The 56,244-nt window shown below is 41.4% G+C and carries 65 protein-coding genes and 1 riboswitch (2 of these 66 only partly in view); of the genes, 41 read left to right on the plus strand and 24 right to left on the minus strand.

Annotated features, from left to right (window positions below):
* From KSZ58_RS02240 to KSZ58_RS02295, 12 genes are all read right to left on the minus strand, one after another.
* A protein-coding gene (locus tag KSZ58_RS02240; RefSeq protein WP_142419942.1) for a Mor transcription activator family protein crosses the window boundary here: on the minus strand, positions 1–154 show its 5' portion. It extends 170 nt beyond the left edge of the window; the window shows 154 of its 324 coding nt (coding positions 1–154); its start codon is at positions 152–154; its stop codon lies beyond the left edge, outside the window.
* Entirely contained in the window at positions 154–609 is a 456-nt protein-coding gene (locus KSZ58_RS02245; RefSeq protein WP_217752599.1) for a phage protein GemA/Gp16 family protein, read from the minus strand. Before KSZ58_RS02245 ends, KSZ58_RS02240 begins: the two co-directional genes overlap by 1 nt.
* Before the next feature lie 14 nt (positions 610–623).
* Positions 624–1,265, minus strand: a complete 642-nt coding sequence (locus KSZ58_RS02250; RefSeq protein WP_142419944.1) for a hypothetical protein — start codon at positions 1,263–1,265, stop codon at positions 624–626.
* The gene (locus KSZ58_RS02255) at positions 1,252–1,503 is read right to left on the minus strand and encodes an AbrB/MazE/SpoVT family DNA-binding domain-containing protein (protein ID WP_142419945.1); all 252 of its coding nucleotides are present in this window, start codon (positions 1,501–1,503) and stop codon (positions 1,252–1,254) included. The genes KSZ58_RS02250 and KSZ58_RS02255 overlap by 14 nt, the downstream gene beginning before the upstream one ends.
* 76 nt (positions 1,504–1,579) lie before the next feature.
* On the minus strand, positions 1,580–1,771 hold the full coding sequence (locus tag KSZ58_RS02260) for a hypothetical protein (RefSeq protein WP_142419946.1): 192 nt from the start codon (positions 1,769–1,771) through the stop codon (positions 1,580–1,582).
* A 55-nt stretch (positions 1,772–1,826) separates the two neighbouring features.
* Positions 1,827–2,054: a hypothetical protein gene (locus KSZ58_RS02265; protein ID WP_142419947.1), complete on the minus strand. Its 228-nt coding sequence runs from the start codon at positions 2,052–2,054 to the stop codon at positions 1,827–1,829.
* Complete coding sequence (locus KSZ58_RS02270) at positions 2,047–2,556, minus strand: 3D domain-containing protein (protein WP_142419948.1); 510 nt, start codon at positions 2,554–2,556, stop codon at positions 2,047–2,049. Before KSZ58_RS02270 ends, KSZ58_RS02265 begins: the two co-directional genes overlap by 8 nt.
* A gap of 269 nt (positions 2,557–2,825) precedes the next feature.
* Positions 2,826–3,176 (minus strand): addiction module toxin RelE, encoded by a 351-nt coding sequence (locus KSZ58_RS02275; RefSeq protein WP_142419752.1) that lies wholly within the window; start codon positions 3,174–3,176, stop codon positions 2,826–2,828.
* A gap of 90 nt (positions 3,177–3,266) precedes the next feature.
* Positions 3,267–4,220 carry an AAA family ATPase gene (locus tag KSZ58_RS02280; protein ID WP_217752600.1) on the minus strand — a complete coding sequence of 318 codons (954 nt, stop codon included), beginning with the start codon at positions 4,218–4,220 and terminating at the stop codon, positions 3,267–3,269.
* Positions 4,213–6,147 carry a Mu transposase C-terminal domain-containing protein gene (locus tag KSZ58_RS02285; RefSeq protein WP_142419750.1) on the minus strand — a complete coding sequence of 645 codons (1,935 nt, stop codon included), beginning with the start codon at positions 6,145–6,147 and terminating at the stop codon, positions 4,213–4,215. Before KSZ58_RS02285 ends, KSZ58_RS02280 begins: the two co-directional genes overlap by 8 nt.
* Positions 6,148–6,232: 85 nt before the next feature.
* Positions 6,233–7,153, minus strand: coding sequence for a helix-turn-helix domain-containing protein (locus tag KSZ58_RS02290; RefSeq protein WP_142419748.1), 921 nt, complete (start codon positions 7,151–7,153; stop codon positions 6,233–6,235).
* The gene (locus tag KSZ58_RS02295; RefSeq protein WP_142419747.1) at positions 7,143–7,370 is read right to left on the minus strand and encodes a helix-turn-helix domain-containing protein; all 228 of its coding nucleotides are present in this window, start codon (positions 7,368–7,370) and stop codon (positions 7,143–7,145) included. Before KSZ58_RS02295 ends, KSZ58_RS02290 begins: the two co-directional genes overlap by 11 nt.
* 152 nt (positions 7,371–7,522) lie before the next feature.
* Here KSZ58_RS02295 and KSZ58_RS02300 point away from each other — a divergent pair, with 152 nt between their 5' ends.
* Complete coding sequence (locus KSZ58_RS02300; protein ID WP_181952845.1) at positions 7,523–8,050, plus strand: helix-turn-helix domain-containing protein; 528 nt, start codon at positions 7,523–7,525, stop codon at positions 8,048–8,050.
* 465 nt (positions 8,051–8,515) lie between these two features.
* On the opposite strand, the gene KSZ58_RS02305 is transcribed toward KSZ58_RS02300, so the two are convergent.
* Complete coding sequence (locus tag KSZ58_RS02305) at positions 8,516–8,803, minus strand: helix-turn-helix transcriptional regulator (RefSeq protein WP_217752601.1); 288 nt, start codon at positions 8,801–8,803, stop codon at positions 8,516–8,518.
* A 188-nt stretch (positions 8,804–8,991) separates the two neighbouring features.
* Between KSZ58_RS02305 and KSZ58_RS02310 the strand changes: the two genes are divergently transcribed.
* The 11 genes from KSZ58_RS02310 (at position 8,992) to KSZ58_RS02360 (ending at position 18,263) form a co-directional block, all read left to right on the plus strand.
* Positions 8,992–9,894 (plus strand): hypothetical protein, encoded by a 903-nt coding sequence (locus KSZ58_RS02310; protein ID WP_217706351.1) that lies wholly within the window; start codon positions 8,992–8,994, stop codon positions 9,892–9,894.
* A 280-nt stretch (positions 9,895–10,174) separates the two neighbouring features.
* Entirely contained in the window at positions 10,175–11,047 is an 873-nt protein-coding gene (locus KSZ58_RS02315) for a ParM/StbA family protein (protein WP_217706352.1), read from the plus strand.
* On the plus strand, positions 11,044–11,331 hold the full coding sequence (locus KSZ58_RS02320) for a hypothetical protein (RefSeq protein ID WP_142419663.1): 288 nt from the start codon (positions 11,044–11,046) through the stop codon (positions 11,329–11,331). Before KSZ58_RS02315 ends, KSZ58_RS02320 begins: the two co-directional genes overlap by 4 nt.
* 89 nt (positions 11,332–11,420) lie before the next feature.
* On the plus strand, positions 11,421–11,744 hold the full coding sequence (locus KSZ58_RS02325) for a hypothetical protein (protein WP_142419664.1): 324 nt from the start codon (positions 11,421–11,423) through the stop codon (positions 11,742–11,744).
* A 110-nt stretch (positions 11,745–11,854) separates the two neighbouring features.
* Positions 11,855–12,196: a hypothetical protein gene (locus KSZ58_RS02330; protein ID WP_142419665.1), complete on the plus strand. Its 342-nt coding sequence runs from the start codon at positions 11,855–11,857 to the stop codon at positions 12,194–12,196.
* Positions 12,157–13,524, plus strand: a complete 1,368-nt coding sequence (locus KSZ58_RS02335; RefSeq protein ID WP_142419666.1) for a relaxase/mobilization nuclease domain-containing protein — start codon at positions 12,157–12,159, stop codon at positions 13,522–13,524. The genes KSZ58_RS02330 and KSZ58_RS02335 overlap by 40 nt, the downstream gene beginning before the upstream one ends.
* A complete protein-coding gene (locus KSZ58_RS02340; protein ID WP_142419667.1) occupies positions 13,521–14,378 on the plus strand; it encodes a ParB/RepB/Spo0J family partition protein in 858 nt (285 codons plus the stop codon). Before KSZ58_RS02335 ends, KSZ58_RS02340 begins: the two co-directional genes overlap by 4 nt.
* 11 nt (positions 14,379–14,389) lie before the next feature.
* Positions 14,390–14,584, plus strand: a complete 195-nt coding sequence (locus tag KSZ58_RS02345; protein WP_142419668.1) for a hypothetical protein — start codon at positions 14,390–14,392, stop codon at positions 14,582–14,584.
* Between the two features lie 22 nt (positions 14,585–14,606).
* Positions 14,607–16,451 (plus strand): recombinase family protein, encoded by a 1,845-nt coding sequence (locus tag KSZ58_RS02350; protein ID WP_217752602.1) that lies wholly within the window; start codon positions 14,607–14,609, stop codon positions 16,449–16,451.
* Entirely contained in the window at positions 16,405–16,698 is a 294-nt protein-coding gene (locus KSZ58_RS02355; RefSeq protein WP_224727287.1) for a GHKL domain-containing protein, read from the plus strand. Before KSZ58_RS02350 ends, KSZ58_RS02355 begins: the two co-directional genes overlap by 47 nt.
* A gap of 281 nt (positions 16,699–16,979) precedes the next feature.
* Positions 16,980–18,263 carry an ATP-binding protein gene (locus tag KSZ58_RS02360; RefSeq protein ID WP_224727288.1) on the plus strand — a complete coding sequence of 428 codons (1,284 nt, stop codon included), beginning with the start codon at positions 16,980–16,982 and terminating at the stop codon, positions 18,261–18,263.
* Positions 18,264–18,718: 455 nt separating this feature from the next.
* On the opposite strand, the gene KSZ58_RS02365 is transcribed toward KSZ58_RS02360, so the two are convergent.
* Both KSZ58_RS02365 and KSZ58_RS02370 read right to left on the minus strand, forming a co-directional pair.
* Complete coding sequence (locus tag KSZ58_RS02365) at positions 18,719–19,276, minus strand: chromate transporter (protein WP_008816276.1); 558 nt, start codon at positions 19,274–19,276, stop codon at positions 18,719–18,721.
* Positions 19,273–19,821 (minus strand): chromate transporter, encoded by a 549-nt coding sequence (locus KSZ58_RS02370; protein ID WP_008816277.1) that lies wholly within the window; start codon positions 19,819–19,821, stop codon positions 19,273–19,275. The genes KSZ58_RS02365 and KSZ58_RS02370 overlap by 4 nt, the downstream gene beginning before the upstream one ends.
* Before the next feature lie 143 nt (positions 19,822–19,964).
* Here KSZ58_RS02370 and KSZ58_RS02375 point away from each other — a divergent pair, with 143 nt between their 5' ends.
* From KSZ58_RS02375 to KSZ58_RS02430, 12 genes are all read left to right on the plus strand, one after another.
* On the plus strand, positions 19,965–21,566 hold the full coding sequence (locus KSZ58_RS02375; protein ID WP_142419669.1) for a gamma-glutamyltransferase family protein: 1,602 nt from the start codon (positions 19,965–19,967) through the stop codon (positions 21,564–21,566).
* 31 nt (positions 21,567–21,597) lie between these two features.
* A complete protein-coding gene (locus KSZ58_RS02380; RefSeq protein WP_008816279.1) occupies positions 21,598–22,296 on the plus strand; it encodes a LytTR family DNA-binding domain-containing protein in 699 nt (232 codons plus the stop codon).
* A 901-nt stretch (positions 22,297–23,197) separates the two neighbouring features.
* Positions 23,198–24,460, plus strand: a complete 1,263-nt coding sequence (locus tag KSZ58_RS02385) for a sensor histidine kinase (RefSeq protein WP_224727279.1) — start codon at positions 23,198–23,200, stop codon at positions 24,458–24,460.
* A 19-nt stretch (positions 24,461–24,479) separates the two neighbouring features.
* Entirely contained in the window at positions 24,480–24,623 is a 144-nt protein-coding gene (locus KSZ58_RS02390; RefSeq protein ID WP_021421077.1) for a hypothetical protein, read from the plus strand.
* A 4-nt stretch (positions 24,624–24,627) separates the two neighbouring features.
* Positions 24,628–25,164 carry an accessory gene regulator B family protein gene (locus tag KSZ58_RS02395; RefSeq protein WP_008816282.1) on the plus strand — a complete coding sequence of 179 codons (537 nt, stop codon included), beginning with the start codon at positions 24,628–24,630 and terminating at the stop codon, positions 25,162–25,164.
* A 305-nt stretch (positions 25,165–25,469) separates the two neighbouring features.
* Positions 25,470–28,343, plus strand: coding sequence for a sigma 54-interacting transcriptional regulator (locus KSZ58_RS02400; RefSeq protein WP_142419671.1), 2,874 nt, complete (start codon positions 25,470–25,472; stop codon positions 28,341–28,343).
* Between the two features lie 50 nt (positions 28,344–28,393).
* A complete protein-coding gene (locus tag KSZ58_RS02405; RefSeq protein ID WP_227761272.1) occupies positions 28,394–28,888 on the plus strand; it encodes a PTS sugar transporter subunit IIA in 495 nt (164 codons plus the stop codon).
* Complete coding sequence (locus KSZ58_RS02410) at positions 28,878–29,177, plus strand: PTS sucrose transporter subunit IIABC (RefSeq protein WP_002606436.1); 300 nt, start codon at positions 28,878–28,880, stop codon at positions 29,175–29,177. Before KSZ58_RS02405 ends, KSZ58_RS02410 begins: the two co-directional genes overlap by 11 nt.
* A 23-nt stretch (positions 29,178–29,200) precedes the next feature.
* Positions 29,201–30,475: a PTS transporter subunit IIC gene (locus KSZ58_RS02415; RefSeq protein WP_008816284.1), complete on the plus strand. Its 1,275-nt coding sequence runs from the start codon at positions 29,201–29,203 to the stop codon at positions 30,473–30,475.
* 74 nt (positions 30,476–30,549) lie between these two features.
* A complete protein-coding gene (locus KSZ58_RS02420; protein ID WP_142419672.1) occupies positions 30,550–31,563 on the plus strand; it encodes a zinc-binding dehydrogenase in 1,014 nt (337 codons plus the stop codon).
* Between the two features lie 228 nt (positions 31,564–31,791).
* Complete coding sequence (locus KSZ58_RS02425; RefSeq protein WP_142419673.1) at positions 31,792–32,568, plus strand: glucose-6-phosphate isomerase family protein; 777 nt, start codon at positions 31,792–31,794, stop codon at positions 32,566–32,568.
* On the plus strand, positions 32,565–33,671 hold the full coding sequence (locus KSZ58_RS02430; protein WP_224727280.1) for a hypothetical protein: 1,107 nt from the start codon (positions 32,565–32,567) through the stop codon (positions 33,669–33,671). The genes KSZ58_RS02425 and KSZ58_RS02430 overlap by 4 nt, the downstream gene beginning before the upstream one ends.
* Before the next feature lie 282 nt (positions 33,672–33,953).
* Here KSZ58_RS02430 and KSZ58_RS02435 read toward each other — a convergent pair whose 3' ends face one another.
* Together KSZ58_RS02435 and KSZ58_RS02440 are read right to left on the minus strand one after the other, a co-directional pair.
* Positions 33,954–34,319, minus strand: a complete 366-nt coding sequence (locus KSZ58_RS02435; protein WP_008816288.1) for a DUF6483 family protein — start codon at positions 34,317–34,319, stop codon at positions 33,954–33,956.
* The gene (locus KSZ58_RS02440; RefSeq protein WP_217752603.1) at positions 34,319–35,308 is read right to left on the minus strand and encodes a Gfo/Idh/MocA family protein; all 990 of its coding nucleotides are present in this window, start codon (positions 35,306–35,308) and stop codon (positions 34,319–34,321) included. Before KSZ58_RS02440 ends, KSZ58_RS02435 begins: the two co-directional genes overlap by 1 nt.
* Positions 35,309–35,468: 160 nt before the next feature.
* On the opposite strand from KSZ58_RS02440, the gene KSZ58_RS02445 reads away from it, so the two are divergent.
* The 4 genes from KSZ58_RS02445 (at position 35,469) to KSZ58_RS02460 (ending at position 39,177) form a co-directional block, all read left to right on the plus strand.
* Entirely contained in the window at positions 35,469–36,227 is a 759-nt protein-coding gene (locus KSZ58_RS02445) for a Tim44-like domain-containing protein (RefSeq protein ID WP_192923768.1), read from the plus strand.
* Positions 36,228–36,229: 2 nt separating this feature from the next.
* Positions 36,230–36,619: a (deoxy)nucleoside triphosphate pyrophosphohydrolase gene (locus tag KSZ58_RS02450; protein WP_008816291.1), complete on the plus strand. Its 390-nt coding sequence runs from the start codon at positions 36,230–36,232 to the stop codon at positions 36,617–36,619.
* Positions 36,616–37,788: a PstS family phosphate ABC transporter substrate-binding protein gene (locus KSZ58_RS02455; RefSeq protein ID WP_008816292.1), complete on the plus strand. Its 1,173-nt coding sequence runs from the start codon at positions 36,616–36,618 to the stop codon at positions 37,786–37,788. Before KSZ58_RS02450 ends, KSZ58_RS02455 begins: the two co-directional genes overlap by 4 nt.
* A 159-nt stretch (positions 37,789–37,947) precedes the next feature.
* A complete protein-coding gene (locus KSZ58_RS02460; protein ID WP_002606426.1) occupies positions 37,948–39,177 on the plus strand; it encodes an HD domain-containing protein in 1,230 nt (409 codons plus the stop codon).
* Between the two features lie 192 nt (positions 39,178–39,369).
* On the opposite strand, the gene KSZ58_RS02465 is transcribed toward KSZ58_RS02460, so the two are convergent.
* Together KSZ58_RS02465 and KSZ58_RS02470 are read right to left on the minus strand one after the other, a co-directional pair.
* Positions 39,370–39,993: a flavodoxin gene (locus KSZ58_RS02465; protein WP_142419675.1), complete on the minus strand. Its 624-nt coding sequence runs from the start codon at positions 39,991–39,993 to the stop codon at positions 39,370–39,372.
* Positions 39,993–40,505: an NAD(P)H-dependent oxidoreductase gene (locus KSZ58_RS02470; RefSeq protein ID WP_009269972.1), complete on the minus strand. Its 513-nt coding sequence runs from the start codon at positions 40,503–40,505 to the stop codon at positions 39,993–39,995. Before KSZ58_RS02470 ends, KSZ58_RS02465 begins: the two co-directional genes overlap by 1 nt.
* Positions 40,506–40,561: 56 nt before the next feature.
* Between KSZ58_RS02470 and KSZ58_RS02475 the strand changes: the two genes are divergently transcribed.
* The 3 genes from KSZ58_RS02475 to KSZ58_RS02485 all read left to right on the plus strand — a co-directional run bounded on the left by KSZ58_RS02475 (position 40,562) and on the right by KSZ58_RS02485 (position 42,280).
* Entirely contained in the window at positions 40,562–41,239 is a 678-nt protein-coding gene (locus KSZ58_RS02475; protein WP_009269971.1) for a TetR/AcrR family transcriptional regulator, read from the plus strand.
* 317 nt (positions 41,240–41,556) lie between these two features.
* Positions 41,557–41,895 carry a PTS lactose/cellobiose transporter subunit IIA gene (locus tag KSZ58_RS02480; protein WP_002606422.1) on the plus strand — a complete coding sequence of 113 codons (339 nt, stop codon included), beginning with the start codon at positions 41,557–41,559 and terminating at the stop codon, positions 41,893–41,895.
* A 193-nt stretch (positions 41,896–42,088) separates the two neighbouring features.
* Positions 42,089–42,280, plus strand: a complete 192-nt coding sequence (locus KSZ58_RS02485; RefSeq protein WP_002606420.1) for a hypothetical protein — start codon at positions 42,089–42,091, stop codon at positions 42,278–42,280.
* A 187-nt stretch (positions 42,281–42,467) separates the two neighbouring features.
* On the opposite strand, the gene KSZ58_RS02490 is transcribed toward KSZ58_RS02485, so the two are convergent.
* From KSZ58_RS02490 to KSZ58_RS02500, 3 genes are all read right to left on the minus strand, one after another.
* Positions 42,468–43,574, minus strand: a complete 1,107-nt coding sequence (locus tag KSZ58_RS02490) for an alpha/beta hydrolase (RefSeq protein WP_009269969.1) — start codon at positions 43,572–43,574, stop codon at positions 42,468–42,470.
* A gap of 223 nt (positions 43,575–43,797) precedes the next feature.
* On the minus strand, positions 43,798–44,214 hold the full coding sequence (locus KSZ58_RS02495) for a hypothetical protein (RefSeq protein ID WP_008816297.1): 417 nt from the start codon (positions 44,212–44,214) through the stop codon (positions 43,798–43,800).
* Positions 44,211–44,420 (minus strand): helix-turn-helix transcriptional regulator, encoded by a 210-nt coding sequence (locus tag KSZ58_RS02500; RefSeq protein WP_002606417.1) that lies wholly within the window; start codon positions 44,418–44,420, stop codon positions 44,211–44,213. Before KSZ58_RS02500 ends, KSZ58_RS02495 begins: the two co-directional genes overlap by 4 nt.
* A gap of 173 nt (positions 44,421–44,593) precedes the next feature.
* On the opposite strand from KSZ58_RS02500, the gene KSZ58_RS02505 reads away from it, so the two are divergent.
* From KSZ58_RS02505 to KSZ58_RS02535, 7 genes are all read left to right on the plus strand, one after another.
* Positions 44,594–45,040: a LytTR family DNA-binding domain-containing protein gene (locus tag KSZ58_RS02505; protein ID WP_002606416.1), complete on the plus strand. Its 447-nt coding sequence runs from the start codon at positions 44,594–44,596 to the stop codon at positions 45,038–45,040.
* Positions 45,041–45,052: 12 nt separating this feature from the next.
* The gene (locus tag KSZ58_RS02510) at positions 45,053–45,748 is read left to right on the plus strand and encodes a hypothetical protein (RefSeq protein WP_217752604.1); all 696 of its coding nucleotides are present in this window, start codon (positions 45,053–45,055) and stop codon (positions 45,746–45,748) included.
* Positions 45,745–46,488 carry a hypothetical protein gene (locus tag KSZ58_RS02515; protein WP_022300612.1) on the plus strand — a complete coding sequence of 248 codons (744 nt, stop codon included), beginning with the start codon at positions 45,745–45,747 and terminating at the stop codon, positions 46,486–46,488. The genes KSZ58_RS02510 and KSZ58_RS02515 overlap by 4 nt, the downstream gene beginning before the upstream one ends.
* 11 nt (positions 46,489–46,499) lie before the next feature.
* On the plus strand, positions 46,500–47,213 hold the full coding sequence (locus KSZ58_RS02520) for a hypothetical protein (RefSeq protein ID WP_192923756.1): 714 nt from the start codon (positions 46,500–46,502) through the stop codon (positions 47,211–47,213).
* Positions 47,200–47,910, plus strand: a complete 711-nt coding sequence (locus KSZ58_RS02525) for a penicillin-binding protein (RefSeq protein ID WP_217752605.1) — start codon at positions 47,200–47,202, stop codon at positions 47,908–47,910. The genes KSZ58_RS02520 and KSZ58_RS02525 overlap by 14 nt, the downstream gene beginning before the upstream one ends.
* 56 nt (positions 47,911–47,966) lie before the next feature.
* Positions 47,967–48,066, plus strand: a riboswitch (purine riboswitch).
* A gap of 62 nt (positions 48,067–48,128) precedes the next feature.
* A complete protein-coding gene (gene purD / locus KSZ58_RS02530) occupies positions 48,129–49,361 on the plus strand; it encodes a phosphoribosylamine--glycine ligase (protein WP_009269964.1) in 1,233 nt (410 codons plus the stop codon).
* 51 nt (positions 49,362–49,412) lie between these two features.
* Positions 49,413–51,083: a formate--tetrahydrofolate ligase gene (locus KSZ58_RS02535; RefSeq protein WP_161129363.1), complete on the plus strand. Its 1,671-nt coding sequence runs from the start codon at positions 49,413–49,415 to the stop codon at positions 51,081–51,083.
* Between the two features lie 146 nt (positions 51,084–51,229).
* On the opposite strand, the gene KSZ58_RS02540 is transcribed toward KSZ58_RS02535, so the two are convergent.
* Entirely contained in the window at positions 51,230–52,549 is a 1,320-nt protein-coding gene (locus tag KSZ58_RS02540; protein WP_008816304.1) for an ATP-binding protein, read from the minus strand.
* 110 nt (positions 52,550–52,659) lie between these two features.
* Here KSZ58_RS02540 and KSZ58_RS22470 point away from each other — a divergent pair, with 110 nt between their 5' ends.
* On the plus strand, positions 52,660–52,815 hold the full coding sequence (locus tag KSZ58_RS22470) for a hypothetical protein (RefSeq protein ID WP_021421064.1): 156 nt from the start codon (positions 52,660–52,662) through the stop codon (positions 52,813–52,815).
* A gap of 35 nt (positions 52,816–52,850) precedes the next feature.
* Here KSZ58_RS22470 and KSZ58_RS02550 read toward each other — a convergent pair whose 3' ends face one another.
* A complete protein-coding gene (locus KSZ58_RS02550) occupies positions 52,851–55,286 on the minus strand; it encodes a PRD domain-containing protein (protein ID WP_009269963.1) in 2,436 nt (811 codons plus the stop codon).
* Between the two features lie 275 nt (positions 55,287–55,561).
* Between KSZ58_RS02550 and KSZ58_RS02555 the strand changes: the two genes are divergently transcribed.
* The gene (locus KSZ58_RS02555) at positions 55,562–55,963 is read left to right on the plus strand and encodes a PTS sugar transporter subunit IIA (RefSeq protein ID WP_002606401.1); all 402 of its coding nucleotides are present in this window, start codon (positions 55,562–55,564) and stop codon (positions 55,961–55,963) included.
* Between the two features lie 2 nt (positions 55,964–55,965).
* On the plus strand, positions 55,966–56,244 hold the 5' portion of the coding sequence (locus tag KSZ58_RS02560; RefSeq protein WP_008816306.1) for a PTS sugar transporter subunit IIB. Its footprint extends 204 nt past the window's final position; the window shows 279 of its 483 coding nt (coding positions 1–279); the start codon lies at positions 55,966–55,968; its stop codon lies off the right edge, out of view.

Consider the following 56,244-nt stretch of genomic DNA (forward strand, 5'->3'; position numbering starts at 1 on the left):
CTTTTTTAAGTTGATCCATCTTTGGGATATATATTTGACTACCTCCGTAAGTGTATATCAGTTCTTTGAAAGACTGTAATCCAATTACTTCAGCCAACTCCCTTTGATCATCATAAAGATCTTCCATAGTAATAGCTTCAAGTGCATCATCCATTAGCTCATCCTCTTCCTTTCAACGTTGTCGATGTAATGCTTTAATATTTCGATCAACTTTTCTCCATCCACATAGTCAAGATAAGTGAAGAGCCTTCTCGGTGTGGATCGGACACCGAATTGCCTTGTGATGATACCCGCAAGTCGCTCACCGATAGGGGCAGGGTTGACAGCCAGATCACAGTCCTTCAGCTCATACATGAGCGCCCAGATTTTTTTCTGCTGTCCCTTACTTACATTATCGGATTTATCCAGGGATGTCTGCTGTCGTACCAGATAATCTATAAGCTTGTTTGCATCATCATATGTCAGCTTTGTCACTGATTGTTTTCCAGTCATGTCTTCCATGATAAGGTGCAGGATGTCTGTTTCCTCAGTTTTTGCCGTATATCCCAGCGCATTTGCGATTGCATAGATTTTTCTTTTTTGCCATGATTCAATAGCTTTAGCTTTCATCCCCGGTTCCTCCTTTACTCTTTTTCTACCGTTACCTTGATTCCTTCGTCCACAATCACGGATGCCTTTACTTTCTCCACAGCATCTTCAAACGTTCCGGCAAACTTGGCAGCTTCCAGTATCTGCTTGATCGTCTTATACGCATAGACCTCTTCCACAAGGTATGCATAATCATTTGCGCTTTCCGGATCCAACCCGGTCACCTTCATGATTGTCTTTTTGTCTGATCTGTACTTGCCCTTCAGTTTTTTGAGGAGGAGCTGCTGCTCCTTTGCATCGCTTGTGATCTTACCGATTACAGCTGTTAGATCATCCTCTATATACTTGCCTTGCACCATAGCGGTCAAAAATGACTTACATTCAGCATTCAGTGTTGCCTTGGATTCTTCTTTGACAAAATCACTATATGCAGTACCAAGCAGATTTCTCAACACACTCATTGCAATCGGCTTCACTGTTTCAGAGTTTTGTACAACGACCTTCGCATTTCCCTCTCCCCAGTATTCGATTGTTTTTTCCTTGCTGTCCTTTAGATCAGCTTCAGCCTGTTTCTCAAAGCCTGCTTTCAGCTGATCTATTTCTGCCTTGACTTTCTCCTGCTGGATGGTCAATGCTGCCAAACGGTCAACGTTCTGCTTCAGCTCAGCTATTTCCATTATCACTAGCCTCCTTTGCTTTCTTCAGACAATCCTGACAGATCTCCAGACCTGCATAAGTTACAACATGATCAGCAGTACCGCAGCATACACAAGTCGGTATGTGCTTGCGGATGATCAGCTCCTCATTCTTTGTTTCCAGCTCCACAGCTGCACCCTTTGGTATATTCAGCTGTTCACGGATCAGTGTCGGTATTGTGACACTCCCGGCTTTTGTGACTTTCTTCTGTAATAACATTCCTGTTCTCCTTTCTTACCTCACTCTGCATTTCCAGGGCTTGTGACCTGCATCGGCTGCATTAGGGCAAGCAAGGTCATTCCTCGCTCATATCCTTATACTCTTGCTCGCTGATTGGTTCAAACACTGTTGCAGTTCCCATATCACAAAAGATTTCTTTCATCTCTTTAGCAGTTACAGGCTCGCTTGTTTCTACACGACAACCATCCGTAAATATATCGCTGTTCTTTACTACAAACCATCTTGACTTTGCGTTTTGATCTACCATAATTATCTCCTTTATTCACCTTTTGTAGTTTTAATTTCTTTCCAAATTCTGGTAATTATTCATATCCCTCCATTGGCACACTCGCTGACAGCACGTATATCGTTTGCTGTGCCCTGTCTAACTGTTTGCACATATGCTTGATACATTTAAGTAGATCTGTTGCACTGATCGGCTCTCTGGCACCAAGGTAATCAATCTGTTCAGTAAAGAGAGGCTCTGTATTGTATGCTTGCTTCAAAGTTCTATCAGCTGCAATCACTTTCATGATTTCCTGCTTAGTCATGTGGCACCTCCAGTATATACACTTCACTGGTGTGTGTTCCCAACTTTGCAGACACCGCCTCGCTCTCACATAAGATATCAATGAGATTACCTTTATACGCTCCGGTATCCTGTGCCTCATACACTTCACCATCAATCTTTACAGTGGATCCATATGGTATCACTTCCGGATCCACACCGATGGTTTTACCGACTTCCGGCGTTTTACCTGTCGCGGTAGTAGTGGTAATATCTAATCCATAATAGGTGATTTTAAAGTCTCCAATGGACACCCACCGTTCCTGAGGTTTCTCCTGTTCTGTTTGCAGCTCCTGCTGGATTTCCAGTTTTCGCTCTTCAATTTCAAAATTGAGCTTAGCGATTTCTGTTTTCAGATTCTTGATTGTCTGTTGCTGTTCTTCAGCTGTAGCATATAACTCTGTTTTATTTGATTCTATGACACCTATGATCAGTAAGCACACAGTATCAATAATGGCTAGAGTTGTTATCCATTTCTTTTTCATAGCTTCCTCCATTTAAATTTAATTTAAATGTCGTACAAATCGCGATTAGTTTAACATTTCCACCGCTCTGCATTTTCATGGGCTTGCGACCATCCTCGGCTGCATTAGTGGGGTGGCGTTCCACCACCTCATAAATGTAATAGTTTAATGATGCTATCCTTTAATTTGTTTTTCTTCAGTTTGAATATAGATGCTTCGTAATTAAAGCCGAAACACCAGTTTTGACAATACTTCTCATATTTACAATTCCTACACTTCATGACATCCTCCTACAGTTTCCATACTTCATCACATATCTTGTATAATTCGCTGACCGTGAAACAACTTCTTTGTTCTACTTGCAATGCCTTCTTGATTTCAATAACACATTTTTTTAGCTTCAGTATACCTATATCCTCACTTGTGATTCCTCCATACTCGCCTGATCTTGTCATCATAGCTAAGACATTTAAAATCAAGCTAATATCTGTAATACCCCCGATTTCTAATTCCTCCCATTCTTTATTTACTTCTTTTGCAAACTTCTTACGATTAAGTCTGGGCTTGTTCGGTGGCAGCACGCCCTCTGCCTGCAACCTCTTTTTAGCCTTTGCTAGATCTTTCCGCTCTTTCTTGGTCATATTCATCCTCCCATCTTCTAATCATGATGTATAGATTGATCAGCAAGTACACTACATTGATTACCAGCAAGACTACATCAAGCTTACTGATCATAAGACACCGATTCCCATTTCAGTAGCCATCCCATACAATCCACGGAAGCTGACATCATCGTTATTGACTGCATTGTTATAGACATTCACAGCACCACGCAGCCCCCACTTTGACTTAGTGATCGTGTATAAAAATTCGATTTCCTTTTTCATGTGATGTTCTTGCAAGTATTCAAATGTCATTTCAATATCAGACATTTTAATATTGCTTGTCTGATATGCTTTGTGCATCTTGATACGGCTGAACAGCTGTGCAAAGGATGCACTCTTGCGTCCAAGCATCTTATTGTAAATCTCTGTGTTACCAATCAACACAATACTGCATCCAGGTACTCCCAGCAGGTCATCAGGATCACTGATAGTACGGATTTCTTCAAGCGCCATCATTTTAAGATGCTGTGCCTCGTCAAGTATCAGCGTCTTATCACTGTCTATAAGAGCCTTTTTGATATGATTGCTAGTTATGTATCGGTTACTGGATTCCGATACCCCCAGCGCATTGGCAATGATCTTCAGCGTGTTACCAAGTCCCCCCGTACTTGGTGCGCACTGGATATATACCGTGCTTTCCGGATTGTCTAAAGCGTATTTTTCCGCAGCCTTTGTCTTACCGATTCCGGCATCACCATGCAGGATGATCATGCCTTTCTCCACCTGGCAGTATCTGATGCGCTTGTAGATATCTTCTGATACTGATGTCGGTACATATCCGTTCCTAATCGGCTTGTACACTTGTTTGCGTTCATTGCTCTGCATAGCCTCTTCTTGTCGATTCAGCCATGCAAGGATTTTCTTCTCAACATTTTGAATATTCCCGCCAGCATAATTACTGTTTCTGTATTGAGATAATGCAGTGGCACTTATTCCAATCTGAGGGGCAGCCTTTGCTTGACTGGTGTTGCTCTCCTTCAAAAATCTCTCTAATCTTGCCTGTAATTCTCTGCTATACATTGTCATGTCCTCCCTTATGTTCTTCCGCATTCTTTAACATGCGATCTATGTTACTGACTTCAACCTTATGGAATAGTGGTACTTCCTTCGCACGCTGTAATTCGATATCGTATTGTGGCACTTCCAACTCTGTCTCCAGATTCTGCTTTGCCTGTGTCAAGGTAATCTCCAGCGCTGTCTTATTACTGATTTCACTGTTGATCATTGCTTTCATGCGTTCCTTCTCCAGCTTCTTACCTTTTCTGGTTTCAGCCATTGCTCGCTTAACGTCCTCAACGTTGGCACCATATTCAAGTATCGTTGCGTTATCTGTCGGAACACTCATGATGTATCTGTCTTTCAGGTCATACACTCTGACCTCTTTCAGATCTTCAGGATCATATCTGAGATATACTTCTTTACCGAAACAGTTCTGAAGGAACTCATGATTCCAGAAGTCGATCGTTGCGCCGTACAAACTCAGATGCACACCTCTTCTGCCGACTTTCTGTGATCTGGTGGATCTCATCAGCATAAGGTTCAGATCTTCCGTAGATGCAACACGCTTCGTTGTTTCTGCCATGTGTTCATGATATGCCTGTATCTTTGTTTTGCCCCGGTCTTCAGCAATCGGTCCATTATAGATCTGATAGTTGAAATAGCCTTCAATCAATTCCTTAACCTGTGTCTTGAATGTATCATCCAGTACAGCCTTGCCTTTCTTCAATATGAATTTCAGCTGTTCCGGCTTCTCCGCAACACTGCCTCCTGTGTAACTCTCAAACAATTTCGATAGACCGTTCTTTATATCCAAAAATCTTCGCTCGATGATTTTTGCTTTTGCGTTTCTCACAAGCGCATTGGTCATTTTAATGCCTAGCCTGTCAAAGATCGGTGGAGGATCGAAGCGCTGATCCTTCCTTTTTTTACGATGCCCCAGCCCACCAAAATCAAAGGTCAGGAACTCTCGCCCGTTATCCAGATAAACCTCTTTCGGAATACCATACTTCATGATGCCGTTTCGTAATGCAAGGATAGATGCCTGAGAGCTTGGTGCATCAGTGATATATATACCGGTGAATATTCCTGTTCTGGCATCCAGAAATGCAGTCAAGTAAAGTCTGAATGTTTCACCATCTTCGTTTTGTAGCATTACATCGAACGTGTGGTTATCGGCAATCCATACATCGTTAGGCAGCAGGTTATCGTAAACCCTCTTTATGTATGGTGCGCAGCGATCATCATATGCTTTTTCGCCATAGCGTCCTAACACCATAGTACCCTGAGGAATGTCCTGATTAACGTGTCTTGTGAATGTGCAGTAAGTCGGAATGTCATCAGCTAATTCCGGATGCTCCTGCTCGATCCACTTCACCGTATATTCATAACACTTCCTTACGGATGGTAGGCGCTGATCTAAATAGAAACTCAGAAATGCTTCCCATACCTCTTCATCAATTTTGGTATTGCCTTTCTTAGATTTCCCTCGCTTATCCAGTAATCCGTCATAGTCGTTACTTTTATAAGCATTATATTTTCTCCGTAGTATCTGGGCAGAGAATTTCATTTCCGGATATTCAAGAGTAAGCTTGGCAGCATAATTTTTATCAAATTCGCCTTTAGGCAGATATAACTGCTGTGTTCTGGCAACACTCCAGTCTCTCAGTATTTTGATCCAGCAGGCTATCTCATCCCGTTCATCAGCACTATACTCATCCAGATTCCTTTTAAGCTGACCGATCGTGATTTCTTTTTTCACGCAATGCTTCATATAGTATTGCTCCTGTATCTCGGTCGGCAAGTCTTCCAGCAAAACCAGATATTTCGGTCGATTCTTTTCATTCATTGTCCGCTTGGCTTTTAGCTGACCATTCCTGATCAGCCGCTTGACACTTGCCTCAGAGCAGCCTTTTAACTCGGCTATCTCTCTAGCATTAAGCATTGTCATAGTGTACCTCCCAATCCAGCCTATCTCATCAGTTGCAGTAGGCTATCCCTGCAAGACCGCCAGTATGGCGGTTTCGATATATCAATTACAATTCTTTCATTTCAATTATCTTTACAGCCAATTTCAGCAGCTCGCCTTTTACATCCTCATTCCCTTTACCACTCAGATCATATATATCAGCTAATCTTTCAGCACACATGATTTCTTTATGTACAAGGTTATAGAGCAAAGCCAATTCACTACGGTCAAAACGTATATAGGCATTTTGCTGTAATTCGATATCAGATAGTCTTTCTTCACTCTTATCACTTTCTTTAGATAAACACTTCATATCAGTGGATTCATTTACAAGGCTATCTAAACTACAATTTAAGATTTTCGCTATTTTTATACATTGTTTAAATCCTGGGAGAGTTTTCCCTGTTTCCCATTGGCTAACAGCTGTCTGATCAACAGCCAATAATTGCGCAAATTCATTCTGATTTAAACCACTATTTTTCCTAAGAGATTTTATCCTTTTCGATAGTGTTTTATAAACTGACTGTTCAAACGTACTATCTAACTTTCCATTAAAGGTTGTTCTTGTTTCAGTTTCTCCGCGAAGATATTTTCCAGAAACTTGGAAGAAATCTTCTAAAATAGCCATTGCTCTTGATCCAGGCTCTCTTCCGCCAGCCTCATAACTTCTAATAGCGGCATAAGATAGTCCCGTACATTCTGCAAGATCCCTTTGTGTCATTCCTGTTTTTAATCGTAATCTCCGCAAATTTCTAGCTAATGTATCGTTTTGTAAATTAGGTTCTGCATTGGGGATTTCTTCCTCACCTCTCAGTACAGCGCCAGATACTCCGAAGAATTTTTCTAATATTGCCATAGCTTTTGAGTTAGGTTCTCTCCTTCCAAGTTCGTAATTTACTATGGACTGATATGGTATACCAACACTTTTAGATAAAGCTTGTTGTGTTAAATTCATCCGTTCCCTTAAAACTTGTATGTTATTTTTCATGAGTTACCTCCGATGTGCTTTCAAAAATATCATAAATGTCACATTGTAATGCTTCAGCTATTGCTTTTGCCCTTATAGGATAAATTGAAGAAAAACAATTCTTTTCTATTCTGCATAAAGCATTATCAGGTAAATTAGCTTTGATAGATAATTGTCTTTGACTTAATCCTATAGACAATCTACGTGTTTTTATTTCTTCTATTTTCGGAATCAGCATATTTTCACCTCCAATATTATACGTTCGTATAACTTCAATGCAATTATATATTATACTTTCGCATAAGTCAATAAACATTTTATTGTTTTTATGTTGTACGTAGGTATAAGGTCTGTTATACTTTCTATATAATAAAAAAGGTGGATATGATTATGAATGAAACTCACGATATTTCTGAAATGATTAAAATTTTACGGACTAAGCATGGAATAACACAAAAAGAATTAGCTACATATACGGGGTTAAGCCTGTCTTCTATAATTGCCTATGAAAATAAAAAAAGGCAACCAAATTCCAAAGCTATGGTTGCGCTCGAAAAATATTTCAATGTTTCTGGTGAATACCTTCGGGGAGAATCAGATAACAAAATAAACCAAACCGAAACCGATCCTTTAATTCTTAATTTAGTCCTTGGAAAAGTGAATAGAGTAATGAAGCATTATCAAGCTGATCTCTTAAAATCAGATAACGATAGGCAGCAAATTGCAAATTTTCTACTTGATTCCTGGGTGAATATTATAATTAAATCTGTCTTACAAAACGATGATCTGGAGGATCCACACTTTTATATGAAAGTGGCTGAATCACTTAATTCTTTAAATTCAGATGGATTCCTAGAAGTATGTAAACGGGTCAATGAATTATCACGCTTGGATGAATATAAAAGCACTCAAAAATAGGTGGAAAAAGGTCTGTTTTTAATCGTTCACCTTAAAACCCTTAAACAGCAAAAAAGTGCCCATTTTCAGGGCACTTTTTACGTGAACGATTAAATGAACGATTAAAATTGAAAAACTCAGTCTATTTCTTGATAGACAGTTATGGAATATTTAAATTCTAAACCCCTATGCTAAAACCGTTTAAATCATGATAAATAAAGGCTTTTCTGCGTTTTCTTAAATATTTTCTAAATGCTATTTAAACGGTTTAGAGTGTTATATAATGGCTAAAATTTAAAAACTGGAATTTCTCCGTTTTCGGTGGAAAAGTGCGAAAATCATGTTGCAATATGATTTCGCAAAATTTCGCTTATTTTTCGGTATATTACATCAATTTCTCCCTTAATTAAAGGTTTTTACGGGTTATTACGGGTTATTTCGCTCAAAAGTCCTTTAATCGTTCACTTTATCATTTATTATGAAATATCACAATTCTTTAATATCTGCTGGAACATCTTTTCTTTCTTTTGCAGCTAAATCATACAGCTTGTTCCTTATGTCTGGAAATTCTTCTAAATGCAATGTTGCAATTATTCTATCTAATAACTCTCTTTCGGGAGGTTTATTATTACTCTTTTCAATATCACTGATATATGTAGGTGTTTTACTCACCGCTTTTGCAAGTTGACGAATTGATATTTTTTTTGCTTGTCGGACGGAACGCAAATATTGACCAAATTCAGCATTTTCCGTTTTCAAATTCAAATCATCCACCTTTATCACCTCCATTGTAAGTTAGTTAGCTTACATACTGTTATTATATATTATATTGCTAATTAAATCAAGGTTCTTATCAAAATCAAATTTATTTGCTATAATATTTTTATAATCCAGGAACAAAATGAGATTTCTATGTCGTTTAATAAATAGAGAGTATACTCTCTGGAAAGGAGGCACAAAATATGCCGATATTATTAAAAAGAAAAAACGGTGAGATCACGCCGTTTCGCAACGCAGAATATATTTCTGCGTTTTATTTCATCCCCAAAAGCATTTTGGATAAGTGCGGAAAAGAAATAAACAGTATTCCAAGAAATCCAAGAAAATTACTTCAAGATCGTCGTGCCATAGAAATAATAGAAAGTGATTTGTTTAAGCTTGTAATAATCGACGCTTACGCTTTTATGGTGTGGCCTTTTATGGGGCTTGGCACAAAAAGGGAGATTTATTCAGGATATGAACCGTCTTGGAGATATGCGCACGCAGTTTCTATTTGGATTAAAGGAATGGAAGATGAAGGGATTATCCCTAAGTCACAGGAGATATTAAAAAGCAGCAATGTAGACGAAGATCTCGGATATATATCCGAAGAAGAAATCTCAGAAACATTCACTTGGCTCGTTCCTAAAATAATGGCAAAACACAATATGAATGAGATCATTGCTGTGGCGGAAGAATATCGTTGCTTTGAAGATTTTGATTATCGAAAGAGCCGACAAAAAATCGATTTTTACCGCAAGTGGTATCACACCCGTGCAAAAATATCCATTGAATCTCTTGATGAAATAAAAGAAAAGTATGCAGAGAATACAGACGGAATGGAGTGGGATATTCCTGATGACAGTGTTAATGTTGAGAGTACCGTATTAGAACCGATTGCAGTCAACGAGTTTTTAGACACTCTTTCTGAAACAGACAGGAAAATACTCACAATGCGAATGGATGATGTTACACTTGAAAAAATCGCAGAGGAATCAGGCTTCAAAACGCACAGTGCTATTCACAAAAGAATCCGAAAGATTGGCTTAGCTTACGAAAAATTCAGCGGTGAAGATTTGGGATTCAGCAATAAGAAAATTATCTGACAACACCTATTGATGTATAAATCGGTAGGTGTTCTTTTTATGCGCAAAAGCAGAAAGGAGGTCTTTGGGGTGCAGTACAATCTGATAAAATCGCAGCAAATCAAAATTAAGAACACCCTATGTATGCAATGCGGACACCAAAGCTGTTTGATGATAAGTAGTGGTGTCTGCCCTGTTTTTTCGGGAAGCAAACAAGAAATCATTAAAATCAAGGAGGACAATCACAATGAAAAAATATAAAGAAACATATATCATCGGTATTGACCACGGCTAAGGAAATATGAAAACGGAAAACTGCTGTTTTCAGGCAGGTGTGACCGTATATGATAAAGAACCAATTTTCAAAGACAATCTGCTTGTTTGGAATAACAAGTATTATCTTATCGGCGCAGAACATAAGGAGTTTTCGGCAGATAAAATGCTGGATGAAGACTATTATGTTCTGACGCTTGCGGCAGTCGCAAGGGAACTGAATATTGCAAAAATCTATTCTGCTGATGTATTGATTGCCGCCGGGCTTCCGCTGACTTGGGTAAGCGAACAGCGAGAAGAATTCAAACGATATTTGCTGAAGAACGAAACAGTTGACTTTAATTTCAAAGGCAAGGATTATCATATCCGCATTGTCGGTGCAGATGTTTACCCACAGGGATTTGCCGCTATTGTCAATCACTTATCCGATTTTTCAGGTGTAAATATGCTCTGCGATATTGGCAACGGCACGATGAATATTATGTTCGTCAATGATAAAAAACCGAACCCCCACCGCTGTTTTACCGAGAAATTTGGAACACACCAGTGTATGCTCCATATCCGTGAGAATCTAATGAGAATTCATCACGCAGAGCCGCCCGAAGAAATGATTACCCGTGTGCTTCGTTTCGGCGCAGCAGATATTGACGGCGACTATTTGAAAACAATAACCAATACTGCAAAAGAGTATGTGGAAAGTTTTTTCCGCAGACTGCGTGAACACGGCTACGATTCAAAACTGATGAAGCTGTATATTGTCGGAGGAGGCGGTTGTATGATCCGTAACTTTGCTGAATATGACGAAAGCCGTATTACTGTAAACGATGATATTTGTGCTACTGCCAAAGGGTATGAACGAATGCTGGAAATGAAATTGATTAAAAACGGCGGTGCGTTATGAGTATCAAACGAATGAGCCTTAGGTTTAACCTGGATAACGAAGCTGACCGCAAGGCTTGGGAGCATTTAAAAAATACAGCAGATTCAAAAAACAAGGCAGTTATTACTGCTATCAATCAATTTTATGAGCCACACACAGAAATAACAGAGGTTATCCGAAAAACTATTCGTGAGTGCTTGCAAAATCTTTCTGTAATACAGATGGAATCAGCACAGCCCACCGAAGCACTGTCCGAAGAAGAAAACGAACTTATGTATTGCCTCGATATGTTTCTCGGTGAATGACGACATCAGAGTGGTGCCGCTTTTTTACGCTCTGAAATTCACTGTGGCATCATTTTGGCATCAAATCAAAATTAAGGAGGATTTATATTATGAGAGCTTATTTATCATTAAGACAACTTGAAGAAAAAGGTATTTGTGTTGATGAATACCTGACCAATGAGAGAGATGGCGTATTTAAAGCACGCCTTGATTGCAAGCGTTGGGGCAAGAAACGAAATATTCTTGCATACTTCACTTTTGAAGACGGCAGTAAAGTTATGGCTTCCGCTTGGCAGAACACCGGGTATCTCGGTATCCCTGAGATTGAAGAAGGAGCAATGCTAACGCTGACTTTTGAGAGAGCAAAAAACGGAATTTCTTATTTGAGAAAGGTTGAGAGAAACAAGGGAGAGCAATCGTGTCTTATGCTGTAACAAGCAGGGAACTTGTACGGCAAGTTCCAACTCAAAATCGGCTGTTTAGCCGATTTTCTCTTTAGGGACTGACGTCCCTAACACCCTATTTTGAAAGGACTGATAAATCTATGAACAGAAACCCGAAAGAAAAATTTGCCCGAATTGACATTCGGGTAAATCAAAAAGATAAAGACAAAATCAAACGATTTGCCGAAAAATGCAATTTATCTATTAGTGAATATCTGGTGCAAAGGGCATTGGGATATGAACCGATAACGGTTCTTCCTGATGTCTTTTTTGATTTCTATAACAAATTGTGTCAGCTTGACAACACAGTGGGATTTACGCCCGAAACAGAAAACAAACTGCTTTCACTGATTGATGAAATTCATTCGGAACTTTTATTACCACGGAAGGAGGATATGCGTAAATGGCGACCACCGGATTCTGGCCTGTCAAAAACAGGCTGAAAGAAGTAATCGACTATGCCCGTAACCCTGACAAAACCACTGACAAGAAATTCTTGGATGAAGATTTATATGCGGCACTCCGTTATGTTGAGAATGATAAAAAGACGGATCAAACGATGTATGTTTCGGGTATCAACTGTCCGAAACAAAGAGCATACGAATATATGATGGCTACTAAGCGTCGTTACGGCAAACTCGGCGGGAATGTTGCCTATCACGGATACCAAAGCTTTTGTAGTGGGGAAATCTCCCCCGAAGAAGCGCATCAAATCGGACTGGAAACTGCAAGGCGTATGTGGGGCAAGGATTATGAGATAGTCGTTACCACCCACCTGAACACAGATAATCTTCACAATCATATTGTGGTAAATTCGGTATCTTTTCGTACCGGGCGGAAGTTTGAAAACCATATTTCCGACCATTACAAGCTGAGAGAGATTTCCGACGCAGTTTGCTTGGAGCGAGGAAAAAGCGTATTGCCGCCGAGTAAATTCACAGGCAATCGAAAGAAAGATTATTGGATTCACAAAAGCAACGGTTTAACTCACCGAGATATTCTGAAACAAGATATTGATGAAGCAATTTCAAATACAACCAACTGGAAGGGCTTTGATTTATACCTGAAAAATCTCGGCTACTCTTACGCCCGAAACAACGATTACCGTCATCCCTCCATTATTGCTCCCGGTTGGAAACGCTCTGTCCGTCTTGATTCTTTGGGTGAGCAATATACGCAGGAGAAAATACGGCAGAGGCTGATTGATAATCAGAAAAATATTACTCTTTACGCAATTCGTATTCCAAAACGGTATGCACCGCTGTTACAGCTTGAATACGAATTTAAAAAAGCACAGCGTATGGACGGGATACAGCTTGCGTTTGCATTGATTATTGAGCTTTGGAAACTGATTACAGGCAACAATATAGAGCCGTCATCCCCAAAACCTCTATCCCCGGCACTACGGCAGGAAGTCAGAAAATTAGATCAAACCTTAAAGGAATACAAACTTCTTTGTGAGAATCAAATCGATTCCGCACAGGAGCTTGTTTCATTTATCGAGAAAAAATCCACAGATATTTCTACCTTGAAGTCGGAGAGGCAGAAAATTTATAACCGTATCCGCCGCCCGAAATCGGAAGAAGAAAAAGAACAGAACAAAGCGGCGGCAAGAAAAATCTCTGCAAAGTTAAAACCTTTGCGTGAAGATCTCAAAACCGCACAATCCATCACCGAGCGGTATCCGCATATCTTGAAATTGCTTGAAACCGAGCGTGCTATGGAAATACAATTAAAAGCCAAAAACAGAGAAAGGAATTATGAACGATGAAAAACACACCGAAAAATATTGCAATAGAAAAACTTTTCCCCTTTGAGGGACATCCCTTTAAGGTTCAGGACAACGAAGAAATGAACGCTTTGATCGAGAGTATTCAGGAGCAAGGTATTTTGTCTCCGTTAATTGTCCGACCAAAAGAAAACACCGCAGATGAATATGAAATTGTATCGGGACACAGACGGTTCCGTGCAGCAGTAAAGGCAGGGATAAAAGAAGTCCCTGCCTTAATTGTTCCCCTTGATCGTGACGCCGCTGCCATCGCAGTGGTAGACAGCAATCTGCACCGAGAACATATTTTACCATCGGAGAAAGCCTTCGCTTACAAGCTGAAAATGGAAGCACTATCACGGCAAGGCAAAAGGACAGATTTAACTTCCGACCAAGTTGGGCGGAAGTTGGAAACCGCTGAAATCATAGGGCAACAAGCAGATGAAAGTAAAAATCAAGTTCGTCGCTATATTCGTCTTACTAATCTTATCCCGCCCATTTTAGATATGGTTGACGAAGGGAGAATTGCTTTTACGCCCGCCGTTGAACTTTCCTATTTGCAACCTGAAGAACAGACAATGCTGCTATCAGAAATGGAGTACAGCGATTGTACGCCTAATTTATCTCAGGCACAGCGTTTAAAGGTTCTCAGTATACAGGGATTGTTCACGAAAGAACAGTTATCCGCCATTATGAGCGAAGAAAAAGCCAATCAGAAAGAGCGTGTAAAAATCCCTGTTGAGCGTATTCAAAAATATTTTCCAAAAGATTATACTACCACTCAAATGGAAGAAACCATTGTAAAACTCTGCGAAGCGTACCATCGAAAGCGCTTGCGTGACAGAGATTCAAGATAGGAGGTTCGCCTATGGATTTTAAGATGAACGCTGTAATTCACAGAGGAAACGATTATGAAAATTCATTGCGCACTTTCCAGAACAAGAGAATGGAATACCTTGAGCAGGAAATCCGTGCCTTTGATGTTGAAACCTTACGCTTACTTCTATACGACCTTCAAAAACGAGGCCGCACAATAGAAACGGTTACAGGGATAGCGGTATAATCAGACGGTAAGGAGGGCAGCTATGATGAAAAAACAAAAACAAAATAACGAGGACAATCGTAGCGTAGCAATCTACGCCCGAAAGTCCCGCATTACAAATAAAGGCGACAGTATCGGCGTACAGTTTAAGCAATGCGCTGAATATGCCAAAAGAGAACTTCAGCTTTACGACGATTATAATTTTATGGAATATGAGGATAAAGGACTCTCCGGTTACTATTCCGACCGTCCTGATTTCCAGCGTATGCTCCACGATATTGAAATGGGTAAAATCCGTGCCATTGTCTGCTACAAGCTAGACCGTATCGGCAGAAAAACCAGCGACCTTTTACGCTTGCTTGATTTTCTTGAAAAGCACAAGGTGGATTTGCTGATCTGCTCCAACAATATCAACACCGCTTCCGGCGTATCCAAAATATTCATTCAAATCTTTGCTGTGGTTGCGGAATTTGAGCGTGATACTCTGACCGAGCGTATCACAGATAATATGATGGAGCTGGCTAAAGACGGACGCTGGCTTGGCGGAAATACCCCCACAGGTTTCACAGTAAAGCGTGTAAAGACTGGCAGCGGCAAAAACAAATCAGCTTACAGTTATTTGGAGAGCATTCCCGAAGAAAAAGCAATGATACAAAAACTCTATGCTGTATTTTCGGAAACCCGTTCTATTAAGAAAACAGCAGACTGGATGAATGAGCTTGGCTATCGCACAAAGATCGGCAGCAAATTCAACACTTCCACTACAAGATTATTATTAAAAAATCCTGTCTACTGCGTTGCTGATGAAATTGCTTACAACTATTTCTACGAAAACGGCGGCGGAGTATGCGCTGAGCTGTCAGAGTTTGACGGTCAGCACGGCTTATCCGCCTATAACAAAACCGACCAAGAGAAGTTTGAGGACGCTGACAGCACCTTCATTTCTCCAAAATTTGTGCAATTAATGTCTGCAAAGCCTGTTTCTGAATGGATTATCTCGGTTGGCAGGCACGAAGGCTTTATTCCGAGTCAGCAATGGATTGATACACAAAATATGCTTGATTCCATCGCAGAAAAATACAACCGCCCGCACCGAAAGACTAATGCTCTGCTGGCAGGACTAGTATACTGTCCGCATTGTGGAAAACGCCTGCGAGTTGTCTCCGAATCAAATCGATGGACAAACGGCAAGCCGAGATTCAAATATGTCTGTCCCGGCTATCGTTTGAGCGAATGTACTTTCCGTGCTGTTGACGGTGTATTGCTTGATGAATTTGTAGTCAAACAGTTATCCAATCTATCCGATGAGGACAGCGAATACTTTGTCAAATTACTCAATCAGAAGGCTTCAGATATTTTTAAGAGTTCTCAGAACGAGCAGGAATTGACCGAGCTAAGAAAAAAGAAAGCACAGCTTGAAACTGCTATTTCAAATCAGGTGAAAAATCTGCGGGAAGCAGACGATAATCTAAAACGGTTTATTCAAGATGATGTAAAAGGGCTGACGGACGAGCTTTCTGAAACGGAAAAACTGTTACAAAAATTAGAAGACAGCAGGCAAAGTCAGATGTATGCTGTGAGAGATATTGAAGAAATCAAAGAACGGCTGCTGTCCTTTGAGAAATACGCAAAGGACGCACAGCCGGATGTACTGGTAACGCTGATACAATCCTTTGTGGAGCGTATTTATATAGTCGATGAAAACGACGAGCGTTGCTGTCATATCTTTATTAAAGGTTGCACCAAAGAGGACTATGACGAGTTCTTCCGGGCAACCGGTTACATATCTGGTACGAGAGAAACAGGTACTATCACATCCAAATTGTCTTTGTGTGATTCAGATGAGTGTTGCCAATGCTATAGAGGCTCAAAAATACGTAGAAAATAAAAGGTTTATAAAGCTTTCAACAAAAAAAAAAGCGGACAGGGTTAGGCTTATTATAGAAAATAGCTGTAATATAGGAGAAATCCATATGGATAATCAGAAGCTTATTACAAGTAAAGAAGATAAAGAAAAGCACGGAATCGGCTTTCAGCGTGTTTGTGAAGTGGTGAAGGAGAAAAATGGCATTATTACAAGAACTGTTAATCATAAAATATTTACAGTGGAAATTGTATTGCCAATCGAATCGTAAAAGTGAAGCTGGTAAAAAAGGTAACTGATTATTGCAGTTGATGGGATAAGACATCTTATTAAGAGATTGTTGAAGGATAGCTTAATAATCATAAACAGCTATGTTAGAATGATAACAAGGGTGAAAATGGTTTTATCTTCATAAAATCATAAAAACTTATTATTTTATGTACACAAAAATAAAAATAATTATGATTTTATGTTCATAAAAAAATGTCACAGGGTTGGCGTTTGCATTCAAATGTAGTATACTACTATCATAGGAGTGGTGCTATGTATCGAATGATAGAAGAAAATTTCTTAAAGTGGAAAAAGCAGGAAAATCATAAACCTTTACTTATATCTGGATCAAGACAGGTGGGAAAGACGTACAGCATACTTAATTTTGCTAAAAAACACTACCTATCTTATGTATATATTAACTTTGAAAGAGATGATGATATCAGAGCTTTTTTTGAACAGACATCGAAACCGGAAGAAATCATGATGAATCTGCAGGTTTTCTTCCCTGAAGCAGATTGGAAGGCTAAAGAAATTTTAGTTATATTGGATGAAATACAGGCGTGTCCCCAGGCGTTGACATCCATCAAATTTCTAAGTACAGAAACACCTTATGATTACATTTTGAGCGGCAGTCTGCTGGGAGTAGCTGTGAATCGTACTTCCTCCTATCCTGTAGGCTATGTGGAATCCATGGAAATGCAACCAATGGGATTTATGGAATTTTTATATGCTGTTGGCTTAAAAGCTGAACATATTTCCTACCTTAAGGAATGTTATACAGAAAAGAGAAGAGTAAATGAAGGTATTCATAAAGAATATATGAAGCACTTCAGAAATTACATAATAACCGGGGGTATGCCGGAAGCGGTGAAAACCTTTGTGGAAACCGGGGATTTTGTAAAGACAAGAAATATTCAGCAGCAAATAGTAGAAGGCTACTATCGGGATATGGCAAAATACGCAGATGCATCAGAAAAAATAAGAACACATGAATGTTTTCGTTCCATTCCTCTGCAGCTTGCAAAAGAAAATAAGAAGTTTCAATATAAGCTCGTGAGAAAGGGAGGACAGGCAGCGCATTTTGAAAACAGCCTGCAGTGGCTGAAAGACAGCGGGACTATTTCATTTTGTTACCGGCTGCAATGTATCGATGTACCGATGGAGGCCTATAAGGAATCTTCTGTATATAAGATATATATGAGTGATACTGGCTTATTACTCTCTCAGTTCAAAGAAAATGTGATGCAGGATATTCTGAAGAATGAGTTAGGTGTATATAAGGGAGCAATCTATGAAAACATTGTGGCGCAGATGCTGACATTCAATAAATACAGTTTGCATTATTTTGAACCGTCTTCTCATTCAGAGATAGATTTTATTATTGAACAGGATTGCGGTATTGTACCGATTGAAGTGAAAAGCTCCATGAACACAAGGGCAAGAAGTCTAAAAGCGTATATAGATAAGTATGAGCCGAAAAGAGCATTACGCTTTTCTATCAGAAATTTAAATATATCTGAAAGGATAGAGGATTACCCGTTATATATGCTGATGTTTCTTTAATAAACTTTATTATTCTATATAAGATTGAGCTTAGCACGATTAAAAGTTCAATCTTTTTGAATATAAGATAGATATAGCTTTTACTGCTAACACAAATCATGAGGGAGAATCTATTTCGAGATTATAATGCTTAAGATATTTTCGGTGTAAATATCTTATCCGACAATATCTATCACCGTTATTGTTGGATATCCTTCCGTTTTTATGATAGGAAATCTATCTGTTAATAAGGAACAGAGATAGATTAGACATGGGTGAAGTAGAGTAAAAAAGAGGTGCTTCACACAATGCGAAAGACCCCTTCTTTTTCTGATGAATATGGATAAAATATCGTTGAAATCTATAAGTTCACTTTCTTTGATATAAATTAAAATATTAGCGATTTTACGTTTTTCAATCGTTTTGAATATGAAATAATTTGTTGCAAATATAGGGAGCGAAGCTTCCCATATATTCTACAGCTGAAACAGCATACCCACAGCGGCGGAAGCAGCAATGCATAAAATTGGATGCCATTTGCGTTTATTCGATAAATAAAAGATAACGGCCAACAGCAGGATACACGGCCATTTGACCATTTCCATGAAATTTTCACTATCCTGAAATAAAGCAGCGATGAAAATCGTTATACCGGCAGAGGCGATGAGTGCAGTGACTGCTGGACGAATACCGTAGAAAACGGATTTCACCAGCTCACTGTCCTTAAACTTCTTCAGAAACTGCGCAACGATACAGATCACGATGATGCTTGGCGCAACAAGCCCAAGCGTCGCAATAATACCACCCAGCACACCATTGATATGATAACCGGTGTAGGTTGCCATATTGATACCGATTGCACCTGGTGTTGATTCACTCACAGCAATCATGTCGGTCAGCATATCTGCAGTAAACCAGTGATATTTATTCATCATTTCCGTAAGAAACGGTATGGTAGCCAGACCACCTCCAAGGGCAAACAGTCCGGTTTTGAAAAATTCGTAGAAGGCAAGCAGCAATAACTCCAGATTCATTCCTTCACCTCCCTGCGGCGAAGTGCACAGACAATCACACCAAGTAATGCGGCGATGATAACAATAAGAACGGTTGATACACTTGTAAAGGTGATTGCGGCTAGGACAACGGCAAATAACAAGATGCCGAAGGTATCCTTAATGCCGCTTTTCCAGAGCTTGACTACAGCGTTTAAAACAAGAACACAAACCGCGACACGGATACCTGCTAAAGCATGCTGAACCATAGCAAGTGAGGAATAGGTGGTAAGCACAGAGGCAATCAGCAGAATAATGATGATGCTTGGCGTAACAACACCCAGCGTTGCGATAATAGCACCAAGGATTCCTTTCTCATAAAAGCCGATAAACGTTGCCGTGTTCACCATGATGATTCCCGGTGTACACTGCGCAACCGCATAGTAATCCATAATTTCCTCTTCTGTGGCCCAATGCTTTTTATCCACAATTTCCTTCTGTATCAGCGGCAGCATGGCATAGCCTCCACCAAAGGTAAAGGCTCCGATCCGCATAAAGACAGAAAACAGTTCCCAGTAAATTTTCATAAACACCCTCATTTCCATATAAAGAATACCCATATTATACAAAAAACAAACATAAATACAAGAACTGTGAGGTATTTTCCCCTGGTTTTGGGATTGTAAGAGAAAGCGCTACACTATATAATAATACATATGGAGGTTTACTTATGTTCAATATATATCATCAGCCCTATACCAGAGGCCGCTATCCCACAGTAGCCGCAAACGGTGTTGTTGCAACCGGAAACAATCTTGCTGCTGCAGCGGGATTGCAGATTATGCGAGAGGGTGGCAACGCCATTGATGCCGCGATTGCAACAGCCGCAACACTTACCGTTGTTGAGCCTACAGCAAACGGTATCGGTTCCGATGCCTTCGCCATTGTGTGGTACAAGGATGCCATGTACGGTTTAAACAGCTCAGGCTGTGCACCTATGGAAATTTCAATAGAAAAACTGAAGGAACAGGGTATCACGGAAATGCCGAAGCATGGATGGACACCGGTAACGGTACCGGGAGCACCCAAGGCGTGGGCGGAATTAAGCCGCCGGTTTGGAAAGCTGCCCTTTGCACAGGTACTCGCACCTGCGATCACCTATGCCCGTGACGGATATCCTGTACCGCCGGAGCTTTCCAGAATGTGGAAGATGGCTGTCAGAAGCTATACGGATAAAAAGGATGATCCGGTATTTGCACAATGGTTTCAGGCATTCACCTTTCAGGGAATGGCACCGGAGGTAGGACAGCTGGTAAAGCTTCCGCATCATGCGAAAACATTGGAGAAAATAGCGGAAACACAGGCAGCCGCCTTATATGAAGGAGAGCTTGCACAGCGTATAGAAGAAGACAGTATCGCACACGGCGGATACCTGCGGAAAAAGGATCTGCAGCAGCATAAGGCAATATGGGTGGATCCGGTTTCAGTACATTATCACGGCTATGATGTTTGGGAGCTGCCGCCTAACGGACAGGGAATCGTTGCATTGATGGCATTGAATATATTAAAGGAATTCCAGTTTGCACAGCGTGATGAGGAAATGTTTCATCATCAGTTTGAAGCAATGAAAATGGCATTTGCAGACGGCTTGCATCATATTACAGATGCCAAATATATGAAAACCGGGGTACAAAGCCTGTTACATGCAGCCTATGGCAGAGAGCGTTCGCAGGAAATCGAAGCTTTTGCAAAACAGCCTGCGGTCCACATGCCGCCGAAAAGCGGTACCGTATATTTATGTACAGCAGACAGCGAAGGAAATATGGTATCCTTCATTCAAAGCAATTATATGGGCTTTGGCAGTGGGGTTGTAGTAAAGGACACAGGAATCGCCCTTCAAAACCGCGGACATGATTTCTCTTTGAATCCCAATCATGTCAATGCTCTTGTTCCCGGAAAGCGTACCTACCATACCATCATTCCCGGATTTCTTACAAGGAATGGAAACGCAGTTGGTCCATTCGGCGTCATGGGAGGCTATATGCAGCCCCAGGGACATGTGCAGGTGGTTATGAATATGATAGATTTCCATCTGAATCCACAGCAGGCACTGGATGCACCCCGCTGGCAGTGGGTGAAGGATAAAAAATTTATCATAGAGGACAGCTTTGATACCAACATTGCAAGAAAGCTGCAGGAGCGCGGTCATCAGCTTCAGGTTGATTTGGAGACTGCCGGCTTCGGACGCGGGCAGATTATTGTGCGGCTTGATAATGGAACATTTATGGCAGGAAGTGAGTCAAGAACCGACAGCAGCATTGCCTGCTGGTAATGGCAATAAAAGAAAAGACAGGGGAATATATATGCAGACTGTTTACCATATAGCATTACTGGATGATGAACCATGCTATACAAATATGATTCGTGATAAAATAGAGGCCTTTGGATTAGAGGAACAGCTTTTCATCGATACGTATAATAATGTAAATGATTTTTTGAGAAGTAAACATATATATGACATACTTCTGCTGGATATCGAAATGCCGGGCATGGATGGGATTCATCTGGCAAAGTATATTGCCAATGAACGGACACTGGTGATCTATGTAACGAATTATGCAGATCGTATGGAGGATGCATTTGGAATCAACGTATTCCGCTATGTTCTGAAATCCAAAATAGATGAAAAGCTGAAGAGAACGCTGCAGGATGCTTTTGAGTTTTTACAGGATAACGCTGATTTTAAGATACGTACTGATGGCGGTTATGAGATGCTTGCACAAAAGGATATCATTTATATGGAGTATTTCTCTAAGGACATCTATGCATATACCAAGGATCGTGAATACATATTTCGCATGTATTCCATGGAACGCATGATGAATGAATTAAACAGCCGTTTCGTTCAGATCAATCGTGCCAATATTGTGAACATCGAATATATCCGCTCCATTCGCGGGTTTGAACTGCATGTAAAGGGTATTGATCGCGTACTGAAGATCAGCAGGCGGCGTAAGAACGAAATTATGGATGCTTTATTTCAAATGACGACAAAGCTATGATGCCGTCATTTTTTACTTTCAAATCATGAACACGGCAAGGATCGCTGACAAGAACATGAGGTGATTACTATGATTGGAATAAGTGGTGCCAGGTTACTCTTAAATAAAAAGGTGATTTTAAAATTCCTATTTTGAGGATACCTGTTGTGTTTTTATAGCCGCTTGTGCTACACTGTAAATACGAAAAAAAGGAGGGGCTGTCCCATGAAAACAAGTATGAAAACCATAATGATGATGTATGTATCACAACTGCAAAGCCCCGGCCTTTCTGCATGTCTGTTTGTTAGCGGTGTTTTTTCATATCCATGTCGTATGATGATACAAGGCACTCTTTTCTATTACATGAGTTCCTTGACTGCCGATTATCGGCGGACATTGTATACACAGTTCCAAATGTAGTGAATATAACAGCAGTATAAGAGGTCCACCAAATTATGCTTCAGAAGCAATTAAATGTACTTAAGAAAGCATTGTATGTCTTTTCAATTATTGTGTTTATCATAATCAGATCCCTTCTTATACTAATTTTCATATACAAATATGTATTTCATAACATATCCTGGAATTAAATTGTTTGAAATAGCATCTATAGAGGACAGTAAGATAACAGCACTGTACCTGCTATAGGTGCTTTTTGCGTAAATCCCATGGAATGGAATAAATAGAAATTACAGATGGTGTGTTTTTATGAAAAACAGGAGGGATTACCAAGACCATTGAATACAAAAAAAAAGGCCATTCATGCAAATAGTATACCGAAAATTCGTTATATTGTAGTATAATAATAGTAGGAAGGGGGAAGGGAAAAGGTATCTCAATCAAGAGAAATAGAAAAATTAAATTTTACATGACATCATACAGGCCTTCTTATATAATAGTTGTGCAGGAAAAGAGTGATGTTATGAATGAAGTTATGGAATATGTGTATTGTTTAATTTATATTGTAGGAATAGCCTTCTGCGTTATCAGAGTAAACAATGATGTAAAATGGAATACTCGTACGGTGCTGCTGATTATTGGATACAGCTATATCAATATGCTTGTTACCAATAATATTGATGTATCTGATATCATGTTTTTAGTATCCAACATGTTCTCTACTCTTCCGGATTTTTTGTTTATCTGTGTATTATGCAGAAAAATAAAACTGTTGAACCTATTTTATCTATTGTTTTATACGGTTTCGTTCATGACCTTTATAGAAATATTTATGTATGCTCATATCCATTTATTCAACGGGGCATTTAATGCAACCTTTGTACCCGGGATATTGCGCACCGCTTCCATTATGTTTGCTAATGTCAGTGCAGCTATAGCATTTCAGATACCAGTATATCTGTATCGTAGATTTTTCGTTGTATTATCAAGAAAGCAATTGCTTCCATTTGTTTTTCTACAAATTTTTTTCATGCTTGTCCTTATGATGTACATGAGGGAGTTGGAGCTTTATCCAAAGGATCTCGCTATGTTCTTTGTATTTCTGCTCATGGTAGTGCAGACATTGACCGTAGATTTCATCTTTGTTCGATTCTGGCTGCTTGCTCAGGAGAAGAGTGAAATCGAACTGACGGAGCTTTCAAGAAATATACAAAATCAATATATGCATGATTTACAAGAGGAGCAGGAGAAAAACAGAGAGCTTCGCCACGATATGAGAAATCATATTGAGATACTGGAAAGCATTCATCATGACCGTGATTTTTTGAATTATCTGGATCGTGTAAGAAAAGATGTAGATGAGCTGGGACAACGTATTAAGACAGGGAATATGTTTCTGGATGCGTGTCTGAATACGAAAATTGAATCAAATAATGATATACAGTTTGAGGTCAGTGCATTTGTAAATGACGAAATAGGTATTGAGGATAAGGATATGTGTGCTCTTGTATTCAATATGCTGGATAATGCCATTGATGCCGCTAGGGGTAGTGAACATAAGAAGGTGGACATAAAGTTAATGATACATAACGATTCTCTGATTATTGAGGTTACCAATTCAACTGTTCAAGCACCGGATTTTCATTCCAGAAAAGGAACTGGACATGGGTATGGAATGAAAATCATTGAGCGTATTGCAGCTCAATATGAAGGTATGGTGAAATATGATTATGATGAACAAAGCCATACGGTAAGTGTGCACTGTCTGATGCCTCTTCCAAAATAAGAAAGGTTGGTAAATTTATATGAAATTTGAAATTAAGAAAAAACTTATCGATTATGCATTAAAAAATGTATCAAACACATCAGTTTTTGGACATTTTATGCCAAAGCCTTTTACCTATAAAAAGGAATCTGTGAAATCACAGAAGCATGGAAACAATAAGTAGAAGGATGAGCATATTTCTTGCAAAACGAGGTCTGATTGAAGAGGATGAGGTGGATATCATCCGCTTTGCCCTTGAACTTCTTCTTACACAGGGAATACAGATTGTCAGTATGCTCATACTGGGATACTTCCTGCAGTTTTTCTGGGAAACGGTGCTTTATCTGTGCATGCTGCTTTTCCTGAAACGTTATACTGGCGGTTATCATGCAAAAACATATGGACGCTGCTATCTGATAACGATGATTATCTATCTGCTGGTGTTACTCTGTGTGGAGTATCTGAATATATACAGTCTGCTGGTCTTTCTTCCTGCCGGACTTGGTATTTTCATTTATTTCGGCCCGTGTCTTAGCTATAAGACGATGCTGGAACGTAGAAAGCAGCAGCTGCATCTGAAGCTTTCTCTGGCTCTGTGTCTTGTTTTGCTGCTACTGTTTTTGGGAGTCCATGAATTTCGCTATACGATAGAAATTGCAGCTATTCTGTTTTTTACCGCGGTGATGATGCTGCCGGTATTCTGGAAAAAGTCAAAAACAATCTGATGAAAAAGGTCTGGTATGTCATGATGACGATCAGATCTTTTTGTAATGTTTTTGGCAGCTTCACCATACATGTCAAATACTAAGAAAGCTCAGTACAAAACGTTGATCTTTATAAAAATAAATATTCGCAATGATAAATTAGAAAGATGGGAACGACTGTTTGCCATATACATAGTTTCCGATTTCATGGATTGTTGTATTGGTACTATTTTTTGTATAATATCCGTTGTATAATACAAAGGAAACACGTAATATGTATAAAAGTAAGGGGAATGAAAGGGGAAACAGAATAGAGGGAGATTATAATGAATTACACGATAAAGGAATTGATTGAAAAAGAGGATAGAAAAAATCCATATACGGATGAGCAGCTCGCAAAGCTTTGCAATATGAGTCGTGAGGAAGTTACACTTCTGCGTCAGGAACAGGGAATTTTAGACTCCCGGGAGCGGAGAAGGCAGATATTACTTCCAGAGGTTAAGGAAATATTGCAGGCAAACGAAAAAATATCAGACCGGAAGCTTACAGCGATACTGAATGATCGGGGATATCAGATATCGCGATTTATTGCTAGAGCAGTGCGTGATGAGCTAGAGCCCAAAGCGAAAAAAGAGGAACGCCTGCAAATGGATCCGGATCGTGATTTTGAACAGCTGATTGGTTATGACGGCAGTATGAAGCGGCAGATTTCCCAGGCACAGGCTGCTGTTCTTTATCCGCCAAGAGGTCTTCATACGCTGATCCATGGCCCCAGTGGTGTTGGAAAAAGCCAGTTGGCCGAAGCCATGTATCACTTCGCCATTCATGTGGGTACCATACAGAAGGATAGTCCGCTGGTGATATTCAACTGTGCAGATTATGCGGATAATTCAGAGCTCTTACTCTCACAGCTGTTCGGTTATGTGAAGGGAGCCTTTACCGGTGCGGATCATGAGAAATCAGGGCTTGTGGAAAAAGCCGACGGAGGTATTCTGTTTCTGGATGAGGTACACCGTCTGCCAAGCGAAGGCCAGGAAATGCTGTTCTATCTGATTGATAAGGGGATGTATCGAAAGCTGGGGGAAACAGATAATACAAGAACGGCAAGACTTCTTATCATTGCTGCCACTACGGAGGATCTGGATTCCTATCTTCTGACAACCTTTCGACGCAGAATTCCCATGCTGATCGATTTGCCGCCATTGAGCGAGCGCCCGCTTCTGGAACGTCTTATGATTATCAAAGCCTTTCTGTTTCAGGAAGCTCTGCGAATACAGCAGAATATTATTTTGGAAAGGGATGCTTTGCGGCTTTTACTGAATTATCCATGTCCGGGCAATATCGGACAGCTGCGAAGTGATATTCAGGTGGCCTGTGCCCGAAGCTTCTTAAAGCATATTACATATGGGGATGAACAGCTGATTATAGCGCTGGATGATTTGCCACCCCATGTAGGTAATCTCGCGCTTAATACCGCATCACGTGAATCCCGGAAGCTGTGTGAAAGTGATTTATTTGTTTCCTGCACAAAACCAAGAGAACAGTTGGCGCATATGGGACCGAATATCTATCAGTTCATAGAAGAAAAATACGAAGCCCTTTTGAATGAGGGATGTACAGAACATGAGGTTTATCAGACACTTGGAAAAGAACTGGATACAGAGATGGACAATCTGTTCAATAAAATAAAATATCAGCAGGTTGATCGAAAAAATCTGGAAGAGGTTGTGGGTAATCGTATTATTCAATCCGTACAGAAATCGGTTGATATCGCCAGGATGAGCATGCAGGATATCAGTCCCAATATACTCTCGCCCCTTTGTCTGCATGTGAGCGCAAGCTATGAACGTATGAAATGTGGAAAACGTATTATGAATCCACAGCTTGAAAAAATAAAAAAAGAGTATCCGCTGGAATTTGCCACTGCACGAAAAATGTGTATGCAGTATCATGAGGATTTCATGTTAGAGCTGCCGGAGGATGAGATAGCGTTTATCGCCATGTATCTTAAAACCTTTACCAAAAAGAAGAAAGAGGAAAGCAGAGGGAAAATCGGAATCATTGTTTTAACACATGGCAATGTCGGTATCGAAATGGTGGAGGTCGCCAATCAGCTGCTGAATGCTAGCTTTGCAGTTGGACTTCGCTGTGCCTTGGATGAACCAAGCAGTCATGCCCTGCAGCGGACACAGCATGCAGTGGAACAGCTTGATGAAGGCAGGGGCTGTTTAATTCTCACAGATATGGGATCACTGGTAACATTCGGTCAGATAATTACGCAGCGTACGGGAATTGACACACGAACAATCTCCCGTGTAGACACGGTAATGGTCATAGAGGCGATTCGCAGAGCAATTCTGGAAGAAACAACGCTGGATGAATTGGAACAGGCACTGAATATGGAAAAGGAAATCAATTTCCATGGTAATCTGGAGCTTGAAGAAAAGGAGACTGTGATTGTTTCCATTTGTCTGACAGGTAAGGGCAGCGCGGTCCTCATCCAGTCAAAAATACAAAAGCTGCTACAGGAGCATAACATGACAATCCGAATACTGACACTGGGGGTCATCAGTGAAAACGGAATTGAATTTGAACTGGACCACCTTGCTCGCAGCTATCATATTCTAGCGATACTGGGAAACTTTCAGATAGAGTATCACCAGATACCATTTTTATCCACGAATGAAATTCTCAATGGAACAGCACAGCAGGAGCTGCTAAGCATCATAAAAAATAACAGACAGCCCGGAAAGACTGTGAATTGCCTGCAGGAGCTTCTTGATGAGGATATCATACTCTGTCATGTACAGGATGCTTTATGTAAAAATGATATTCTGGAAAAACTGGTAGACCTACTCGTTAAAAAGGAATATGTATCTCAGGAATATCTGCTGGATGTATACAAACGGGAGGCAATGGGCGCAACCATTATGGGAAAGGCAGCTATCCCGCATGGTTTTACAGAACATGTCACAAAACCTGCCATTGCTATTCTGACCCTGCAGGATGCAACTTTATGGGAGGATGACTTTGAAACGAATATCATTTTGATGCCGGCACTACAGGAAGAGAGTATTGCATACACGCAGGAATTGTTCTCCATATGCAGCGATTCAACGCTGATTCAGGCACTTTCGGCTTGTCAGAAGCCGCAGGAAATCATAAGGCTGATAGCCACTTACACAAAACCGTCCAATTAGTTGGCACGGTTTTTGCTATTTTATGGGTGAAGGATAAAACATGATGGGAGGTGAAGCTGTTGGATCAGGAAATACAAATCGTCAGAGAATGTATTCTGCCGCATTATGCAGCACAGCAGAAGGAAGATATCATACAGGAACTCAGTAAGCGAATGAAGGAACGAAATCTTGTGAATGCAGATTTTCAGGAAGCGGTATTAAAACGGGAACAGAAGTATCCTACCGGATTGCTGATAGGAAAACGCAATATCGCTATACCACATACGGAGCCGCAGTATGTAAAAGTACCGTGTATCGGTATCGCCACCTTGAAAAAAAGTGTTGCGTTTCACCGCATGGATGCATGTGATGAGCTGGTGGATGTGGATGTCGTACTGCTGCTTGCCTTGAATCAGGCACATGCACATATGGAAATGCTGAGCAGAATCATCCTCATGTGCCAGGATGAAGCATTCATCGAGGAATTGATGCGGGCAGAGCAGGAAACAGATATTGAACAAATCGTCAGAGAACGATTAGAAGGAGGAAAACAGCATGAATCGTAAACCATTGGTACTGGTTGTATGCGGCGCAGGAACCCTGACTTCCGTTATTGCCAGCCAGGGAGTGGAACAGGGCTTGAAGAAAAGAGGAATCACAGATGTGGAAATCAAGGTAGGCAGACTGGACGATATCGGACGGTACGCTGATCGTATTACCGTGCTTGTCGCTTCCATGAATATTCGCCAGAAATATGATTTTCCGGTTATCAATGCCATATCGTTTCTGACGGGGGATGAGGATGGTCAGGAGCGTGTCGTGGATAAAGTGGCTGATATTTTGAAAAATAAATAAGCAGAGAAAGTGAGGAGAAACTTATGGAAATGCTACAGAATTTTTTTGACTGGTTCTTCGCCTTGGGCAGCAGTGTGTTTGTGCCGTTCATCATGTTCACACTATGTATGGTGTTTAAGGGCGGTTTGACCAAGAGTCTGCGCAGTGCCCTGTATATGGGCGTTGGGCTTGTTGGATTGGGGCTGATCGTTGATTATTCCGTTGCAGCGATGACACCTGTTACAGAATCACTCGTAAATAATCTGGGATTGAGTCTGAATGTAATTGATATCGGGTATGGAAATGTCAGTGCAGCCTGGGCTTGGCCGGGCGTAGTCTGGGTGATTTTGGGTATTATTGCAGTGAATTTCATCATGGTTGTTTTAAAGTGGACAAAGACGCTGTGGGTGGATATGTGGAATATCTGGCATGGTGAGTTTGTTGCCGGTATGATGTGGGCTTTTACCGGAAATATCTATATCGGTGTTGCCAGCGGTCTGATCTTGCTTGTCATCAATATGAAGCTTGCCGATTATCACGCTAAAAAAATACAGGAGTTTAACGGTTTGGAGGGAATTTCTGTAGTTGCGACCTCAGGTACCTTTACAGCATCCTGGGCACAGGGATGTATGTGGGTAATCAACAAGATACCGGGGCTTCGCGATATCAAGGCATCCTCCGAACAGATTAAGGAGAAATTCGGAATTTTCGGGGAAATGTCTGTTATTGGTGCGCTGATGGGTACCGTTATGGGAATCGTTGCCGGCTTTGATTTTATTAACACGGCACAGCTGGCAATCAAGCTTGCGGCAGTGCTTGTCATTCTTCCAAGAATGCTGTCTATTATTGCAGAAGGTATTATACCGATTTCCAATGCACTGTCTAAATTCATGAGAGAGAAATTTCCAGGCAGAGAGCTGTATATCGCAGTAGACCCAGCCATTCTGCTGGGGGATCCTTCCGTTATGTCAACAGTAATCCTGATGTATCCGATTTCCGTTATGATTGCAGCGGTTATTCCGGGCTGTAACTTTCTTCCGGTTGCATCTCTTGCGGCTCTGCCATACTGGATTGGCGGCATGGTGCCGTATACAAAGGGAAATATCATTCATACGGTAATATGTGCAACGCTTTGGATCATACCTGCCACTCTGATTGCTTCCTCTCTGGCGGGAATATGCACCGATCTTTGCAGCATGACGGGGTTATTTACAGATCAGATAGCAAATGGCGCAATGTTTACCAACTGGGATGAAGGCGGAAATATTCTTCTCTGGTTGTTTGTCAAGGCAGGTCAGCTGTTTGGATTTGGTGGATAAGGGGTAAAAAACTTGAAGTATCCAACGGGAAAGCAGGAAAGCTGTACTGTATACAGCAGGAGAATGGAGATAGTATGAAACAGGCAGTATTGAAACAGCAAGGGGTGCTTGCCATTGCGGATGTACAGGAGGATCTAACTCTGCAGGCGGATGAGGTGCTTGTTGAGGTGAAGGTTGTTACAATCTGCGGATCGGATCTCAGCTACTTTCAGGCTGAAACGCTGCCGCATGATTTACAGTATCCGCTGGTGCTGGGACATGAGATGGCCGGCATCGTAAAAGAAACCGGTACTGCTGTAAGCAGTGTTCAAAAGGGAGATCGTGTAGCAGTGGAGCCGCAGAGCTATTGCGGGCATTGCGAGGCCTGCCAAAGAGGAGATTATAATTTCTGTGAATCATTGCAATTCATGGCCAGCAAGGGAATCAGCGGAGCTTTAAAGCAATATGTGAAGTGGCCGCAAAGCTCAATCTATAAGCTGGAGGATTCCATGTCCTTTGAAGAAGGTGCGCTGCTGGAGCCGTTATCTGTTGCATACAGCGCGATTGAAAAGTTGGACTTTCACAAGGAAAGCAGGCTTGTGATTTTAGGAGCAGGATCTATCGGACTGCTTATGGGAGTGCTGATGCAGGAATTATATCCCGAGGTGAGCGTTCATCTAGTGGATGTTTATGAGAGTAAGCGGGACATAGGAGAGCGTCTGCATATGAAAAAGAATCAGTTTCTGATAGGAACTGCGTATGAACTGGAATCTATGAAGCCGTTTACCCACATCATTGATACAACCGGGAACAGTGAGGTGGTGAAGCAATTTCTGCAGCACAGCATACCGCAGGTCGTACTTCTGGAACTTGGTGTCAGTGATCGTCCTTTGGAAATCAGCTTTAAGGATATTGTATATCAGGGGCTTCGCATTATTGGCTCTTACCGCTATACGAATACCTATCCAAGACTTTTGAAATTGTTTCGGGAACAGCACCTGCAAGTGCGCGATATTATAACGGGCAGATACCCGTTTGAAGCAGTACAGACAGCCTTTGAACAGGCAATGGATGGACGCCATCACAGCAAAATCGCTATTTACTTATAACGAAAAAGCCTGTTGGCTGAGCAGTAGGCGGCATGCCGACAGGTTTTTCATACATTTGGAAGGAATGTGAAAAATGAGGTTGAAGGAAAAAGCATACGTATGATAAGCATCCCGTATTGCATCTATCGTAGTGTATAAACCGTTAAGGGATAAAAACATACGGTGTAATCACAGAGAAAGCGAAGCGCAGTAAGGAAAGCAGGAGTGCGTGTATAGGAGGATATGATTATGAAATTAAATACAGGAATGAATTTGTCTGTGGATCTGAACAAAATGGAATTTATATATGATGCAGCTACGACAGGACCGCTTACAGAGAAGCGTAGACTGGATGATATACGTGCAAGCTTGAGTGATCCGAATGCAGAAGGACCGTCCATTGTTTATGCAGTTGCGATGGATGTAGCCAAAAAGAAGCATATGCAGGATTTAATTGACCGCAATCTTTTGTATGGCGCGATGATTTTTGAAAAAGGGGTTATCGGGGAGGAGCCTGTTCGTTCTCAGGGGCATATCCATGCGGTGTCAGCCTCATGTAATGCCTCTACCTGTGAGGTATATGAAATCTGGGCAGGGGAGGCCTATATCTATATGCAGGAATATGCCGGGGATGATCCGGGGCGTTGCTTTGCAGTTCATGCCAGAACCAAAGATGTAGTGATTGTACCGCCGGGGTGGGCACATTGTACAATCAACGCGGATCCCTCCAGGGCCATGCTGTTTGGTGCATGGTGTGTCCGTGATTATGATTTTGATTATGAGCAGGTTCGCGCACATAGAGGAGTTGCATTTTTCCCAAAAGTAAAGGATGGCAGTATCACCTTTGTGCAGAATACACAATATCACCCTGCACAGCTAGAAATTCTGAAAGCAAGAGCATATCCGGAATTTCATCTGGAGCAGGGGGTACCAATCTATACGCAGTATGAGAAAAATCCGGAAAGATTCCGTTTTGTAACGCATCCACAGGAGGCTGAGGAGCAATGGAAGGAGTATCGACCATGAAACAGAAGAAGCTGGTCGTCCATTTTGGCGCAGGTGCATTGGGAAGAGGCTTGGTTGTACCAATGCTGTATGAGAGCGGCTGCCGTATCGTGCTTGCGGATACAAATGCGATGCTGATCGAAAAAATGAAGGATGCAAAGTCCTATACACTGGATGTTTCAGATGATGAACAACAGAGACTGCATACCATTAAAATAGAAGATATCGTTTCACCTGTAACGGATGAAGCGATGCTTCTTGCATATTTGCATATATGTGATGCAGTGACTACATCAGTCCGCAGAGAAAATCTAATCCATGTCGCAAAGGTTCTAGCCATGGCATGGGGGACGGAAAGTGATTCCCGGCGTATGGTTCTTTGCTGTGAGAACGTGGAGGGTGTAGGGGCATACTTTCACTCTCTGCTTATGGATTATGCGAAAAATGAACAACAGAGGAAAAACCTGTCTGTGATTCGCATACCGGATACGATTGTTGACCGCATCTGCGCAGCAGGATCCACCATTATGGAGGTTACGAGTGAATCGTTTCATGAATGCAGTGTCGATGCAGACGTGGTGACAGATACGGGAATCGCCAAGATACCGTCGATAACAAATATTCGCTCCCACTTTTATCGCAAGCGGTATCTGCTGAATACCTATGCAGATGCAATGGCATTTCTTGCACTTGAAAAACAGCATACCTATTTATATGAAGCAGCGAAGGATGAAGAAATTCAGAACAAGTTGGACCCATATATTCGTCTTTTGATACAGCTTTTAAAAGCGAAGTACGGAATCGCCATGAAAGAGAGCGAGCATTGGTTTCAGCTGTACCGAAAACGACTTTCCAATCCGGAAATTCCAAGAGAGCTGCATACGGTTGCCCGCAGTCTATGGAGCAAAATGACACTTAGTGAACGTTTTATCTGTCCGCTAATAGAATTGATTCATTTGCATATCGATGTCAGCGACGGGCTGGCGGTCATACAAGAAATCATTGAGAGTCAGGCCGGAAGAGAAGGTCTTACAGATGATGAAGTACACAAAAAGCTGCAGGATCTATGGGGTGGGACGGAGTATGGAAGGAAGCTGCTTGAGATGTTTATTGCTTTGGAATAGATTTGAAAGCAATCACCTTAACGCAATATCTGTTCCTTATCATGAATGAGTCCTTCTGTAAACAGGCTTATTTTGTTTATCATATAGAGATCGTTTTCTTTTCTGCTTTTTTAATTGAAGTTTATGAAACGTAAAGAACGCAAGCTGTGGCCTGCGTCTTTTGCGCTAAAGCTGTATTGGTTTTTAAGGACATAGACAGGAATTTCCTGCTTTTACGTATCCTTTTAGTTTGTACCACTTCACGCTGAAGTATGATTGCAAGCTTATTCGTGTCTTGCTCGTTTATAGATGGATACCATATTGTTGCGTAATGAATTCCAGGTCATTATACAGCTCCTGCCGTGTATAGCCGCCTTCCTGTAGCTCGGATTCGCTCAAAGAATTCAGCTGATCAAACGCAGATAGTGCAACCTTGAGATATTCCATACTGCCGGTCGCAAAATATTCACGTAAATATTGTACAGCTTCGGGGTATTTCCTTTCCCTTAGCAGAGCCTGTATCCGTCTGTGATATTTTTTCACATCTTCATCACTGAGCTCCTCCTCCACCCTGATTTCACTTTTCTCCCGATGTAAAAGCACCTTGCCCAGCATGTCGGTCATGCCCTCAATCTGCCGCATGATCCAGTCATTTTCAAATACACTCATTATCCATTCCTGTCTGCCGCAAATACGATTCCGGCATCCCTTCTGGCAGCTTCATACACCTCCATAACCGTTCTTGAATAAGCAAGCAGCTGTGTACAGCGCTCATAGTCATCCAGCTTATAAATATCACGGAAATCCTGTAATTCATAATACAGAGCTACATCATTCTGCACGATGGAAGGATGCTCAGCACGTTCCCTGCCGATCTGAATGGTATAGGCAGCACATCTGCTTGTTTCCGAACGCATGGTGATAAATCCCTTTTCTCCCTGAATCTGTGCAATGCATTCACTTCTGGTATCCTTACAGCCGACGCATACCGCCTGAAAGCCGTCGTATTGCATAAGTACAACACCGCTTGTATCAATGCCATTTGCATGTTTATTGGCATAGTAGTGCACTGTTTTGGGCTTACCGAAGAATCCAATTACATAATGCAGATTATAAATATTGATGTCTGCGAGTGCTCCTCCGGAGAATTCCGGATTGAATACATTCGGTGTTTCCCCCTGCAGAAACTTGTCATAGCGGCTGGAGTATTGAGAAAAATTACACTGAACCATCCGAATGGTACCAAGCCTTGGAAGCTCTTCTTTCATGCGTAGATAATTTGGCATATGTGCAGTTACGATCGCCTCGGAAAGATACAGGTGCCGGTCCTGTGCTTCTTTAACCAGACGATCGAATTCCTCAACCGTGGATGTAAACGGCTTTTCACAGATAACGTTTTTTCCTGCCTGCAGAGCTTTCAATGCATGCTCAAAATGCAGGCTGTTCGGTGATGCGACATAGACGAAATTGATTTCCTCATCCTTCAGCATATCATCCAGATTCGTATAGATTTTATCAATTTCATATTTGTCTGCCAGCATGCGGGCTGAGGATTCCTTACGTGAATACATGGCAACACAGCTGATATTGGCACTTTCCTGCACTGCCGTTAAAAACCAGTCAACGATAAAGCCTGTTCCTATGGTTGCTACATTCATGACAATCCCTCCATTCTTATCTTAAATATAGCACATATGCATGTTTGTGAACAGAGAAAGAGAATGAATTGCGTAAGAAGCAATTCTTAAAAAACTGTTGGTTTTCATCATTTGTTATCTGGTGTTTTTCCTGTATAATGAACATATAAAGGGTGATGCTATGAAAAAGAAATGCCTTGTTTACCTGATAATCCTGCCGCTTTTATTGCCGCTATCCGCGCATGCGAGAGCGGGAGGCGGTGGTTCCGGAGGTGGTGGGGGAAGCTCTAGTGGCGGTTCCTCATCAGGCAGTACGAATTCTGATCATTATTACGGACATGGATACAATGACCCGATTGGCAGTATGTTCTCTACGATTGCCATAGGAGGTCTGCTTGTATTGATACCTGCAATGCCGATGCTTGCCTATCGTAGAAGAGTGAAAAAGAAAGCAAAGCAAAGTGCTGCCCTGCTGCATTGGTTGGAAGACACGGATGCCATTTGGAATGAGAAGCTGATAAAGCAGCGGGTAGAGGATATTTACTATCATGTACAGGATGCATGGACGAATGCAAAGGTTGAAGATCTGAAGCCTTATCTTACAGAACATTTGTATGAGCAGTGGAAGATGCGTCTTACCTGGATGGAGCTGCGCAATGAGCGCAATGTTCTGGATAATATCAAGCTGCGAAGAAGTGCGGTGGTTGGCATTCAGGATTATCGCGATGACAGTCAGGATTCCTGCTGGCTGTATATCGAAGGAAGCATGATAGATTACACCATAAATTCACAGACGCAAACAATTACGGAAGGTAAACGAAAAACATCAACCTTTGTGGAATATTGGAAGCTGCAAAGAATCGGAGATACCTTTTACCTGGATGATGTCAGACAAAAGGAGGATGTGAATCCGGAGGATTTTACAGATTGGAGGGAATAAGCGTGAAGACAAAGGATATCGTATGTGCTGTAATTTGCATGGATCAGCGTCTGCTCATTGCGAAGCGAAGCAGCGGTGTACATGAGAACATCTGGGAATTTCCAGGTGGCAAGGTAGAGTCGGGGGAAACACGGGAACAGGCAGTAGCTCGTGAAATTAGGGAGGAGCTGGAGCTGTGTGTGGATATCGACAGATATCTTACAACGATTCGCGATAACAGAGAGGATTACACACTGCTTGTACACGCCTATCTTTGCAGATATGTACGTGGCGAAATTCATCTGCATGCCCATCATGAATATGCATTGGTAACGCCGCGTGAGCTTTACAGCTATCAATTTGAAGCAGCAGATCAACCTATACTGGACATGCTTCAGGAGAACGCCTTATGATGTGGGCATTCTTTATCGTACTGCTTACGCTGATAACGATTGTGGCACTACCGATAGTTTCAATGTCTGCGCTCATGCTTGCATGGGCAACTGCACATAGATATATGTCACCGGTTTTTATGTTTACAGTGATTATGGTGTTTGTCTACCTCTGGAGTATGCTGATATCAAAACAGCGGAATCAGTGCTGGCTGAAAAAGAAAACACAGCTTGTGCTGATTCTCCCTGTGATTCTGGGAATCTGTATACTGGGCGGGACCTTTGCATATGATGCATGGCAGAGCCGGTTTGAGGTGATGCGCAGTGAGGTTGATTTGTTTGAATATGAACCGTTTCATAGCGATAAGCTGGCAGTTCCTGATAAAAAAAGCTCCTATTCGATGCAGGAGCCACTTTTAAGGCTTGACGGCGCAACAGCATTATACCCGGTGTATGCTTCCTTCGTGCAGGCAGTGTATCCTAGGGAAGGCTATGAGGATGATAGTACAGATAGTGTGCGATGTACAACAACCCCGGAAGCATATGAAAATCTACTGAAGGGTGATACTGATCTTATTTTTGTGGCAGCTCCCAGCGATAAGCAAAGGGAACTGTTTGAAAAAGAGGGAAAAGAGCTTATCATGGTTCCCCTCGGTATGGAGGCCTTCGTATTCTTTGTGAATTCTGAGAATCCGGTGGAATCATTAACAACACAGCAGATTCAGGATATTTACAGCGGTAACATCACAAATTGGAAGGATGTCGGTGGCAATAATGAACGAATTCGAGCCTTCCAGCGTCCGGAGGGAAGCGGTTCGCAATCGGCTTTGCTGCGCTTTATGGAGGGAAAGAAATTGATGTCGCCACCGCAAAAGGATGTGGCAAGCGGTATGGGAGATATCGTAACGGAAACTGCAGAATACGAAAACAGGGAAAATGCAATCGGCTATTCCTTCCGCTATTATACGCAGGGGATGGTGAAAAACAAGGGAATACGTCTTCTGAAGGTGGATGGTATCGAACCGAGCGTTGAAAATATCCGCAAGGATACATATCCGATCAGCAGTCCGTTTTATGCTGTCTATGTGAAGGGGAATGCGAATAAGAATCTGAAGCCGTTTCTAAGCTGGATTCAGTCAAAGGAAGGAAAAGAGCTGATTGAGAAAACGGGATATGTGGCAGGCTCATAGCTTTTATAGAAAGGAAGATCGGATAGAGACTCCGATTTTCTTTGTTTTACTCACAGGTATTTATATCAGTTAATTCTTAGGATTATCTAAATTCCATAATTTGTTATAATTACACAGCGCTTTATAGTATAATGATAATAGAAAAGAGGGTGAGAGATTATGCTTAAAACAGAAGAAACCAAAGTTCTGCGCGATCCGATTCACGGCTATATTCATGTGGATCTGAAGGTGGTATGGGATTGCATCAACGCAAAGGAAATGCAGCGTCTGAGACGGATCCATCAGCTGGGGGGAGATTTTCAGGTTTATCATACGGCAGAGCATTCACGGTTCTCCCACTCTCTGGGGGTTTATGAAATTGTGCGGCGCATGGTTTATGAAATTGATCAGCTGCGGGAGGTATTGAGTGACTACGAGAAGGCGGTAGTGATGCTGGCAGGTCTGCTTCATGATATCGGACACGGTCCGTTTTCCCACGCCTTTGAGGGAATCAGTACGTATAAGCATGAAGAGTACACCGTGAAAATCATCATGGAGAATAGCGAAATTCATCAGATACTTGCCGCCTGTGATGCTCGGCTGCCGGAGGATGTTGCTAGTATTATCCAGTACCGCCATGCAAAGGAATGTATGAATCAGCTGGTAAGCGGTCAGCTGGATGCGGATCGTATGGATTATCTTCTGCGGGATGCTTATTTTACCGGAACCAGCTATGGAAAATTTGATCTGGAGCGAATTCTGAGAACAATACGTGTAAAGAATGGAAGAATCGTTGTAAAAGCAAGCGGGATACATAGCGTTGAGGACTATATCATGGCTCGCTACCATATGTACTGGCAGGTGTATCTGCATCCGGTGGCACGCAGCTATGAAACCCTGCTTTCTATCCTGTTTCGCAGGATGAAGGAGGTGTATGCTCTGCATCCTGAATATCTGAGTGATGTAAAAATGTTTCATCCATTCCTCTGTGGAGCGGATGCGGGCATTGATGCGTTGTATCGTCTGGACGAATCCGCAGCCCTGTATGGATTCTCTGAGCTGGTAACCTGCAGGGATGAAATCCTGCGTGATATATCCTATCGACTCTTAAATCGAAAGCTGTTTGAATATGTAACACTGAAAAATCCGGAGGATTTAGAGCGTATTCAGCTGCATGTACAGGCATTGGGATACGATCCGGACTATTATGTTTATCAGGATGTTGTCTCACAAAAGCCGTATTCTCCTTATAAGAGCAATGAAAGCGGACATAATATCTGGGTACTTGAGGAAAGCGGCAAGGTTAAGGAGCTGTCAAAGGCCAGTGATATTGTTCGTGCATTAACAAGAGCTGATTTAAAAGAGGAATCAAAGCTTTATTTTCCTGAAGAAAAACTGCATATAAAATAACCGTCATAGAGATACCCGAAAGCTTACGGCAGGCTGTATATCAACAATACCGTAGGAAAGGAAGAGGAAACTGTCTATGACGGTTTTCTGTTGGATTCACTTTTTACGGAATCCGGATGGTAGTTAATGTATTTATACGATATTCACTATCAAGAGAATAGGAAGCATAGAATTGTTTTGCTTTCAAAAGGCTTACTGTTTCGGATACACACGCTTTGGATCATAGCCATTCTTTTTTAATTGCTTATTCCAGGAATGATGTGCCATTTTTATATAAAGACTGCGCGGAAAGGCAGGCTGGACATAAGAATTTTCGAATGCAGTATCCGTTATAATAGCTTCTCTCATACGGCGAAGGGCTTTATCCACAGGAGCTTTTGGGCCATGCTCCCATGCCATTGCTTGTATTTCATTCAGCATGGGACCTGCACCGATGCCAATCCCTCCCATGAAACACATACCGCTTTTAGTACACCAGTTTTCCACAACCTGCAGCGCATAGCGATTCTGCTTTCCTTCAAAAAAGCCGCAGTTTACAATAACATACAGGTTCACCTTTACAGTTGCACGCTTTCGTTCCTTCTCCCATTGCAGAAGAAAGCTGAGAAGATGGGAAGGCAGCGCATCAAAATAAAGTGGAAAGCTTAGCACAATGGTATCAAAGGATTGCAGTTGATGAAAAATATCCAGATTTTTATGGATATCCATACAGTGGAAAACAGTGATATTTTCCATATCTGTAAAGAGATGTTTGGCCAGCATTTCACTGCAGCTGTTTGATGGCTTCGGTGAGCCGGAAAGGATTGCGTATTTCATTAAACGGCCACCTCCAACATGGTTTGTAACCGGACAAGTGCCTTTTCACTATCCGCGCAGTGATGACATTGGACATACCTGCAATCCATATTGACTCCATTCGCCTGAACAAGAGCTTGAAGGACGTTTTGTTCCTGTTCATTCTCACTGCCATATGCAATAACAATCAGCTGAAGATGAGTGGGAGAGGTTAACACATGGTGCATTTCATGATTGCGAATGGTGAAATACGGCTGCACATAGGAAAGAGAGCGGTCGATTGCACACTTCACAAACGGACTATAGGAGCCATATACATTCTCTGTAAGAATATAAAGCGTATCACTTTGTTTCATGGAAGCTGTAAAGGAAGCTATATCGTCTTGGAATATGCATGCTCCCGGTGATTTGATCCAGCAGGAAAAGCAGCCTGTACATGGTGCTGTCTGCTTGAGCTTATGGGTATCGAATACAGATACATTTTCTGAAAATGGCAGTTGAGGTAAGGCAATATCGGATAGTATGGTTTTCATGATGGATCCTTTCTTCAGCTAAGTAAACGCTGTTTACATTGATAGGGTATCATATTATGTTTACACTGTCAACATCGTGTGATAAAATACAGTTATATCGTAAGAAGGGACTGGTCTGCATGTGTGAACAAAGCTATCATCATAAGGATTTAAAAAATACATTGATAAAGGAAGGCATTCATTACATCAATGTGTACGGGGAACGAAGCCTTTCTATGCGAAAGCTTGCGGCACTCTGTCATGTTTCACATACCGCCCTGTATAAGCATTTTCAAAATAAGGAAGAGTTTATGAACGCCATTTCTGCATATATCGAAGAACAGTTCACGGAGGCATTGCAAAGGTCCTATGAGAATGCGGGTGGTGATGTAGATGAGGCTATCATTCAGATTGGTGCAGGCTATGTAGCCTTTATGGTACAGCATCCTGATTTTTTGAAATATCATACCAATATCATGAAATCTCAAATGTTTCAGCTGCAGGACTTAGAAAAGAAGTCGGTGAAGTCGTATGAGATATTTCGCAGTACCGCTCTTGCCTTTTTGAAAAAACACGGTTGTCCGCCGGAGGAGTATCAGAAGGAGATCCTCACTATGTGGAGCCTTGTAATGGGATTAAGTGATATGCTTGCCTATAAAATCATAGATTCTCAAAAGGATGCGTTGAAAACGGCAGAGGAAATCATACGTCGGGAAATCAAGCTTCGCTGTATGAAGTCTGCTTACCACAGCTAGCTATTTAGGAAGATATTTGGAAAGGATAGTCCTGAGCATCTCCTTATAAAGCTGTTTTGTTACATCCTTCAGAAAGCAGATCTGCTGATTTGAGTATTATGTTTTACTGTTGGGTCTGTAAGCGGCTGTGAATGCCTGAGAGTATAATAGAAACAGGTCTGCATATCCTGTAGCTGTTAAAGCGATTGAGAGAATACTTCAATCAGTAATGAATTCAGCATCTTTTGTAAGAGATATCATTTTCTTTAAATTCCTAGTGAAATCACGGTATGGGTATGATACAATAGTAGAACAGAAAAGGTCAGGAGATGGATACGATGGGCAGTTCAGAACTTGAAATACTAGAAATCATTTCTTCCGTGGGACAGGCTAGAAGTCTTTATATCGAAGCGATTCAGGAGGCTAAAAGTAAAAACTACGGACAGTGTAACGAGCTTGTAAGAAAGGGCAATGAACAGTATGCAAAGGGGCATCGTATACATCAGCGACTTGTTCAGGAGGAAGCCGGAGGAAATCCGGTGGATTTAAACCTTCTGCTCACACATGCGCAGGATTTACTGATGAGTGCGGAATCCTTCAAAATTTTATGTGATGAATTCGTTGATCTGTATCGTAAATTTGATGAGCTGGAAGAGAAAATATATGAAAAAGGATAAAGGCATGGAGTGATTTCCATGTTTTTTTGTTTAAGAAAACGGTATGGCTTATGAGTGTTAATGTCTTTATCGAAGCATGCGGATATAAGCTTTGTGAATAACGTACAGGAGCAGTCAGAGAAGCTGGAGTCGTTAAAGCAGATTATACGGGATATACAGAAAGCAGGAGCCTGTCGATGAGGTTTCATAAAGTATGGTCATCAACGGTATCCATGCGCAGATTCAAAGCCTTGCCGTGGATACACAGAAGCAGTGCAATCAGCTGTTCTCACAGCATACGGTTGATATGAATATATTGATGCTGTATGTGTTCCTGGTGTCATGTGAGCGCAGATACCGCCTGTCTACAGCTGTAAGGATAAATCCATATTCAGCACGCTGCTGAAAATCGATTATCTTCAACGGTATTCCTATATAAAACAGGCCATTCGGATGCAGCTGCCTAGGCTCTTTGCGGAATGCAGTACATAGATAAAACTCTGTATAAGGTCAGGTATACAGAGCTTTTTTCATATCGATTCATGGTACAGATAGATTCATGGCTGTCGGTTAAGTAAATATATGATTAAAATCTATTCAGGAAGCTCATGTAGAAAGCGTATTATGGTTTTCCATACCTCTTTACTCATTGCGATATCACCATGATCCAATGTATCAAATTGAATCGTCTTAACCGGCGTTGTGAAGCATTCAATCAGACGCCTTGAGAGGCTGGGAGAAACGATGGTATCCTGATTGCTCAATATGACCAGAGCAGGGCAGGTTAGTGCACCGACATACCTGTCACTTGTTAGCGGGTAACGAATCAGATGCTGCAGGGGACCATAGAAAACAGGGAAATAGGAATTGAATAAATCTCTCCCGTTATTGTATGGAGAGAGAAGAATGAGTGCATCCGGTGTTGATTTGGAAGCTGCATAGCTTGCCATTCCTGTACCGATACTGTAGCCGACGATATACAGCTTTTTATTTGGATATCTGTGACGGGCATAATGCAGGACTGCATCCGCCATCTTAAATAGCTCTTCCTGTGACAGGGAACCCTTGCTGTCTCCGTAGGAAGGATAATCAATACTGAGAAAGTGTGAATTCTTCATATAAGAGAAAATTCCGCTTTCATCATATTCTCTGCATAAGGCACTGGTATTCTGTGCATTTCCTCCAAAATACACTATGATGCTATCCGCATTCTCTGCTTTTCTCAGCCATCCGGTATATTGCGAATCTATGCTGATACGTTCATAGGCTTTATCCGCCATGAGCATATCCCGATCCTGAGGACTTGCATTTGGATAAAAGATAACATATTCCTGTGCAAAATAAATGGTTGTGAGAAAGATGAAAAGCATACTGATCAGAAGAAATGCAAACAGACGGCAGACGATATGGCGAAATGGTTTTGTATATTCCAGCTTTACATATCTGCGTACGAGGAAGCCGGTCATGATAAACAGGGATAACAGAAGCGGCAGAAGATAAATACCGATTCGTATCCATAGCGGATAATAGCTCGTAACCAGTGCCTGCTGACGCAGAATGTAAAAGACAATGCATATTTCCAGACAAATATTGATGAGTGGAAAAATGAACAGAAAAAACCTTGGCAAACGGTAATGATAGATAAGAATCTCGATAACTGTAATAGCTGCCGCAATGAGCAGAATCCATACAAGCTGCATAAACAGCATCTCCTTTACGATATTACAATACCATCTTCTTTGGTGAATATAATGTATTGCGAAGTCTGGCAAAGCTGCCTGTATACAAGCAGCCAATGAGCTTATGCACAGGCAGTATTTTTAAAGCAGCCCTGCAGGAACCGGATCGTACGTGGTAAGCTTTTGATGATTGCGCATGCATCCCTATAATCGGCTTCATCCGGCAGGTCTATGATATGGAAAGCTACAGCCTTCTTTTGTAATACATCCAGATCAGTAAATAGGCAAACAGCTGAATGCCCAGGAGAATGTTAAAGCAGCTGTTGATGGCTTCTTCATGATATAAGGATGCAAGAACAGAGGCTGCCAGAGTTGCGATAAGAGATACGTTGAATGCCTGCGCTCTGCTGTTTTTCTGAATTAGCAGATTGCGTTCATCTGTTTCATCAATAATCAATTGCTCACGTTTCCTTTGTGATGCTTTGGCTGACCATATCGTTTTCAGCATATACAGGGAAACGATGAGGCCGCCGACACCTCCACTGAAAAGGGAGGAACTGCGATATTCCTGCGAAAAGCCGACAACAATCAGCACAACTGACAGTATGATAAACAGTAGAATCGTAATGCATTTCATCCTTATAATATTCTGTTCTTTCATGACTCATCCGCTCCTTCCGTAAAAAGAAATACATCCTCGATATGATGTTGAAAAATTGTTGCTATGCGGTGTGCAAGGTGAATGGAGGGATCGTATTTCCCCTTCTCCAGTGAGATGATCGTCTGCCGGCTGACTCTGCACCGCTGTGCCAGCTCCTCCTGCGTCATTTGTAATTCCTGCCGAAGCTTTCGTATTCGATTCCTCATGAATGTAAAGCCTCCTTTACATCTTTAGTATACCACCGGATGATAAAAATGTGAAGCGTGCTTTACATATATTTGCTTTTCCTGTGCATGTTACTGCCTATATTTGTATCTTATATCATACTGCTTGTGTTTCCTCTGAATTCCGATAAACTATAGGTGAAAAGGGTGAAAGTATGAAACTTAAGCTATTATGCAGAAAAGAGATGAAAGAACAGCTGTTGGATGATCTTCAAAAGGGGCAGGTTACTGTTTGTGAGGATGCCGATTATGTATTGTACGAGGCAAATTATGATTACCGCTATCTGCTTGTCAGGGATCATGAGGAATACATGCGTCTCGCTGTTGAAGATATCATCTATATAGAAAGCATTTCCCAGGAAATATGGATACATACCATGGACGGCAGGTACCGTGTTAAAGAAACAATGTATCAGCTGGAGGCCAATTTGTATGAAAAAGGATTTCTGAGAGTTCATAAGGCGTTCATTGTAAATAAAAAGGATATACGGCGAATCCGAAGCAGCTTAAATTCAAAATTTACGCTTATTCTCACAAACGAGGATCAAATCGAGGTATCCAGAAGCTATTATTACCGGTTCAAGGAAGAAATGGGATTTTAAGGAGGGATGCATATGCTACAGACTTTGTTTGACAGTCAATCATCCACCGGTTTGCTTCTGCTTATTCTACTTCTTTTACTGGCAGGTCTGGTGGTTTATGTCCTTTATAAGCATTACTATGAGCTGCGGGTCAATCAACATTTAAAAACACCGGAAAAGCAGATTCATTTATTAACAGTCCGGACAGTGGTATGCATTTGGGGGATTCTCTCGATCCTGACGCTATCCTGGTATATGGGCTATTATTATCTGCGTGAAGCAGAGCAAAGTGAAACGACATGTGATATGTATGATACGGTGCAGTATGCAGGAGTGGATGAAGCGATGGTTAAGGAACGGCTTGAGGCTGTAAAAAAAGGCAGCAAATCCCTCAGCATGCAGAAGGAAAAGCCGAATAAGCATGTAACTGTAACCTATGCAGTAAATGATCGCAAGGAATATGTATATGTCATTACGTATGATCTGCTGAGAGAACCGCAAAAGGATGAACAGATAATAATCCGTAACCGTACGGACAGCGGCTGGACCTGTGGGGAAATCAAGGCGGATTCGCGGAAAATCATATCCATGACCACAGGAACGATCAAGGATTCTTGCTCAGCACAGAAGCGCAGCATTCACATATACAATTATACCCGGGGGAAAAATAAGAATCGTGTCGATTATTATGACAGCTACACGATTGAAAAGGGAGGTATCCATCGATGAAAAAATTAACAGGAATTGCAGGGCTGCTTATTCTCTGCTGTATAGGAGGGTGTGCACCTGTACAGAAGGAAGCGACATTTCTGAAATCAAGTATTCGATTTCATTTTCCGGGAGAGGACATGGAGGAAAGTCTTATAGTACGGTTTAAAAAAGAAGGCGGTGAAGGTGTCAGGATAACGAGAATCGCAGATTACAAGGCAGACGCTGTGGTTGATCCTCGTTATGTGATTGATGAGGAAGCACCTATGGAGGATGAGGATTTCTATGCTTATGGAATTCAGCTTCCCATGTTTAAAGATATGAAGGTAAGCTTTTCCAAAATCACCTATCAAAAGGATCAGGAGGAGAAAACGGCGGATATCGGTATATATGAAATAGAAAAAAGCGGAGAGGTTTTTGAAGAAGCCTCCATTTCAAAGAACTGGGATTCTGAGGAAAAAGAGCTGTATATTGATGTAAATACGAAGGCAGCAGGGAGACTGATCCACGTTGAAGCTGTGAATCCGGATGCTCCTATAAAAATTGAAATACAGAGAAATACATATGGCGATTTTGATACAGACACAAGAGTTATACTTCGCTATGAGCTGCCAAAGGAATATGATATGACAGCTACAAATTTCTGTTATACCTTTGAAAAAAGCGGCAGAAGGATACAACGGTATGGACGAGGTGTTGTTGAGCTTTATAGGAATGGAAATCAAACCGCGGGCAGAGGCTTTCAGCGCCTTGCTGTGTGACTGTAAACAGAATGGATACGATTGCACAGAAAGCTACAGCCTCCCTTACGCAATGGCCATGGGTTCTGGTTCTGCTCGTCCTAGGCGGAGCTCTTCTTTATATTGCGTATCGATATCACTATGATAAAAATCTGAATGCTGCACTGCTCGATAAAGCTGTAAGAAAACTGCCTTCCCCGAAAACCGTATTATTTGCTTACGCAATATTGGCTGCAGCCTGTAGCTTGCTTGTTTTCGCATGGAACACACAGCCAGATGACACGAAACAAAGGAGCTGTTTCACGACGGAAAGCTATCTTGACCTAAATGCCGATGAACAAACGATTACAGAAGAGCTGAAACACATGGAAGCATTGAAAAGTAGGGAATCAGTTTCATATCATGAACAGGAGCTTAAGCATGGAATCCGGATGCAGTATGTGATAAAGAATAAAAAGGACTACGTTTATATCATCAGCTATGAACGTGCCGCAACAGATTTAAAGGAGTATTACTATATAGAGCTGCAGGATATTTTCGGTGGTACATATGCAACGAATATGATAATGAACCCCAAAGATAAAAAACTATATGTCATGGTCCGAGGAACTATGCAGGAATCCTGTGATGCTTCCGAGTTGAAGCTGGAGCTGCGGAATATAACGGAAGAAGAAAATAAAAATCCGATACATGAAGAGATTCGCTTTACTGTAGAAAATGGAGGGATACAAAATGAAAGTAAATAAAAAAATACTTCTGCTTCTGCCTCTGTTAGTGGTGGTGTTTCTTCTTTTATGGTATGCTTTCCAGCCTGCAGCTTCAACGGCTGAATTTTTACACAACAGTGTAGAATATAGCAAGACCTCATTGTATGAGGTGGAGAGTATTATGCTCGAAGAGGGTAAGCCTTCGCGTAATACTGTCACAGAGCCGCAGCTGATAGATTTTGATATGAAGCAGCCGATGGATCCTGCTGTATGGTTTTGTGAAGCTGCCCCGTTAACCGTCTATGTGCCTATGAAGCAGGGAAGTCGTGTCCGTTTTCAAACACTCCAGTATACAGAAAACGGGGAAGAAAGGACGGCTGATCTGGGACGGTATGATATCCGATATGTGAAGGGAAAAGCATTGCAGGAGTCTGAGTTTTTCGGAAACACGGAGGAACAAGTGATAAATATCCGTATACGAAAGAACGCATATGGTCGTCTGAAAACGGTGGAGCCTGTTAATCGGGATCTGAAAGTCAAGGCAGTGGAAATTAGCGAGGATGAGAAAAGCTATCGGATTCGAATACCGTATCAGGATTTCTCAGCATATGATTATATTTATACCAATCTGAAATATACGTTTGAAAAGGATGGAAAAAAGGAAATTTATTATGGGGAACAGGTGCTGGCGATTCATAAAGAATTCGGAATAGACTATCATGTGATTATAGATTGAGTGCTTTCCCGAAACTTTCCTGAAATGGAATTGTAATGTTGTACAAAATAAAGTAAAATAAGAGTGGAAATATTACTTGTATAGAAACATGATTGGATGATTCGTCTCTACTCGCCGACCGTAAATTGGCGAACTACAAGTAAACTTTTTGGCTCAATGCATGGAAGGTTTACTGTGACTTTTCATGCTTTTTATGTTTCGGAAGGAGCGATTGTTTGATGAAAGTATTGGTAATCGGTAAAGGCGGAAGAGAGCATGCACTGGCTCATGCGGTAAGCAGAAGCGGCCGGGTAAAGAAGATTTATGCAGCTCCGGGAAATCCCGGAATGGCAGAGCTTGCGGAGTGTGTCAATATTGCGGACAGTGATGTAAAGGGCTTAACCGCATTTGCAAAGGAACAGGAAATAGATTTAACGATAGTCGGACCGGAGGCAACGCTGTCACTGGGAATCGTTGATGCGTTTCAGGCAGAGGGACTAAAGATATTCGGACCGACAAAGGATGCGGCACAGGTGGAGTCCAGTAAGGACTTTGCGAAGAAAATCATGGCGAAGTATGGTATCCCGACAGCAAGCTACCAGACCTTTGACAATAAAGCGGATGCAATCGGCTATGTGGAGCATCAGGGCGTGCCGATTGTAATAAAGGAAGACGGCTTGAAGGCAGGAAAGGGTGTTACGGTTGCTTATGAATTAAAGGAAGCATTGGATGCAATCGAAATCGCGTTCAGTGTTCCGGGAAACCGTGTTGTTATCGAGGAATGCCTGGAGGGCTTTGAATTCTCCTTGATTTGCTTTGTATGTGATGATCTGGTTCTTCCGATGGAGGTTGCACAGGATCACAAGGCGGCGTATGACGGTGATAAAGGTCCAAATACCGGTGGTATGGGTGTCTACTCTCCTGTTAAGAAGATAACACCGGATATTATTGAGGAAACGATGAATGCAGTTATGATACCGATGGCGAAGGCAATGGTGAAGGAAGGGCATCCGTTTACCGGATTTCTGTACGGCGGGCTGATGCTGACAAAGCATGGTGTTAAAACAATCGAATTCAATGCACGCTTTGGTGACCCGGAGGCAGAGGTTATCCTGCCGAGGCTGAAAACGGATTTCTGCGACGTGATTGAAAATATGATGAACCATTCCAAGACAGAGCTGGAATGGGACGACAGGGTTACGCTTGGTGTTGTTATGGCCAGTGAGGGTTATCCTGCTTCCAGTACAAAGGGCGCTGTGATTGAAAATTTGGAGAATGTGAATTCCATGGTATTTCACATGGGGACGGCAGAAAAGGAAGGCAGTCTGGTAACGGACGGCGGTCGTGTTCTGTGCGTGTGCGCTGCAGCGGATACACTGGAGGAAGCATATGAAAAAGCATATGCGGATGTACATAGAATTCACTGTGATAAGCTCTTTTACAGAAATGATATCGGAAAGAAGGATATGTAATACATTAGGTTTTGTCTATAGTGAATAAGAGAAATATACAAGGAGGAAGCTATGTTTAAAACAGACTTAGAAATTGCGCAGGAATGTAAAATGGAGCATATTCGTGATATTGCTGCAAAAATCGGTGTGGGTGAAGAGGACCTGGAATACTATGGTAACTATAAGGCAAAGGTATCTCTCGATTTGCTGCATAGAAATGAAGGCAAGGAAGACGGTAAGCTGATTCTGGTGACCGCAATCAATCCGACAAAGGCCGGGGAAGGAAAATCCACAACGACTGTTGGTTTGGGGGATGCGTTAAACCGGCTAGGGAAAAAGACGATGATCGCGCTTCGTGAGCCAAGTCTGGGTCCGGTTTTCGGTCTGAAGGGTGGAGCTGCCGGCGGCGGTTATGCCCAGGTTGTACCAATGGAGGATATTAACCTGCATTTTACCGGGGATATGCACGCAATCACAACAGCAAACAATTTGATTTCCGCATGTCTGGATAATCATATTCATCAGGGAAATGAGCTGGATATCGATATAGAAAACATCACATGGAAACGCTGTCTGGATATGAACGATCGTACGCTGCGTCACATTACGATCGGACAGGGACCGAAGGCGAATGGTGTGGAACGTGTGGACGGCTTCAATATCACGGTGGCCAGTGAGGTGATGGCAGTTCTTTGTCTGTCTACTTCTTTGATGGATTTAAAGGAACGCCTCGGCAATATGCTGGTGGCATTTAATTCAAAGAAGGAGCCGATTTATGTAAAGGACCTTGGCATTGAAGGGGCTCTGGCAATGGTTATGAAGGATGCCATCAAACCGAATATGGTACAGACACTGGAACATAATCCTGTACTGATTCACGGCGGTCCGTTTGCCAATATCGCTCATGGCTGTAATTCCATTCTTGCGACAAGAACATGTCTGAAGCTTGCGGATTATACGGTGACAGAGGCAGGCTTTGGTGCTGATCTTGGAGCTGAAAAGTTCCTGGATATCAAGTGTCGCTTCGGTGGGCTGAAGCCAAATGCAGTGGTAATTGTAGCAACCATTCGTGCCTTGAAGCAGCACGGCAATGTAGCATATGAGGATTTGAAGGATGAAAATGTGGAGGCGATGCTGACAGGGTGTGAAAATCTTGCAAAGCACATTGATACAGTAAAGCAGTTCGGACTGCCTTATATCGTAGCAATCAATGAATTTGCGAGCGATACTCCTGCAGAGGTGGAAGCACTGCAGAACTGGTGTAAAGAGCATCAGCATCCGATGAGCCTTTCTCAGGTATGGGCAAAGGGCGGAGAAGGCGCGCTTGATCTAGCCAATCAGCTGGTGGAGCTTTGTGCAGAGGAAAACAGCTATGCTCCGCTGTATGATGTGGAACAAAGCATTGAGGAAAAAATTACAGCAATTGCGACAAGGGTGTATGGCGCAAAAGAAGTTGCATTCACAGAAGAGGCGAAGGAACAAATTGCGTTGTATACTTCCCTTGGCTGGGATAAGATGCCAATCTGTATGGCGAAAACGCAGATGTCACTGTCTGATGATGCGAAGGTATATGGGGCTCCGAAGGATTTTACGATTACGGTTCGTGAGCTGCGCCCGAGTCTTGGTGCCGGTTTCCTGGTTGCATTAACGGGGAAGATACTGACGATGCCGGGTCTTCCAAAGATGCCTGCGGCAAATAACATGGATATCGATGAAAAGGGGCATATCGAAGGTTTATTCTAATTAGAATGTAAAACAGCGTATCTCGATTCAGATACGCTGTTTCATGATTAATGATTACAAAGAAAGACGGAGATGATTTAATCCGTCTTTTTAACATGATATTAGTTGCATATACCATTTCAATTTAATTCTATTTTAAAAGCCCGTCAAAAAATATCCGGTTCCTGCTCCAGTATGATTTCCAGCATATACAGTGGCAGGTGTTTGATAACTCCATCAATAGATACTCCTGTATTCTTCTTTGAAAAAAGAAAGGCATTCTTTACACGGTATTTTTTTACGAAGTTCTGAAATGCCCTTGATGTTGTATGTGTGCCAGCTTTAACCTCTAAAGGGGTGATTTCTCCTTCATATTTAATGATGAAATCAATTTCTGTGCTTTGGCTCGGCTCATAGTAGAAGCACGCTTTATTCGCTCTTTTACATATCTGTGCAGCTATATTTTCATAGATAGCTCCTTTGTAAATACTTAAATCACCACGGATTATTTTTTGTATATCACCATCATCAAACTGTGAGATAAAGAGTCCGCAATCTGCCATATATACTTTAAATACAGATAATTCCACTTCAGAAACCAGAGGTTCTGCAATATGAGCAAGGCGGTTTACTTTCAATATCAATCCGCTGTCCTCGAGCCATTGTAAACTTGAATCGTAATAGCGGGCATTGTATCCTTTTTTTACCACGCTGTATTGAAACTTTTTATTCTCTTTCGCAAGTTGAACAGGGATGGATTGAAAGCATTCTCTAGCTTTTATCTTATCCCCGGATATGGCATATTTGGCCATATCGTTAAGGTAATCATTGACAATTCTTCTTTGAATCATAAGGCATTCCTTTATGGATTTCGTTTCAGCATACGTTGCGACCACCTCTGGCATACCGCCGATAATCATATATTTTGTAAAAAGCTCATTCATTTTATCATGTAATATCTCAGGTACAGCTTCCAGCCGTTCAAGAGATTGATTTATGCGATTCAAAATATCTTTATTTATGCTAACGGCTTCCAAAAATTCAAGAAAGCTCATAGGATACATATCCCATGTTTCTACGTAACCAACTGGAAACGAGGTAGTCTTAGCGATAGCGATACCCAACATACTTCCAGAACAGATGATATCACAGGAAAAGACTTCGCTCATAAATTTTAGTGCAGTTATAGCATCGGGACATGCTTGAATTTCATCCAAAAATAAGAGAGTATCCTTGAGAAATGGTATATCCATGAAGGATATTTTGAGATAATCAAGTAGCTCTATTGGATTGTGTGTTTTATTGAACAATTCAATATATGAAATATCTCTTTCAAAGTTGATTTCTACCATATATTTATAGTTTTCTTTTCCAAATGCACGTATACTATATGTTTTTCCAACTTGACGAGCACCTTTGATTAATAGTGGTTTTTTGTTTGGCATCTGTTTCCATTTTAAAAGTTGCTGCTCTATTTTTCTTTTCATGTGGACTCCTCCTTCATATAATAGTATATCACGTAATGATAAAAATATGATATTTCACATATATTTATCGATAAAAAAATGCAGATTAACATATTTTTATCAGTAATATTATGCATAATGAAGTGGTAATCGCTTTGCAGAAAGACAACGAGGTTATCATCGTCACTGATATGGCGGTGCAAATTTCAACGAAAGAGGCGCTATATTTTAAAATCATAACAGTTCAACAGATAACCTCATTTTTAAACTATCAGGACTTTGGGTAAATTGAAAAGTATGTTCAACAGCTCAGGAATAATCGTTATTCTTTTGTTAAGGGCAGAAATATCTCCGTGATAAATGAAAACTCAGAAGGAGGAATCGTACAATCGAAAACCTCCTGAACCTCATGAAAATTCCGCTCAATGATATTGTAAACATAATTATTGCGATTTATGAATGCCTTCATCTTCGGAAAAGAAAGTGGCTCATTTTTTATACAGCGCTCCAGTGTAAAGGAGCAGTGAAAAATAAACTTAATCAACAGATTGTCTGAATAAGGCAGCTGCAGCTGCTTTATGATGGCATTTAATGTTTTATAAAGTATTTGGGAAGACTTACGCGGATTTAGAAAGACAAGGGAATCGCTTAAAATGGTTTCATCCATTTGTTGAATCAATTGCATTGCATAGCTGTCAGAGTCCTTGGCTTCTGTTTCAGCAATCGGATTTTCGGCATCCTTTTGAAGAATGGTTTCAAAGGTTGCTCCGATACTGCTTGCACGTTTTAACAGTGTTAACAATAGCGGCAGGTCAAGGTCTGGGACGATGCGTACATGACAATTTGACAAAGTCTGTAGTTCCTTCTCCAGCAGCTTGATATCTTTACTATCCGTAATGATCAAAACGCCTTTCCCCTTATCACTTTCCTGTACATGCTTTGTCAGAATGGATAAGAGAGCATCATGGGATACCTGTGTATCCAACTCCAGAGATAGAATCTGGTTCCCGTAATCATGCGAATGCAGATAACGTGCATATTCCTTGGAGCGGCCATTTTCTGTAACAATCAGAAGCTGTACCTGCGTTTCCTGCAGCCATTGACTGGATAGATAAACATAGGTCGCAATATAATCACGCTCCCATTTTGTGAAGGTATAATTAAAGCGTGAAGAAACAGCTTCTTGAATTTCGTCGAATAACAGGTAATCTTTTTTTCGTGCAATGCTGATCGCCCCAACATCTGTAATCGCCGGAACCGTGTCTTCTTTGAAAGCTGAGATAAATTCAGAAAGCTTACTTAACATTCCATAAAGTATGTTTTCATTTCGCGAAATAGGTTTATCCTGTAAAACAGGATATAATAAATCATAAATATCCTTCAATAAAACAGAGCGTATGGTATTCAGGTGAACATTCATGAATGCATTCATATCATTCAGACACTGATTTACAATTTCACCCTTTGCATTGTTTATAGAAATGTTTTTTTTCTGATTCAATTCCTCATTGATATGATAGAGCATCTGTAATTCTTCATTCTCTTTCATCGTGGAAAAGTAGAAATCATTATGTGTAAATAAAGCTAAAATCGTATTCAACTGCTGATAACGCTCGTTTACATCATAAATATCGGATAGTACCGTGTTTGATATATCGGCGAAATCCAAAGTGATACATAAGGGATTTTCTTTTATCAAACGGGTATAGGCATTTGCACATGAACTGCGTATCTCAGCTTTTAAATGCGGCAGATTTCCCTTATAGGAGGACATTGCGAAGCAGCTCAAAATTCCCTTTGATATGCGAATGGCTCGCTTGATGAAATAAGCCTCCTCCTGAAACTGCTTAAGAACCAGCATAACGGTCTCTTCCAGTGTACGCTGCTGTAGTGAAGGCAGGGAAATTAGCGTTGGAAAACAGCGGCGGATCATGGATTCCTCTTTTAATTCAGGTGAGGAGGTCGTGATAATCACCTGGCATTGAAATGTAAATCTGCGATTGACAGCGTTGAGTGGATGGTACTGCGCTTCTGTTATTGCATTGCATATCTTTATCTTTATTAAATCGGGAAGCTGTTCGAAATGAAGCAGTATGAGCATCCCCTGCCTAGCTTTTTCCACCAGACCGCGGCGCAGTCGGCTGTCGATGATTTCTCCGAATACATACAAATCCAAATCATGAACAGAATAATTTTTTAAAAGGCTGCAGTCTGCAATAATCGGAGAATGAAAGGAAGAAAATCGTCCATTCTGTTTGCCGTACAGAAACATGAGCTGTGCAAAACTCTTCCGGTTGGTTCCCTCCTGCCCCTCGATAATGGTATTTAATCCGCTATATGGGTAATTCATTGCTGCTTTAGCTTTTTGAATCGGCTCATACATACTTTCACCGATGTTTTTTCCAATCAATGTATCCAGAGATTCTTTCATCTGCGTTTGTTCATTCTGACGCTGCTGCTTAGTCAGAAAATCGGTAAGCTGCTGATCCTTGGAAAGAACGGCGGGTATGTTCTGCTCGGGGAAATACTTCATCAAAAGCTGGCGTGAAACATATAGTGTTGGTCTGCCATTGAGCTTGATCAGTCTGCCTTCCTGATGCAGGAGGTTGAGATCTCTGGATACATTTGATCGATCAAGCCGCAAATCCATCGCCAAAGAGGAGGCATCCATTCCAAGCTTATCATACTGCTTATCCTCCAGACATTCCAAGGTGTGCGCATAAATTGCTTTCAGAATCAGTTCTTTGCGTTTACTCATTAAATCACGACCTCCTTAATTTTTTTGTGTTGATTTCTTCTTCATAATAACACAGTAAGAATAAAAACGCATAAAAAAGTCTAAAAGTGTGTCTGCTTTTTACAATGTATACATATTGTGTATGCTTGCACTGGAAGTTATCGGAATAAAAGCTGGTAAATCTGTTTCTTTTTTCTTCACACGCTTTCCTGAGTGTGTTGAAACAGGGACTTTTTTGACCACCTGAAAGGGACGATGATAAGATGACATCAGAAAGGAAAAGGAGGAAGCTGTATATGATTGATATCATAATCGTTACACATGGCGAATATGGAAAAGCGATGCTGGCAAGCAGTGAACTCATCATGGGGGAACAGGAAAACGTACAGGCATTCGGCTTCTATTTAGGTGAAAGCGTCGAACATCTGAGGGACTCTATTTTGCAGGCAATCAGCTGTACGCGGAAGGGAAGTGAAATACTGATTCTAACAGATATGCGTTCTGGAAGTCCGTTTAATGTTACAGCGTCATTGATGAAGGATCACACATTTGAACACCTAACAGGAATCAATCTTCCCATTTTACTTGAGATTCTCTGTTCAAGAACGCAGATGGAGCTGAAGATGATGATAGCACACATAATGTCAGAGGGAATGAAAACGCTCATTCATGTTAATGAAATGCTGAAGGAGGACTAAACATGAAACATATTGTGTTATGCCGCATCGATGACCGTCTTATTCATGGGCAGGTTGTTACGGCATGGGTAAAGCAGACTGAGGGTAATCGTATTGTAATCATTGATGAAGCATTGGTGAAGGATGTTTTCTTACAGAAAATCATTAAGGCAGCGGCACCTTCCGATATTCGTATTGATATATACAATATAGAAAACGGAGTGTGTGAGTTGAAAAAGGAGGCTGAGGATAAAGAACGAATTATTATTTTGGTAAAGACTCCACAGGTGGTTGAGGCTTTA

Origin of the sequence: Erysipelatoclostridium sp. DFI.2.3 (genome assembly GCF_019132535.1) — a bacterium.
Classification (GTDB): Bacteria; Bacillota_I; Bacilli_A; order Erysipelotrichales; family Erysipelotrichaceae; genus Clostridium_AQ; species Clostridium_AQ innocuum.

Coding starts and splice junctions, on each gene's coding strand:
- KSZ58_RS02370 (WP_008816277.1), bottom strand. CDS start 19,821: ATGAAAATTTACTGGGAACTGTTTTCTGTCTTTATGCGGATCGGAGCC.
- KSZ58_RS02265 (WP_142419947.1), bottom strand. CDS start 2,054: ATGACTAAGCAGGAAATCATGAAAGTGATTGCAGCTGATAGAACTTTG.
- KSZ58_RS02385 (WP_224727279.1), top strand. CDS start 23,198: ATGAATGAAGTTATGGAATATGTGTATTGTTTAATTTATATTGTAGGA.
- KSZ58_RS02315 (WP_217706352.1), top strand. CDS start 10,175: ATGAAAACGGAAAACTGCTGTTTTCAGGCAGGTGTGACCGTATATGAT.
- KSZ58_RS02245 (WP_217752599.1), bottom strand. CDS start 609: ATGAAAGCTAAAGCTATTGAATCATGGCAAAAAAGAAAAATCTATGCA.
- KSZ58_RS02285 (WP_142419750.1), bottom strand. CDS start 6,147: ATGACAATGCTTAATGCTAGAGAGATAGCCGAGTTAAAAGGCTGCTCT.
- KSZ58_RS02510 (WP_217752604.1), top strand. CDS start 45,053: ATGCTACAGACTTTGTTTGACAGTCAATCATCCACCGGTTTGCTTCTG.
- KSZ58_RS02475 (WP_009269971.1), top strand. CDS start 40,562: ATGTTTACACTGTCAACATCGTGTGATAAAATACAGTTATATCGTAAG.
- KSZ58_RS02295 (WP_142419747.1), bottom strand. CDS start 7,370: ATGCTGATTCCGAAAATAGAAGAAATAAAAACACGTAGATTGTCTATA.
- KSZ58_RS02350 (WP_217752602.1), top strand. CDS start 14,607: ATGATGAAAAAACAAAAACAAAATAACGAGGACAATCGTAGCGTAGCA.
- KSZ58_RS02460 (WP_002606426.1), top strand. CDS start 37,948: ATGCTTAAAACAGAAGAAACCAAAGTTCTGCGCGATCCGATTCACGGC.
- KSZ58_RS02300 (WP_181952845.1), top strand. CDS start 7,523: ATGAATGAAACTCACGATATTTCTGAAATGATTAAAATTTTACGGACT.
- KSZ58_RS02535 (WP_161129363.1), top strand. CDS start 49,413: ATGTTTAAAACAGACTTAGAAATTGCGCAGGAATGTAAAATGGAGCAT.
- KSZ58_RS02420 (WP_142419672.1), top strand. CDS start 30,550: ATGAAACAGGCAGTATTGAAACAGCAAGGGGTGCTTGCCATTGCGGAT.
- KSZ58_RS02360 (WP_224727288.1), top strand. CDS start 16,980: ATGATAGAAGAAAATTTCTTAAAGTGGAAAAAGCAGGAAAATCATAAA.
- KSZ58_RS02495 (WP_008816297.1), bottom strand. CDS start 44,214: ATGAAAGAACAGAATATTATAAGGATGAAATGCATTACGATTCTACTG.
- KSZ58_RS02480 (WP_002606422.1), top strand. CDS start 41,557: ATGGGCAGTTCAGAACTTGAAATACTAGAAATCATTTCTTCCGTGGGA.
- KSZ58_RS02310 (WP_217706351.1), top strand. CDS start 8,992: ATGCCGATATTATTAAAAAGAAAAAACGGTGAGATCACGCCGTTTCGC.
- KSZ58_RS02410 (WP_002606436.1), top strand. CDS start 28,878: ATGAATCGTAAACCATTGGTACTGGTTGTATGCGGCGCAGGAACCCTG.
- KSZ58_RS02430 (WP_224727280.1), top strand. CDS start 32,565: ATGAAACAGAAGAAGCTGGTCGTCCATTTTGGCGCAGGTGCATTGGGA.
- KSZ58_RS02550 (WP_009269963.1), bottom strand. CDS start 55,286: ATGAGTAAACGCAAAGAACTGATTCTGAAAGCAATTTATGCGCACACC.
- KSZ58_RS02415 (WP_008816284.1), top strand. CDS start 29,201: ATGGAAATGCTACAGAATTTTTTTGACTGGTTCTTCGCCTTGGGCAGC.
- KSZ58_RS02345 (WP_142419668.1), top strand. CDS start 14,390: ATGGATTTTAAGATGAACGCTGTAATTCACAGAGGAAACGATTATGAA.
- KSZ58_RS02365 (WP_008816276.1), bottom strand. CDS start 19,276: ATGAATCTGGAGTTATTGCTGCTTGCCTTCTACGAATTTTTCAAAACC.
- KSZ58_RS02505 (WP_002606416.1), top strand. CDS start 44,594: ATGAAACTTAAGCTATTATGCAGAAAAGAGATGAAAGAACAGCTGTTG.
- KSZ58_RS02425 (WP_142419673.1), top strand. CDS start 31,792: ATGAAATTAAATACAGGAATGAATTTGTCTGTGGATCTGAACAAAATG.
- KSZ58_RS02395 (WP_008816282.1), top strand. CDS start 24,628: ATGAGCATATTTCTTGCAAAACGAGGTCTGATTGAAGAGGATGAGGTG.
- KSZ58_RS02455 (WP_008816292.1), top strand. CDS start 36,616: ATGATGTGGGCATTCTTTATCGTACTGCTTACGCTGATAACGATTGTG.
- KSZ58_RS02335 (WP_142419666.1), top strand. CDS start 12,157: ATGGCGACCACCGGATTCTGGCCTGTCAAAAACAGGCTGAAAGAAGTA.
- KSZ58_RS02290 (WP_142419748.1), bottom strand. CDS start 7,153: ATGAAAAATAACATACAAGTTTTAAGGGAACGGATGAATTTAACACAA.
- KSZ58_RS02440 (WP_217752603.1), bottom strand. CDS start 35,308: ATGAATGTAGCAACCATAGGAACAGGCTTTATCGTTGACTGGTTTTTA.
- KSZ58_RS02355 (WP_224727287.1), top strand. CDS start 16,405: ATGAGTGTTGCCAATGCTATAGAGGCTCAAAAATACGTAGAAAATAAA.
- purD (WP_009269964.1), top strand. CDS start 48,129: ATGAAAGTATTGGTAATCGGTAAAGGCGGAAGAGAGCATGCACTGGCT.
- KSZ58_RS02280 (WP_217752600.1), bottom strand. CDS start 4,220: ATGTATAGCAGAGAATTACAGGCAAGATTAGAGAGATTTTTGAAGGAG.
- KSZ58_RS02540 (WP_008816304.1), bottom strand. CDS start 52,549: ATGAAAAGAAAAATAGAGCAGCAACTTTTAAAATGGAAACAGATGCCA.
- KSZ58_RS02490 (WP_009269969.1), bottom strand. CDS start 43,574: ATGCAGCTTGTATGGATTCTGCTCATTGCGGCAGCTATTACAGTTATC.
- KSZ58_RS02330 (WP_142419665.1), top strand. CDS start 11,855: ATGAACAGAAACCCGAAAGAAAAATTTGCCCGAATTGACATTCGGGTA.
- KSZ58_RS02380 (WP_008816279.1), top strand. CDS start 21,598: ATGCAGACTGTTTACCATATAGCATTACTGGATGATGAACCATGCTAT.
- KSZ58_RS02445 (WP_192923768.1), top strand. CDS start 35,469: ATGAAAAAGAAATGCCTTGTTTACCTGATAATCCTGCCGCTTTTATTG.
- KSZ58_RS02465 (WP_142419675.1), bottom strand. CDS start 39,993: ATGAAATACGCAATCCTTTCCGGCTCACCGAAGCCATCAAACAGCTGC.
- KSZ58_RS02270 (WP_142419948.1), bottom strand. CDS start 2,556: ATGAAAAAGAAATGGATAACAACTCTAGCCATTATTGATACTGTGTGC.
- KSZ58_RS02340 (WP_142419667.1), top strand. CDS start 13,521: ATGAAAAACACACCGAAAAATATTGCAATAGAAAAACTTTTCCCCTTT.
- KSZ58_RS02435 (WP_008816288.1), bottom strand. CDS start 34,319: ATGAGTGTATTTGAAAATGACTGGATCATGCGGCAGATTGAGGGCATG.
- KSZ58_RS02485 (WP_002606420.1), top strand. CDS start 42,089: ATGGTCATCAACGGTATCCATGCGCAGATTCAAAGCCTTGCCGTGGAT.
- KSZ58_RS02555 (WP_002606401.1), top strand. CDS start 55,562: ATGATTGATATCATAATCGTTACACATGGCGAATATGGAAAAGCGATG.
- KSZ58_RS02500 (WP_002606417.1), bottom strand. CDS start 44,420: ATGAGGAATCGAATACGAAAGCTTCGGCAGGAATTACAAATGACGCAG.
- KSZ58_RS02255 (WP_142419945.1), bottom strand. CDS start 1,503: ATGTTATTACAGAAGAAAGTCACAAAAGCCGGGAGTGTCACAATACCG.
- KSZ58_RS02325 (WP_142419664.1), top strand. CDS start 11,421: ATGAGAGCTTATTTATCATTAAGACAACTTGAAGAAAAAGGTATTTGT.
- KSZ58_RS02320 (WP_142419663.1), top strand. CDS start 11,044: ATGAGTATCAAACGAATGAGCCTTAGGTTTAACCTGGATAACGAAGCT.
- KSZ58_RS02390 (WP_021421077.1), top strand. CDS start 24,480: ATGAAATTTGAAATTAAGAAAAAACTTATCGATTATGCATTAAAAAAT.
- KSZ58_RS02400 (WP_142419671.1), top strand. CDS start 25,470: ATGAATTACACGATAAAGGAATTGATTGAAAAAGAGGATAGAAAAAAT.
- KSZ58_RS02375 (WP_142419669.1), top strand. CDS start 19,965: ATGTTCAATATATATCATCAGCCCTATACCAGAGGCCGCTATCCCACA.
- KSZ58_RS02515 (WP_022300612.1), top strand. CDS start 45,745: ATGAAAAAATTAACAGGAATTGCAGGGCTGCTTATTCTCTGCTGTATA.
- KSZ58_RS02525 (WP_217752605.1), top strand. CDS start 47,200: ATGAAAGTAAATAAAAAAATACTTCTGCTTCTGCCTCTGTTAGTGGTG.
- KSZ58_RS22470 (WP_021421064.1), top strand. CDS start 52,660: ATGCATAATGAAGTGGTAATCGCTTTGCAGAAAGACAACGAGGTTATC.
- KSZ58_RS02275 (WP_142419752.1), bottom strand. CDS start 3,176: ATGACCAAGAAAGAGCGGAAAGATCTAGCAAAGGCTAAAAAGAGGTTG.
- KSZ58_RS02260 (WP_142419946.1), bottom strand. CDS start 1,771: ATGGTAGATCAAAACGCAAAGTCAAGATGGTTTGTAGTAAAGAACAGC.
- KSZ58_RS02250 (WP_142419944.1), bottom strand. CDS start 1,265: ATGGAAATAGCTGAGCTGAAGCAGAACGTTGACCGTTTGGCAGCATTG.
- KSZ58_RS02520 (WP_192923756.1), top strand. CDS start 46,500: ATGGATACGATTGCACAGAAAGCTACAGCCTCCCTTACGCAATGGCCA.
- KSZ58_RS02470 (WP_009269972.1), bottom strand. CDS start 40,505: ATGAAAACCATACTATCCGATATTGCCTTACCTCAACTGCCATTTTCA.